This window comes from Vibrio sp. TRT 1302, from assembly GCF_050113875.1.
Classification (GTDB): domain Bacteria; phylum Pseudomonadota; class Gammaproteobacteria; order Enterobacterales; family Vibrionaceae; genus Vibrio.
The window spans coordinates 57,519-110,771 of record NZ_JBNJOF010000013.1; the positions used below are offsets into that span (position 1 = coordinate 57,519).

The window sequence follows — 53,253 nt, forward strand, 5'->3', positions numbered from 1 at the left end:
GGTACGTGTCAAGAAGTTCTAGTTACTGGTGCTCAAGCTGCTGGTCAGGCTCTACCTGCACTACAACAGCTTTGTGTAGACCCAGCTCTAGCTAAGACTCTTGTTGCTGGTCAAACTCACACATTTGAATTTGCTAACGCTGTAACTCCAGAAATCACTGCAACTGTTAAAGAAGTAACTGAAACAGTTAAATCTGGTGACCTACACCGTTACTTCGGTGGCGACAAAGCTGCTGGCGTATTCATGAACGGCTTCTTCCCTGTAATGATGTTCGGTCTACCAGGTGCAGCTCTAGCTATGTACTTCGCAGCTCCAGCTGAAAAACGTAGCCAAGTTGGTGGTGCACTATTCTCAGTAGGTTTCTGTTCATTCCTAACTGGTATCACAGAGCCACTAGAATTCATGTTCGTGTTCCTAGCTCCAGCTCTATACGCAATGCACGCTGTATTCACTGGTCTATCTCTAGTTGTTGCTAACATGTTTGGTACGCTACACGGCTTTGGTTTCTCTGCTGGTCTAATCGACTTCGTACTGAACTGGGGTCTAGCAACTAAACCGTTCACTCTACTGCTAATCGGTCTAGGCTTCGGTGCTCTATACTTCTTCACTTTCACGTTCGCTATCCGCGCATTCAACCTGAAATCTCCAGGTCGTGAAGATGACGACGAAGAAGCATCAGCTGCTCCAGCAGGCGACGCTAAAAACGGCGACCTAGCGCGTCAATACCTAAAAGCTCTAGGTGGTCATGACAACCTAACTTCAATCGACGCTTGTATCACTCGTCTACGTCTTACTCTAAAAGACCGCTCTGTAGCTGACGAAGTTGTACTTAAGAAGCTTGGTGCTAAAGGTGTTGTGAAACTAGGTGAGAACAACCTTCAAGTTATCCTTGGTCCTCTAGCTGAAATCGTTGCTGGCGAAATGAAAGCAATCGGTGCTAACGAAGACCTATCTGATGTAAAACTTCCATAATAACCTCTGGTTAATTGGTAAGTGACGAAAGCCTCCTTAGGGAGGCTTTCTTGCGTTTGGAGCGAAACAAAACGGATTCGCTGAAAAGCTAACCAGCTTTTGACTGTTATCAATATAAAAGAGGGATTATTTGCGAATAAAGCTTCGGTTGTAGTTGTGTATTGATTAAGAATTGTGGATCATTAGTCGTTATATGCTTTGAACATGCTCACGCTTGTTCGAAGATCAATTTCTCTGACAATACTACAACAATTGAGGTGCTATAGATGAGTGAAGCTGAAGCTCGTCCATCGAATTTCATTCGCCAGATCATCGATAAAGATTTAGCGGATGGTACACACACAAGCGTGCATACTCGTTTCCCGCCAGAGCCAAATGGCTATCTGCATATCGGTCACGCTAAGTCAATTTGCTTGAACTTCGGTATTGCTCAGGACTATCAGGGTAAATGTAACCTTCGTTTTGATGATACAAACCCAGAAAAAGAAGACGTTGAATACGTTGAGTCAATTAAGAATGATGTGAGCTGGTTAGGCTTCGAGTGGGATGGTGAAGTATGTTATTCATCAGACTATTTCGACAAGCTTTACGGCTACGCAGTGGAATTAATTAACAAAGGCTTAGCGTACGTTGAAGAGCTAAGTCCTGAGCAGATCCGCGAGTACCGTGGCACACTTACTCAACCAGGTAAGCCAAGCCCGTACCGTGACCGTACTCCTGAAGAAAACTTAGCGCTATTTGAGAAAATGCGTGACGGCGGTTTCGAGGAAGGTAAGGCGTGTCTACGTGCTAAGATTGACCTAGCGTCTTCTTTCATCGTACTGCGCGATCCAGTGCTTTACCGTGTTCGCTTTGCTGAACATCACCAAACAGGCAATAAATGGTGCATTTACCCAATGTACGATTTCACGCACTGTATTTCTGATGCGTTAGAAGGCATTACACACTCAATCTGTACGTTAGAGTTCCAAGACAACCGCCGTCTGTATGACTGGGTTCTTGAGAACATCACGATTGATTGCCAGCCTCGTCAGTACGAGTTCAGCCGTCTGAATCTTGAATACACAGTAATGTCTAAGCGTAAGCTGAACCAACTAGTCACAGAGAAATTAGTTGATGGTTGGGATGACCCGCGTATGCCGACAATTTCAGGTCTACGTCGTCGTGGCTTCACGCCTGCTTCAATCCGTGAGTTCTGTAAACGTATCGGTGTGACAAAGCAAGAAAACATGATCGAAATGGGCTCACTAGAGTCTTGTATTCGTGATGATCTCAATGAGAACGCACCACGCGCGATGGCGGTGCTAGATCCTGTTAAGATTGTTATCGAAAACTTCGAGGAAGGTAACGTTGAGTCACTGACTGTCGCAAACCATCCAAACAAACCTGAAATGGGTGAGCGTGAAGTGCCATTTACTCGTGAACTTTGGATTGAACGTGAAGACTTCCGTGAAGAAGGTAACAAGAAGTACAAGCGTCTAGTTCTTGGTAAAGAAGTTCGCTTGCGCGGTGCTTACGTGATCAAAGCGGAACGCGTAGAGAAAGATTCAGAAGGTAACATCACAACTATCTTCTGTACTTACGACAATGAAACGCTAGGTAAGAACCCTGCGGATGGTCGTAAAGTGAAAGGTGTTATTCACTGGGTATCAGCAGATAAAGGCCTACCAGCTGAAATTCGTCTGTATGATCGTCTGTTTACAGTGCCAAACCCAGCAGCAGCAGATAACTTTGCTGAGACAATTAACCCAGACTCATTGGTAAAACTAAACGGCTTTGTTGAGCCTAGCCTAGCGGATGCAGAGGCTGAGAAAGGTTACCAGTTTGAGCGTATGGGTTACTTCTGCGCTGATGCTAAAGAGTCTAAAGCCGATGCGTTGGTCTTCAACCGTACCGTTGGTTTACGTGATACTTGGGCGAAGATCGAAGCTCAGTAATCACAACCAAAGTGACGACAAATGCCAGTCTTGAGACTGGCATTTTTTTCGCTTCAGAGATGAGCACGATGGCTGTTAAAAAAGCACCCTCGGGTGCTTTTTTATTATTTAGCTTTGTGCGCGTCTGGATTGCCTTTGCACGTACCATCACCGCACTTACCGTACAAGTATAGGCTGTGGTTGGTCAGCGTCACGTTGTATTTGGCAGCAATTTCCTTCTGACGCTCTTCAATTACGTCGTCAGAAAATTCGATAACCTCACCGCAATCAAGACACACTAAGTGGTCGTGATGGTGCTGTGTAGACAGCTCAAACACAGATTTACCACCTTCGAAGTGGTGGCGAGTTACGATACCTGCATCATCAAATTGGTTTAATACGCGGTAAACGGTAGCTAGACCGATCTCTTCCCCTAGATCAATCAGCTTCTTATATAAATCTTCAGCGCTAATATGTTGGCAGTCTGGCTGCTGTAGGACTTCTAAAATCTTAAGTCTAGGAAGGGTTACCTTTAGACCAGCATCCTTGAGCGCTTGGTTATTGTCTGACATATACTTTCCTGTTGATGATCTGCAGTAATTAACAGAATTCAATATTCCTATCATTATAGGGTAGTAAACATCAACAATAAACCACGAACTTCAAGGGGTTACTAGTATTTTTCTATAAACTAGTGCAAAGTCACTGATAAAGGACATCCGACCAGTTACAATCAGTTAACAATTCGCAATTAGACACAGTTAGGGAAGAACAATGAATAAGTCTTTGGCGAAAATCTATAAGCCAGGTGTGGTTAAATTTGCTCTCAACTCATGGCCTCCGTTTTGGGGGGCTGGAATTAAAATCCTATCGATCAGTGATGACTTTCGTGAAGTTAAAATGAAATTGAAGCTGCGTTGGTGGAACAAAAATGCCAACAGAACCCAATATGGTGGCAGTATTTTTTCTTTGACCGATCCAACTTACTCTCTGATGTTGATGGGGATTCTGGGTGAACGGTATTACGTTTGGGATAAGGAAGCCAGCATCAACTTCATTAAGCCCGGCCAGAGTGACCTGTTTGCCGAATTTCGTGTGACAGACGATCAATTGCAAAGCATTCTGTCGCAGACGGCGGAAGGTGAGAAATGTTTCCCCGAGTTTGTTATCTATGTCAAAGATAAACAGGGCAATATTGTTTCTGAAGTGCAGCGTAAGCTATACGTGAGGAAGAAACCCCAATTCAGGGATGAGGGTGAACAACAGACAGCATAAAAAAACCTCCCACTGGGAGGTTTTTAACAACTTCAATTGCGATTAGTCTTCTAGCTCTGCTAAGCACATCTCTTCGTGGATTTGCTTACACCAGTTGATGACGCGCTGTTCAGTCAGTTCAGGTTGACGATCTTCGTCAATACATAGACCAACGAATAGGCTGTCGTCGCCTTCGACTAGACCTTTTGATGCTTCGAATTCGTAGCCTTCAGTAGAAGTATGGCCAAGGATAGTACCGCCTTTCGCTTCAACGATGTCACGTACTGTACCCATTGCATCACAGAAGTACTCTGCGTAGTCTTCCTGATCACCACAACCAAAGATTGCAACTAGCTTAGTTGAGAAATCAATTTGCTCTAGCTCTGGGAAGAAGTCATCCCAGTCACATTGCGCTTCGCCGTAGTACCATGTTGGGATACCAAGAAGAAGAAGGTCGAAGTTATCGATGTCTTCTTTGCTACTTTTAGCAATATCTTGAACATGAACCAGTTGTTTACCTAGTTGCTTTTGAATCATCTTTGCAACAGCTTCAGTGTTACCTGTGTCGCTACCAAAGAAGATGCCTACACTTGCCATAGATTCGTTACCTTTAACTATTATCTGTTGTGACCCGACTTAATCAGCCTAGACCACCACCTTCCCAACTTAGCTGGATAATGCCTTTAGCAATAAACCCAGCACAGCCAAGAAATAGGACTAACCATACAATGCGACGACCGAAAGGGGGAACATTACCCGCTTTTAAGACATCTTTTATCGCCATACCAATCAAGAAAAAGATAGACGCGAAAAGTAGATCGAGACCAATAGACTCGAGCATATTCATGTAGTCGTAAAGCATGGAATCCCTTTGTGCCAAATTACTTGCGCCGCACTATACCACTGTTGCTCACTAAAGTTAACGGTCAGAGCACAACTGACCTCTCATTCTGTTTTAAGCAATAAATTTACGTATTGCACGCAGCACTTCAGCTGGCTTTTCTGCATGAAGCCAGTGACCAGTATTAGCGATCACATGAGCTTTTGCGTGACGAAATTGCTTTTGGACGAGTGGCTGATGTTCACCAGTGAGGTAATCTGAATCTCCGCCTTTAATAAAGAGGGTCGGAGTGTCAATAGATTCGATAGGTTGCCAGCCGAGTATTTCCGTATAGTTAGCCAATAAGCTCTCTACATTGAAACGCCACGCGAGATGAGTGCCGTTGTTGTACAAAGATTTACCAAGAAATTGTCGCACGCCTTCGAGTTCAATATGTTGTGCGAGAATATCGAGAGCTTGCTTGCGGTTAGTTGGCTTTTCCGCAATAACTGCTTGTAATCCTTGGAAAACATTGTCGTGACGGTTTTGCGTGTATTTCACTGGTGCCATGTCTAAAACAATCAGTTTTTCGACACGATCTCCTGCCATTTCAGCTACCTTCATGGCCACTTTTCCACCCATAGAATGACCAATAAGAGTGTAGGACTCCAACTCCAGTGATGTCAGTAATTGGTAGACATCCTCCGCCATGAGTGGATAGCTGTGCTCTTCGCTCTGAAACGATTGACCATGGTTTCTTAGATCGACACTAATCACTTGATGATCTTGGCGCAAATCTCGAGCCAATAGCCCAAGGTTGTCTAAATTACCAAACAAACCGTGGATCAAAACTATGGTGTGACCCTCACCTTCGACTTTGTAGTTGAGCAGATGTGACATTTTATTTTATTCGTTACCGGTTAACCGTAGAGTCTCTTTAAAGATCTCGCTATAATCCCCCAGAGTTTAAACATAGAGATTGTGAAAAGCGAATGAAAACAATTGAGGTTGATGAGGATCTATACCGTTACATCGCAAGTCAAACCCAGCATATTGGCGAGAGTGCTTCGGATATCTTACGCCGTCTATTGATGACGGATGCACAGAGTTCGGTAGCAAGCCAACCGCAGGTAGCGACGCAACCAAAGGGTGTAGTGGTTAGCAAAGATGCAATTAAAGAAGAGACAGTAGACAGTGTAAAAGAGATGCGTTCTCTGCTTATTTCCGATGAGTTTGCTGGTCTTAAAAAAGCGATTGATCGCTTCATGCTTGTTTTATCGACGCTGCATCACATTAATCCAAATGGTTTCTCTGAAGCAACGCAAGTGAAAGGCCGCAAGCGAGTTTACTTTGCGGATAACGAGCAGACCCTACTTGCCAATGGCAATACGACTAAGCCAAAAGCGATTCCAGGTTCACCTTTCTGGGTTATTACCAATAATAATACCAGTCGCAAAAGACAGATGGTTGAGCAACTCATGGCGCGAATGAGTTTCCCATCAGATCTCATCGAGAAAGTGACAAACTCGATTTAAAAATCAAAAATATCTGATTCAAACCTCATAATGCGTTATATAGTTCACGTATTATGAGGTTTTTTTATTTCTCTGTATTTTAAGAAAGGATGTCAAAATGGCGATGCACCCACGAGCGGGACAAAAAGCTCAGCAGCAAGATCTACACAATATTCCAGCCTTAGTTTCAAATTACTTCCTTCTCCAACCTAATCCTTCAAACCCAGCACACAAAGTTGAATTTGGTACTTCTGGTCATCGCGGTACGGCGGACAAAGTGACCTTTAACGAGCACCATATCCTGGCGATTGCTCAAGCCGTTGCTGAAGTACGTGCTGAAAAAGGAACGACAGGACCACTTTTTGTGGGTAAAGATACTCACGCACTTTCTGAACCTGCGTTTTCGACTGTGGTAGAAGTGCTCGTAGCCAATGGTGTGCAAGTGATTGTGCAGGAAAATAATGGCTATACTCCGACACCGGGTGTTTCTCATGCAATCCTGACGCACAATTTAGTAAACCAAGATAAAGCCGATGGTATCGTTATTACTCCTTCCCACAACCCACCACAAGATGGCGGCATTAAGTACAACCCGACACATGGCGGTCCTGCCGAAGGTGAGTTGACTCAGGCTATCCAAGATCGTGCGAATGCACTGATTGCTGAGGGGCTTCAAGGCGTGAAACGCATGCCGTTAGCAGAAGCAAAAGCGTCTGAGCTATTCATTCAAAAAGATCTTGTGAAACCATACATCGATGACTTAGTGAATGTGATCGATATGGAAGCGATTCAAAAATCGAATCTTAAAATTGGTGTCGATCCATTAGGGGGCAGTGGTATCGATTACTGGCGTCAGATCGCAACAGCGTACAACCTAGATTTAACCTTGGTTAGTGAAGCGATTGATCCTTCGTTCCAGTTCATGTCTCTAGACAAAGATGGCGTGGTACGTATGGACTGCTCTTCGCCTTACGCGATGGCTGGCCTATTAGCACTTAAAGATGAATATGACTTAGCGTTTGGTAATGACCCAGATTACGACCGCCACGGCATTGTTACGCCTAAAGGCCTGATGAATCCGAATCACTTCCTAGCGGTGTGTATCGATTACCTATACCGTCATCGTGAAGGTTGGGGTAAAGATGTCGCGGTAGGCAAGACGCTAGTATCAAGTGCCTTGATTGACCGAGTTGTCGCGGACTTAGGTCGCGAACTCTGTGAAGTACCAGTGGGCTTTAAGTGGTTTGTGGATGGTCTATATGAAGGCAAGTTTGGCTTTGGTGGTGAAGAGAGTGCAGGGGCGTCTTTCTTACGTAAGGACGGTACGCCTTGGTCAACCGACAAAGATGGCATTATTTTATGTCTGCTAGCGGCTGAAATTACTGCAGTAACTGGCAAAAATCCTCAGCAATACTACGAAGAACTTGCAGCTAAGCACGGTACTTCTGAATACAATCGTATTCAGGCAGTGGCGAATGGCCCTCAAAAAGAAGTACTGAAGAAGCTTTCAGCCGAAATGGTGACGGCAGAGACTTTAGCGGGTGACGCTATTACAGCTCGTCTCACTCATGCTCCGGGCAATGGCGCAGCGATTGGCGGTCTTAAAGTGACAACTGAAAACGGCTGGTTTGCAGCGCGTCCGTCAGGTACTGAAGATATTTACAAAATCTATTGCGAGAGTTTTAAAGGTGCAGAACACCTGAAACAGATCGAAGCTGAAGCGCAAGAAATTGTAAACCAAGTCTTTAAAGAAGCTGGGCTTTAAGGCACCGGCGCTTCTCTAAGAGATTCGGGCGAAAGCTACAGACGATAGCTAGTGATTATGAGCTAATTGTCTAAGTGATAAAGAGAAGGGTTGACCTATTTGGTCAGCCCTTTTTGCTTTTTTACCCCTTCGGCCAACTATCCGGCACAACAAACCAAAACTGTCCTTCTTTACTCTGTGCATGCACAAAGCGTCCGTTCGGTTTATCTATAGGGGGGTCAAATGCATCCGTCCCCGTCGCCCACTGTGGTTTTTCAAGTGGGTAGAGTGGCTCTCCAATCTGCTCCCACTGACTTTGATAACACCAATAGCCACTAATCTGGCTGTGATTCAATCGATAGCCTAAACACCGTTGAGGAACCTCTTCAGGGGAAAAAGGATTGATATAAAGTCGACCTTGCAGGAGTAAATGCTCTGACAGATCTTCATACTGAGGGTACTGCGTTAAGAATTCAGGACGAGAGCTCATCTTGAGTTGGTGAGATAACATTCTACCGAGTTTGATATCGAGTTGGTCGTGAGCATTCGGCCCATACCATGTACCTTGGTGTAATAGGTAGAACTTTATGGCGACTTCCCAATGCTCTAATCGGCGCTCGACAGTATTGTTTAAAATGAGATCAATGGCACCAAGTGTCTGACCTGACGGGTGATTGACCTGAATCTCTTCGGCTTCTAACTGATAGTGACCACTGTGCGTGAGTAGCTCTGTACATAAATATTGATAGAGAAAACCGAGTCTAGGATTGCCATGGTACTCACTCGCGTTCAGTGGGGGAGGTATCAAGTGTTCAAGGCTCTCGAAAGGGGCTTTTAATTCGAATAGTGAAGGCGCGGCCGCTATCCAGTGATAGAAACGATCGAGTTGGCTCATCCTAAGACCTGACAATTTGGGTTTGGCACTATTGTAACGAGCTGCTGGTATCGTTGCTATGGTTGGAATACACTTTGATGCAACTAAGTAAACAGTCATCGATCGGACAAGAGAATGAACAACTTAAAACTAGAAAAGATTCTGAATGAGAAGCTGTCTCCGCAGTTGATCAAGGACTATGCGCCAAACGGGCTCCAAATTGAAGGCAAAGAGACCATTCAGAAAGTCGTGACTGGCGTAACCGCTTCACAGGCATTGATTGATAAAGCGATCGAACTCAATGCGGATGCAATTATTGTCCATCACGGTTATTTCTGGAAAGGCGAACCTGAACCGATTCGTGGCATGAAAGGGAAACGCATTCGTAGTTTGATAAAAAATGATATCAACCTACTGGGTTACCATCTGCCTTTAGATATTCACCCTGAGTTAGGTAACAACGCAGAACTTGCACGCTTGCTCGACATTCAGGTCGAAGGGGGAATGGAAGGACATGAACAATCTGTCGCAATGTTTGGTCGCCTAAACTCGCCTATGTCTGGTGGTGAATTCGCCCATAAAATTAATAAAGTGCTTAATCGCCAACCTCTGCACATCGCGCCTGAAGATGAAAGTAAACTCATTGAGACCATCGGCTGGTGTACCGGTGGTGGTCAGGACTACATTGAATTGGCAGTTCGTCTCGGTCTTGATGCGTTTATTTCAGGTGAAATATCTGAACGCACAACCTACACGGCTCGTGAAATGGGAGTTCACTACTTTGCTGCCGGTCACCATGCGACTGAACGTTACGGGATCAAAGCTCTGGGTGAATGGTTGGCAGCGGAGCACGGATTAGATGTGACGTTTATCGACATCGACAATCCAGTCTAGGATAAGGATGGGCTGTGCCCTTCGTGAGTCGGGGCTTATTGTAAGGTGATGATACCTGCCGTAAGGCGTTGATGGAACGCCTCTTTAATTCCCCATCATTATCTCGAATTCAAAAAAAGGGTTGATGTTTTCACATCAACCCTTTGTCTATTTAGCAACTAGCAACTAGCAACTAGCAACTAGCAACTAGAAGCTATCAGTATTATTCGCGCTCGTGGATAGGCGAGAATTCACGTTGAACTTCACCTGTGTAAAGCTGACGAGGACGACCGATACGGTTAAGTGGGTCGCTGTGCATTTCGTTCCAGTGTGCAATCCAGCCAATCGTACGTGATAGAGCAAAGATTACCGTAAACATAGAAACTGGAATACCAATCGCTTTAAGAATGATACCTGAGTAGAAGTCTACGTTCGGGTATAGTTTCTTAGATACGAAGTATTCGTCAGAAAGGGCAATACGCTCAAGTTCCATTGCTACATCAAGCAGTGGATCTTGGATGTTTAGCTCTTTAAGCACTTCGTGACACGTTTCACGCATTACAGTCGCGCGTGGATCGTAGTTCTTGTAAACGCGGTGACCGAAGCCCATTAGGCGGAACGGGTCATCTTTATCTTTCGCGCGTGCAACATACTCAGGGATGTTGTCTACGCTACCGATCTCTTCAAGCATCTTCAGACACGCTTCGTTAGCACCGCCGTGAGCAGGGCCCCAAAGTGATGCGATACCAGCTGCAATACATGCAAACGGGTTAGCGCCTGAAGAACCAGCTAGACGTACAGTAGACGTCGATGCGTTCTGTTCGTGGTCTGCGTGTAGAGTAAAGATCTTGTCCATTGCGCGAGCAACAACAGGATTAACTTCATACTCTTCACATGGGTTAGCGAACATCATGTGTAGGAAGTTCTCTGCATAGCTCAGGTCATTACGTGGGTAAATGAACGGCTGACCAACTGAGTACTTGTAACACATTGCCGCAAGTGTTGGCATTTTTGACAATAGTCGGAATGCCGTGATCTCACGGTGTACGTCATTATTAATGTCGAGTGAATCGTGGTAGAACGCAGCTAATGCGCCAACAACACCACACATTACAGCCATTGGGTGAGCATCACGACGGAAGCCGTGGAAGAAGCTTGCGATTTGCTCATGGACCATAGTGTGACGAGTTACTGTTGTTTTGAACTGCTCGTATTGCTCACGTGTAGGGGCTTCACCATAAAGAAGGATGTAACACACTTCTAAATAATCAGCATTATTAGCTAGCTGATCAATCGGGTAACCGCGGTGCAAAAGAATACCTTTGCCGCCATCGATGTAGGTGATTTGAGATTCACAGGATGCAGTGGCAAGAAAACCTGGGTCAAAAGTGAAAAATCCGTTTGCTCCCAGTTTACGAACGTCAATCACTGGTGTGCCTAAAACACCTTCAGTAATTGGTAGCTCGATAGGCGCTTGACCTTCAACATGAAGGGTAGCTTTCTTATCTGCCATAACAATCTCCTTTGTTTATTATTTAATCCGTCCAGGATGTTTGTGTGACATTTTTGTACGTGTGTTCGTTATCAAAGTCAATTTTTCTCCTCTGATGTGTGCACTTGTTATGATTTTTTGAAGGTGTAACGTTAAAAATCTGGTCTGTGTAGCAAAAATTGTTACATCAATTGTATTAGAATGTTGCCAGCCGTATAGTGGCGCAGTAAATTTTGGTGGAAACCTTATAAATTCAAGGCTTGAAACAAATGTGAGGTGAAGTTTTAATCCTTGTTGTTAACAATTATTTTACAAAATACTCCGACAATTGTTGCAGTCAACTGTTAAATAAATGTTAACTTTTGTAGGTTTGCAATCAAAATTCGTTCATAACTATAAATGCTCAATGGAGCTGAGTGAGCAAGCCCGTGAAAGAAAGAAAGTCAAGACCTGTTAATTTAGATTTACAGACCATTCGCTTTCCGATCACTGCAATCGCATCTATCTTACACCGTGTCTCCGGTGTGATTACGTTTGTGGCTGTCGGAATTTTGCTGTGGTTATTATCCATTTCGCTATCCTCCCCAGTCGGTTATGCAGAGGCTGTTGATATTGTCGACGGTTTCTTTGTGAAGTTTATCTTATGGGGCATCTTAACGGCTTTGGCCTATCACATCGCTGGTGGTGTTCGTCACCTACTGATGGATATGGGTCATTTTGAAGAGCTGGAATCTGGTGCAATGAGCGCTAAGGTTGCATTCGCAGCTACAGCCGTTCTGTCTCTACTGGCGGGGGTAATGGTATGGTAAAACATATTTCATCTTTTGGTCGTAATGGTGTCCACGATTTCCTATTGATTCGTGCGACGGCGATCATCATGACACTTTATACTATTTATCTGGTTAGCTTCTGTGCTTTCACGGATATTTCTTACGTATCTTGGACTCAGTTCTTTGGTGGCACATTCACTAAAGTGTTCACGATGCTAGCGTTAGTTTCTGTTTTAATCCACGCATGGATTGGCTTGTGGCAAGTTCTTACTGACTACATCAAGTGCGCTAAGCTTCGTGGTGGCCTACAGTTAGGCATTATCGCTGTACTGTTTGGTTACTTCTTCTCTGGTCTATTTATTCTGTGGGGTGCGTAAGTGTCTATTCCAGTTCGCGAATTTGATGCCGTTGTAATCGGCGCTGGTGGTGCAGGCATGCGTGCTGCGCTACAAATTTCTGAGCAAGGCCTATCTTGTGCGTTGCTTTCTAAAGTTTTTCCTACTCGTTCTCACACTGTATCAGCACAGGGTGGTATCACGGTTGCGTTAGGTAACGCACATGAAGACCACTGGGAACAGCATATGTACGATACCGTTAAAGGTTCAGACTACATCGGTGACCAAAACGCTATCGAGTACATGTGTAAGAACGGTCCTGAATCCGTTATCGAACTAGAGAAAATGGGTCTACCTTTCTCTCGTTTTGACAACGGTACTATCTACCAACGTCCTTTTGGCGGCCAGTCGAAAAACTTTGGTGGCGAGCAGGCTGCTCGTACAGCAGCAGCCGCTGACCGTACAGGTCACGCGCTTCTACACACGCTTTACCAACAAAACATCAAACACAAAACAACGGTTTTCTCTGAGTGGTATGCACTTGACCTTGTTAAGAATGAAGATGGTGTTGTTCTAGGTTGTACAGCGCTATGTATGGAAACGGGTGAAGTTTGTTACTTCAAAGCTAAAGCGACCATCCTAGCTACGGGTGGTGCAGGTCGTATCTACGCATCAACAACTAACGCTCACATCAACACGGGTGATGGTGTTGGTATGGCACTACGTGCTGGCGTACCTATGCAAGATATGGAAATGTGGCAGTTCCACCCAACGGGTATCGCTGGCGCAGGTGTTCTTGTAACTGAAGGTTGTCGTGGTGAAGGTGGTTACCTTCTAAACAAAGATGGCGAGCGCTTTATGGAGCGTTATGCACCAAACGCGAAAGACCTTGCTGGTCGTGACGTTGTTGCTCGTTCAATGATGATCGAAATTCGTGAAGGCCGTGGTTGCGATGGTCCATGGGGTCCTCACATTAAACTGAAACTGGATCACCTAGGTAAAGAGACGTTAGAGTCACGTCTACCTGGTGTTTGTGAACTGTCTCGTACGTTTGCACACGTTGACCCAGTTAAAGAGCCAATTCCAGTAATCCCAACCTGTCACTACATGATGGGTGGTATCCCAACTCAGGTATCTGGTCAGGCAATCAAGCAAGATGAAAATGGCGCGGACGTTGAGGTTCAAGGTCTATTTGCTTGTGGTGAGATTGCATCTGTATCGGTTCACGGTGCTAACCGTCTAGGTGGTAACTCACTACTAGACTTAGTCGTATTTGGTCGTGCAACGGGTCTGCACCTAGGTGAAACTCTAGCGAAGCAAGCTGAAGCGAAACCAGCGACAGAAGCGGATATCGAACGTTCTCTAGAGCGTTACAACCGTTGGGAAAACAGCACTGAGGGTGAAGACCCAGCGCAAATCCGTAAAGATCTACAGAGATGTATGCAGAACAACTTCTCGGTATTCCGTGAAGGCGATGCTATGGCTAAAGGTCTAGAAGAGCTGAAAGTTATCCGTGAGCGTCTGAAGAACGCACACCTTGCTGACAAGTCAACTGAGTTCAACACGCAACGTATTGAGTGTCTTGAGCTAGAAAACTTGATGGAAACAGCTTACGCAACTGCTGTAGCGGCAAACTACCGTACAGAAAGCCGCGGTGCACACGCTCGTTTTGACTTCCCAGATCGTGATGATGAGCAGTGGCTATGTCACTCTATCTACAATCCAGAAACGGAAGGCATGAGCAAGCGTGACGTAAACATGGAACCGGTTCACCGTGAAGCGTTCCCACCGAAAGCTCGTACGTACTAAGGAAAGGAGAATAAGAATATGAAACTGAATTTCTCTTTGTACCGCTACAATCCGGACGTCGACCAAAAGCCATACATGAAAGACTACACACTTGAAGTGGAAGATGGTTCTGACATGATGCTACTGGATGCTTTAATCCTGCTGAAAGAGCAAGATCCAAGCATCTCATTCCGCCGTTCATGCCGTGAAGGCGTATGTGGTTCAGACGGTCTGAACATGAATGGTAAGAATGGTCTTGCGTGTATCACACCGCTATCTGCTCTCAAAGCAGACAAGATTGTGATTCGCCCACTACCAGGTCTGCCAGTGGTTCGAGATCTTATTGTTGACATGACGCAGTTCTACGATAACTATGCGAAAGTTAAGCCTTTCTTGATTGATGACGGTGCGTTACCGCCATCACGTGAGAATCTGCAAACACCTGACGAGCGTGCTCATCTAGATGGTCTGTACGAATGTATCATGTGTGCATGTTGTACAACTTCATGTCCGTCTTTCTGGTGGAACCCTGACAAATTTATTGGTCCAGCTGGTCTACTAGCCGCTTACCGTTGGTTAATTGATAGCCGCGATACAGCAACAGATGAACGTCTATCAAATCTTGATGACGCATTTAGCGTTTTCCGTTGCCACGGCATCATGAATTGTGTAAGTGTTTGTCCTAAAGGACTAAATCCGACGAAAGCTATCGGTCATATCAAAACGATGCTGGTTAATCGTTCGGTGTAATTAACAACAAATTGCCGACCTATCCTAGGTCGGCTCTTAATAGCTCGGCGTAGACCGAAGCAAACGTGAAAACTACTGGTTAAGGGAAAATATGCACAACGGCGTGATGAAGGCGTGGCTCGAGTCTTCACACTTGGCTGGCGCCAATGCAACGTATGTAGAGGACCTCTACGAACTGTATCTAAGTGATCCCGATCTGGTAAGTGAGGAGTGGAAACGTGTTTTTGATGGTTTACCTAAGCCATCAGAAGAGGTGGTCGAACAACCACACTCACGTGTCCGTGACTACTTCCGACGACTCGCTCAAGAAACGAAGCATTACAATGTCCAAGTTAGTGATCCTGATGTCGACGCTAAACAGGTAAAAGTACTTCAATTAATCAATGCTTATCGCTTTCGTGGTCACGAAGCGGCTCAGCTTGACCCTTTAGGTTTATGGCAACGTCCACCAGTGGCGGAGCTAGATCCTTCATTCCATAATCTTACACAAGATGATCTTGAAGAAACTTTCAACGTAGGTTCTTTTGCTATTGGCAAAGATACAATGAAGTTGAGAGACATCCACTCTTCGCTGAACAAAATCTACTGTGGTTCGGTTGGTGCTGAATACATGCACATGACTGACACTGAGCAAAAACGTTGGATCCAGCAACGTTTGGAATCAGTCGTTGGCCAACCAACGTTCAGCAAGGAAGAAAAACAAGAATTTCTTGAAGAGCTGACAGCAGCGGAAGGCTTGGAGCGTTACTTAGGAGCAAAATTCCCAGGTGCAAAACGTTTCTCGCTTGAAGGTGGTGATGCGCTAATCCCAATGACTAAAGAGTTAATTCGTCATGCCGGTAAGAGCGGTATGCGCGAAGTCGTTATTGGTATGGCTCACCGCGGACGTCTTAACATGCTGGTTAACGTTCTTGGTAAGAAACCACAAGACCTATTTGATGAGTTTGCGGGTAAGCATGGCGATTCATGGGGTACGGGTGACGTTAAATATCACCAAGGTTTCTCTGCTGACTTCGCAACACCAGGTGGCGATGTCCACTTAGCGCTAGCATTCAACCCGTCTCACCTTGAGATTGTTAACCCAGTAGTTATCGGTTCGGTTCGTGCTCGTCAGGATCGTTTAGGTGATACTGATGGTTCAACTGTGCTTCCTATCACCATTCATGGTGATTCAGCGATCGCAGGTCAGGGTGTTGTAGCTGAAACCTTCAACATGTCGCAAGCGCGCGGTTTCCGTGTTGGCGGTACGGTTCGTATCGTAGTTAATAACCAAGTTGGTTTCACTACGTCAAACCCGAACGATACCCGTTCGACTATGTACTGTACTGACATCGCTAAGATGGTTCAGGCGCCAATTTTCCACGTTAACGCTGATGATCCAGAAGCGGTGGCCTTCGTTACTCGTATCGCTCTTGATTACCGTAATGAATTTAAGCGCGATGTGGTGATTGACCTTGTTTGTTACCGTCGCCACGGTCACAACGAAGCTGATGAGCCAAATGCGACTCAGCCTTTGATGTATCAAAAGATCAAGAAACACCCAACGCCACGTAAGCTTTACGCAGACGTGTTGATTGAGCGCGGTGATTTCGGTATCGATACAGCGACTCAACTCGTTAATGAATATCGTGACGCTCTAGACCGCGGTGAAGTGGTTGTTAAAGAGTGGCGCCCGATGGCATTACACTCTGTTGACTGGTCGCCATATCTTGGACACGACTGGGACGTTGAGTGGAAAAACGAGTTTGACAAAGGTCGTCTGGTCGAGCTTGGTCAACGTATTTGTCAGTACCCAGAAAGCCATAAGCTACAGAGCCGCGTTAACAAGCTATACAATGACCGTACAGCAATGTTAAGTGGTGAGAAGGCAATTGACTGGGGTATGGCAGAAACACTTGCCTACGCCACTTTGCTTGATGACGGTAAGCGTATTCGTATCTCAGGTCAGGATTCTGGTCGCGGTACTTTCTTCCACCGTCACTCGGTACTGCATAACCAAAACGATGCTAGTACGTTTATCCCGCTTGCTAACATCCATGATAAGCAAGGTCCGTTCGAGGTCTTCGACTCAGTTCTATCTGAAGAAGCAGTACTTGCGTTTGAGTACGGCTATGCGACGGCTGAACCTGGCGGCTTAACTATTTGGGAAGCGCAATTTGGTGATTTTGCCAACGGTGCACAAGTTGTTATCGACCAGTTCATCTCATCTGGTGAGCAGAAGTGGGCGCGTCTATGTGGCCTAACCATGCTACTACCACACGGTTATGAAGGTCAGGGTCCTGAGCACTCGTCTGCTCGTTTAGAACGTTACCTTCAGTTATGTGCTGAACAAAACATGCAAGTTGTTGTTCCTTCAACTCCGGCTCAGGTTTACCACATGATTCGTCGCCAGGTTGTAAGACCGATGCGTCGTCCACTTGTGGTGATGTCTCCAAAATCTCTGCTTCGTCATCCGCTATGTACTTCAACCATTGAAGAATTAGCAGAAGGCACATTCCAAGCAGCGATTGGTGAGATTGATGACCTAGAAGCTGCGAAGGTGAAACGCGTTGTTTTCTGTTCTGGTAAAGTTTACTTCGATCTGCTCGAGCAGCGTCGTAACAATGAACAGGATGACGTGGCGATTGTTCGTATTGAACAGCTATACCCATTCCCATTGGATGAGGTTAAGGCTGTCATTGAGCAATACACCAATGTAGAAGATTTTGTTTGGTGTCAGGAAGAGCCTCAAAACCAAGGCGCTTGGTACTGTAGCCAACACAACTTCCGTGCTGCCATCCCAGCAGGTGCAGATCTTAAGTACGCTGGTCGTCCAGCATCAGCATCACCTGCAGTAGGTTACATGTCAGTACACTTGAAACAACAGAAAGCGTTGGTTGAAGACGCACTTAACGTGAATACAAAAACTTCGGATTAAGAGCTAGAAGTTAAAGGAAGAAACAGATATGACAATTGAAATTCTGGTTCCAGATTTACCTGAATCTGTCGCTGATGCAACAGTGGCAACATGGCACAAACAACCAGGCGACTTAGTTGCGCGTGATGAAGTACTGGTTGATATCGAGACAGACAAAGTAGTACTTGAAGTACCAGCTCCTGAAGCGGGTATTCTGGAAGCCATTATTGAAGAAGAAGGCGCAACAGTACTTTCTAAGCAGTTGATTGCTCGTATTAAACCTGGTGCGGTAGCGGGTGAACCGACTACGGACACGACTGAAGAGTCAGAAGCGTCTCCAGATAAGCGTCATAAAGCGTCTCTAACTGAAGAGAGCAACGATGCACTAAGCCCAGCAGTTCGTCGTCTTCTTGCTGAACACGGCCTAGAAGCTAGCCAAGTCAAAGGCACTGGCGTAGGTGGTCGTATCACTCGTGAAGATATTGAAGCACATCTTGCGAACGCTAAAGCGGCACCAAAAGCAGACGCTCCTGCTGTTGAAGCGCCAGCGGCTGCTCGTAGCCAGAAGCGTGTGCCAATGACGCGTTTACGTAAGACAGTAGCTAACCGTCTTCTAGAAGCGAAAAACAGCACAGCAATGCTAACGACGTTCAACGAAGTAAACATGAAACCAATCATGGATCTTCGTAAGCAATACAAAGACCAGTTCGAAGAGCGTCACGGTATTCGTTTAGGCTTTATGTCTTTCTACGTGAAAGCGGTGACAGAAGCACTGAAACGTTACCCTGAAGTCAACGCGTCGATTGATGGCGATGATATCGTTTACCACAACTACTTCGACATCAGCATGGCGGTATCTACGCCACGCGGTCTAGTGACTCCAGTTCTAAAAGATTGTGACACACTAGGCTTCGCTGATATTGAAAAAGGTATCAAAGATCTCGCAATCAAAGGCCGTGATGGAAAACTGACGGTTGAAGACTTGATGGGTGGCAACTTCACTATCACTAACGGTGGTGTATTTGGCTCACTGATGTCTACGCCAATCATCAACCCGCCACAATCAGCGATTCTTGGTATGCACAAGATTCAAGATCGCCCAATGGCAGTTGATGGCAAAGTAGAAATTCTGCCGATGATGTACCTTGCGCTGTCTTACGATCACCGTTTAATCGATGGTCGTGAATCAGTGGGCTTCCTAGTGACGATTAAAGAGTTGCTAGAAGATCCAGCACGTCTGCTATTAGACGTTTAATATCGCCAAAACGTCTAGTCAGTCATTCTGGCTAGGCGTGCGATAGTTTTAAAGGCTAGACTAGCTCAACTGTCTGGCCTTCATTTGAATCGTTAAGCTATTAGAAAATAGATCGCGGTTGATTTGAGAAGACCCTACAGACGAGTGCTAAAACGGCGCCGTTATGGAAATAATAAAATAAACGGAATATCAAAATGAATTTGCATGAATACCAAGCCAAACAGCTGTTTGCAGAATTCGGTTTGCCTGTACCGGAAGGTTACGCGTGTGATACACCACAAGAAGCTTTTGAAGCTGCGGGTCGTATCTCTACTGAGAAGAAAGTAGTCAAATGTCAGGTTCACGCAGGTGGACGTGGTAAAGCGGGTGGCGTAGAGCTACACGATACGAAAGACGGCGTTAAAGAGTTCGCACAAAAGTGGCTAGGTAAAAACCTAGTGACTTACCAAACAGACGCGAATGGCCAGCCTGTAACAAAAATCCTAGTTGAAGAAGCATCAAACATTGCTAACGAACTTTACCTAGGTGCGGTTGTTGACCGTGCAACTCGTAAAGTTGTATTCATGGCTTCAACTGAAGGTGGTGTTGAAATCGAGAAAGTTGCAGAAGAAACGCCAGAGTTGATTCATAAAGCAGCTATCGATCCACTAGTAGGCCCTCAAGCTTACCAAGGCCGTGAGCTAGCATTCAAGCTAGGTCTTGAAGGCGACCAAATCAAGCAGTTTGTTAAGATCTTCATGGGTCTTGGCAACATGTTCTCTCAGTACGACCTAGCTCTACTTGAGATCAACCCTCTTGTGATTACTAGCGAAGGCAACCTGCTGTGTCTAGACGGTAAGATCAACATTGACTCTAACGCAATGTACCGTCAGCCTAAGCTACGTGAAATGCACGATCCTTCGCAAGAAGATGAGCGCGAAGCGCACGCAGCTCAGTGGGAACTGAACTACGTAGCACTAGACGGTAACGTTGGCTGTATGGTTAACGGTGCTGGCCTAGCAATGGGTACGATGGATATCGTAAACCTGCACGGTGGTAAGCCAGCTAACTTCCTAGATGTAGGTGGTGGCGCGACAAAAGAGCGTGTAGCAGAAGCATTCAAGATCATCCTTTCTGATGACAATGTTAAAGCAGTACTCGTTAACATCTTCGGCGGTATCGTACGTTGTGACATGATCGCTGAAGGTATTATTGGTGCGGTTAAAGAGGTAGGTGTAAACGTACCTGTTGTTGTTCGTCTAGAAGGTACTAACGCAGACTTAGGTCGCGAAGTTCTTGCTAATTCTGATGTTGATATCATTGCAGCTGAGTCTCTAACTGACGCAGCTCAGAAAGTTGTTGCTGCTGCGGAGGGCAAATAATGTCTGTACTAATTAATAAAGACACGAAAGTAATCTGTCAGGGTTTCACTGGTGGTCAAGGTACTTTCCACTCTGAGCAAGCTATCGCATACGGTACACAAATGGTTGGTGGTGTCTCTCCTGGTAAAGGCGGTCAAACACACCTAGGTCTTCCTGTATTCAACACAGTACGTGAAGCAGTAGAAGCAACTGGCGCAACAGCAACAGTTATCTACGTACCAGCACCTTTCTGTAAAGATGCAATCCTTGAAGCGATTGATGCAGGCATCGAGCTAATCGTAACGATCACTGAAGGTATCCCTACAACAGATATGATCGACGTGAAAGTGAAGCTAGAAGAAACTGGCGTTCGCATGATCGGTCCTAACTGTCCGGGTCTTATCACTCCTGACGAGTGTAAGATCGGTATCATGCCTGGTCACATCCACAAGAAAGGTAAAGTAGGTATCGTATCTCGTTCAGGTACACTAACTTACGAAGCAGTTAAGCAAACGACTGACGAAGGTTTTGGCCAGTCTACTTGTGTAGGTATTGGTGGTGACCCAATCCCAGGTTCAAACTTCATTGATATTCTGAAGCTGTTCCAAGAAGATCCTGAAACTGAAGCTATCGTAATGATCGGTGAAATCGGTGGTACGGCTGAAGAAGAAGCGGCAGCGTTCATTAAAGAGAACGTGACTAAGCCAGTCGTTTCTTACATCGCGGGTGTTACTGCTCCTCCAGGCAAGCGTATGGGCCATGCTGGTGCGATCATCTCTGGTGGTAAAGGTACTGCGGAAGATAAGTTCGCTGCACTAGAAGCTGCGGGCGTTAAGACTGTTAAGTCTCTTGCTGATATCGGCAAAGGTCTACGTGAAGTAACTGGCTGGTAATTCAACCGTTGATACTAAAAGGCTTGGCAATGCGCCAAGCCTTTTTTGTTTTTGTCTAAGGGAGAAGTTCACCGTTCCCATCGCTGTCAAATCAAACAGGCCAGTGATATCTACTTAGATATCGAACTTCTTCTCTAGTGCGATAAGTCTTTCTGTTAAGTTCGCGACTTGCGCTTCGAGTTGATCTATTCGCTCCATTTCAGAACCTGAGCTTTGAGCGGCGACTTCTACCTTGGGTACGTGGTTTGCGCTTTTCCAGCTTTTGATTGTTGTGATCAACGCTGGCATGGGTACAGTCGTGCTCAATCTAGCCTTCACCAGAGCAACCGTTGGCTCTTTCCCTTCTGATTGTAACTGTTCAAGGATACTTCTTAGCTCTTGGCTAACGTCTTGAGTAAGCATAAAACCTCCGTTGTGCTGATAAGGGTAATAATACTGGTCCTATGATTTATTGACTAATGGAAAATTAAGAAAAGTCGTGTGAGAGATATCTTACAAGTGTTGTGAGACAATCTGTGTTTTAAACGGGCGGATAGATAGATTTTTGGTGTTAAGTTATTGATAGTAATGATGTTGGTGTTTTTGTAATCAAAAGAATCGAAAATTATTTTCTAGAGATGGATTGTACCTAAATGCGAATAGGGTAAATTAGAACCTGTCGGTAGGATGCTGACTCGGAACAGGAAAACCAAGGATTGGAGTCTTCAGGACGAAGAATGGTTGACTAGGATAGTTGATCAGGCATGGAGCGAAAGGACATTGTATGGATGCGTTCACTAGCTAGGATGGTTGGTGACTAAGGAAAGACAATGGACACCTCGAGGATGAGGTCAGGACAGTATCAGGATGATACTAAGGACACCGCTCAAGGAACAAGTGAAGTGAGCTGACGAGGATGTTAGCTATCAGGATGATTAGGACACCGCTAGGACGGCGAAGTTAGGACAATACTGAAGGATTCAGTAACTATTATGGAAGATGCATGGAGCAACTTTTGTAGCCGGACTGCTGCGAGTAAGACTATAGCCCCGATACTAACGTGTCGGGGCTTTTCTTAGATCTCACCTTTAGAAAAACTCAAACAACAACGTGCCAAAAAACGTTCTAGATCAATAAAGATTGCCATCAGTTGGTTTAACTTCTCGGCTTTGTTTTAAAAGACAATTATTGCTGCTTACAAGGATGTGTCATGACGATAGTGACTCGCCGATCGTTATTGGTCCCTTATAACGACTCTCTACAATCTGAATTTTTGATGCTCAACTGTTGTGCCATTAACCGTGCTCAGATGAATGGAGCACAGACGGTATCTTCTGCTAAAAAGCAGTTTGAGAAAGTACTCAGTGATCGCACCATATTTGCGATGGCAGTGCTTGATAGTCACACAAGGGAGTACATGGGACACGTGTTTATTTCTGATTTAGACACGTTACCTGAGCTTGGTTATATCTTTGACAAAGAGTACTGGGGTAAGGGTATTGCCAGTGAAGTGGTGCAGGCTTTCTTTTCCAAAGCAGTAAGAGATTTGAACTTAGAGCGAGTTATCGCTACCGCTAATGTCGATCATGAGGCGTCGATTCGAATCCTGAAGAAACTTGGTTTCGTATTTAATGCCCACAAACAAGATACGTTTGGTCCTTATGATGAGTTTGTCTTTACATCCGATGTGGCGGCAACTCCACCTTTGCTAGTTGGAAACCTTGCATAACGATGTGGCCTTGATAGCAGTCATCACCAAGCGACGAAAATTCGAACTGATAAACTGAATGCCAACGCCAGACACCGTCTGGCGTTTTTAGTTTGTGACCTTTAAGCGCCACGCTCAGCAACTGCAAATCGAGCTCTTTACATTTTCGAGAGGCGATACTTTTCGCTAGCTCTGCCTGCCGTCTTTGTTGCCAAAAAATCAGACATACAATGGCAAGTGCGAGGATGGCGAACAGGTCATGAATCATAATTACGCCTTAGTGGCTTGCTGTAGGTTAATCAGTGCTTTTGCCAACTCTTCTGATGGGCTGGAGTGAAGCAAAGGAAGCAGTACCATACGCAGCTCAGGGAGCATAACCAAATCGGCAAATAGCTGGTTAAACAGTGTCTGGTTTCCAGTCTGTGCGAGGCGCAGTAGGAATTGTTCTGCGATGTCGGCTTCTCTTAACCAGTGCCAGCATCGTCCCGCGACACCAATCAGTACCTCTTGATGGCTCAAACGCGCACTTGAAAGAATCTGACCAATGATAGGTTGAGCAATGGCATCCTCTGCTCCGGACAAGGCTCTCGTGAGCGCGGATAGCAAGAAGAGATCTGGATCGTGACTGTCAATCTGTGTCTGAGCCATTTCGGCAAGGTTTTGTGCAAGTTTTGTTGGTAACTCGGTATGCTCAAGCGCACCTAGTAAGGCATAGAGAGGTTCGGAGGGCAGATGTTTTAGTGCCTTACGGACATTGACGCCATTTTGTTCCTGACCAAGTCGCGCACAGATATCGGTCACCCCTTGTAAACCAACCGTGTGCCATTTATCCCATTCCAACCCGCCTGCAAAGTATAATTGCGCATGTTCGTAGTACTGGCTGCAAGGTAAATTCATCGCCGCGCGAACTTGGCTATGAAAGACCGCCATTTTGTCTTCCGCCGGCTTAAAGGTATAGGGATTGTTTGCCAGTTTGTCTTGTTGCTCTTCACTTAGCTCTTGGCTAAGACGCGTGCCCATTGCTTCGATGACATACTTAATGAAGTTACCAATATCTGCTTGTTTAAGTAAGCCACGTTCATCTAATTCAAATTTTAGAAACCAAATCCAAGGCTGCTGCTCTTGATTCCAGTAAGCGATAGCGATGTGTGCCTTACGCTGCATTGGATAGGGATAGGCAAGCTGGCCTTTTTCTGCGTCAGCAAAGACCTTTGCGTCGATCTGTTTAATACGACGTCCAAGATCAAAGACTTGATATTGGCAATCACTGTCGGTAAGGAGTTGAGTGAGAGTATGAATGGTTTCCATTGAAGCAATTGTCCTAACTTTATTTACTCTATAAATGGTATTCTATTGCCAATTTTCAAGGTTCCAAACAAAGATTAATGACAAAAGTGAAACAATTGACCGAGCTTATCGACGACTTAGAGTTGTCGATGCAACAACTTGGTCAGTGGCAAGCGACGCCCCCAAGCAAACAGGCACTGAGTAGTCAGCAGCCGTTTGCTATTGACACCTTAACGCCAAGCGAGTGGTTGCAATGGATCTTCATTGCCCGAATCCGTTTGCTGATAGAACAAAATCAGCCACTACCGAGCGGATTTTCAATTGCGCCTTACTTCGAGGAGTGCTGGAAAGAACAGCCGCAATTCACACCGTTAGTTACAATTATTCAAAAGTTAGATGAGGAATGCCGCTAGTGCTGGAGATCGTATATCAAGACGAGTATTTCGTTGCCGTCAACAAACCTGCTGGTATGTTGGTTCATCGCAGCTGGCTGGATAAGCACGAAACTCAATTTGTCATGCAAACATTGCGTGACCAAATTGGTCAGCATGTCTTTCCACTTCATCGATTAGATAGACCCACATCAGGGGTGCTTATTTTTGCGTTATCAAGTGAGGTTGCGTCTCAAGTGATGCCGATGTTTGCGAACCACGAGATGGAAAAAACCTATCATGCGATTGTTCGCGGTTGGATCATGGAATCCGGTCGTCTCGACTATGCACTTAAGGTAGAGTTGGACAAAATTGCAGATAAGCACGCTAGCCAAGATAAAGAAGCACAAGAAGCGATCACTGACTATCAACCACTGGCTCAAGTCGAAATACCCTATTCCACGGGGAGCTTTCCTACCAATCGTTACTGCTTAATGGAGATGAAGCCACTGACTGGACGAAAACACCAGCTCAGACGCCATATGGCTCATCTACGCCATCCAATCGTTGGTGATACGACACATGGTGACGGTAAACACAACAAGTTGTTTAGAGAAGTGTACGACTCGCATCGACTATTGCTTCACGCTTCTTCCCTTAAGTTTGTTCATCCATTTACTCAGCGAGAAATTATTATTGAAGCGGGGTTAGATGAAACATGGCAAAAACTGTGTGCTGAGTTTGGCTGGTCAGCGCCTTAAACTGATCACGTTGAGATTGACCATCCAACATAAAAAAAGCTCGTCATAATGGTAATGACGAGCTGGGTCTAGCCGTGTTGACTAGCAAAGGAGGCACTTGCCATGAGCTAGCAAGCATTCTGAATTTAATGCAGCTGGCGAGATTTGCTTGTAGTCAAATTCCGAAATAATCGGGCGTCGTAATCAAGTGGAATAAGTCTCACAATTCTCCCCACGCTTCAGTGGCGGATTTTTCATTGAACCCGCAGGTCACACATCGCCACTTGGTTGACTAAGAGGTATGACATGGGTTGCAGCAAAAATAGCAGCCGTTGACTTTGATGTTACTGAATTGGCTTTTGGCATGGGCAACCGCGCTTACGCATGAAGAGTGTATTCCCAAATTAATTTGGTTCTCCGGGTTTGGCATATAAGTGCACCCAGTTGTCATGTTGTGGACTTCATAGTCGCCATTGGACTGAGGCTGTTTGTTGAGAACATATTTGAAATTCATAACTTTTCCTCTTTAACACTCTAATTAACCAGAGAAAGGGTGCCAATTTGAGGAGGGATTGGCAAATCGGACGCTACATATTGGAATTGCATCCCCAATTGCTAGTGTGGAGTTTGATAATTGCGAGCGTATATCTGATTTCCATCGATTCACGAACTTATCGAATCAAAAAAGCCCTCACGATTGAGGGCTTTCTATTGGTCTAGTGGTTGAGACTATTTTTCCATGTAAGCGCGAATGGCTTTCTCAATACCTTGGCTGTCTAACCCCAGTTCTTGGTGTAGCTCTTCTTGGGTGCCCTGATGAATGAACTGATCGGGTAAACCAAGATTGAGTACCGGTTTGATCAGCTTTTCTTGCATCATAAATTCAACGACACCTGAACCCGCACCGCCAGCGATGGCGTTTTCTTCGATGGTTACGATGATGTCGTGTTCAGCGGCAAGCTGTTTAATCAACTCTTCATCAAGTGGTTTGACAAAGCGCATATCCGCTACCGTGGCATTGAGTGCTTGTGCGGCCTCAAGTGCATTGCCTAAGAAGGTACCGAAGCTGAGGATAGCGATTTTCTCACCTTGACGAACTAGGCGGCCTTTACCGATTTCTAATGCAGTAAACTGTTTCTCAATGTCAACGCCCATGCCTGTACCACGAGGGTAACGGACAGCCGACGGGCCAGTATGTTGGTGGCCAGTGTAGAGCATTTGACGGCATTCGTTCTCATCGCTCGGCGCCATGATGACCATATTCGGGATACAGCGCATAAAGCTCAGGTCAAAGGCACCTTGGTGAGTTTGACCGTCCGCACCAACCAGCCCTGCACGGTCTATCGCAAACATTACCGGCAAATCCATGATGGCAACATCGTGAATGAGCTGATCGTAGCCGCGCTGCAAGAAGGTAGAATAAATCGCCACAATAGGGTGATCGCCAGCAATTGCCATACCTGTAGCTAAGGTCACGGCATGTTGCTCAGCAATCGCAACATCGAAGTATTGGTCAGGATACTCTTTAGAGAAGCGAACCATCCCAGAACCTTCACGCATAGCGGGAGTGATCGCCATAAGCTTAGGATCTTGAGCTGCCATATCACACAGGAAGTCACCGAAAATCTTCGAGTAACTTGGCAATCCACCGCTGCTTTTTGGCAGCGAGTTGTGGCTTGGGTCGAACTTAGGCACGCCGTGATAGCCAATCGGATCTTTTTCTGCTGGCTCGTAGCCTTTGCCTTTTTTAGTCATGATATGTAAAAACTGCGGACCTTTTAGTTCACGCATGTTTTTGAGAGTTTTGACCAACTCATTTACATCATGGCCATCGACAGGGCCGATGTAGTTAAAACCTAATTCTTCAAAGAGAGTGCCTGGTACCACCATGCCTTTAAGATGTTCTTCAGTACGACGAACCAACTCTTTAATCGGGGGGACACCTGACAGGACTTTTTTACCGCCTTCACGGATAGAGGTGTACAAGCTTCCTGATAGTACTTGAGCTAAATGATTGTTCAGAGCACCAACGTTCTCAGAAATCGACATTTCATTGTCGTTTAAGATCACCAGCATATCAGGGTGGACATCACCCGCATGGTTCATGGCTTCAAATGCCATGCCCGCGGTGATAGCACCATCGCCGATCACACTAACGACTTTGCGGTTTTTGCCTTCTTTACCCGCGCTGATAGCCATACCAAGGCCAGCACTGATCGATGTTGAAGAGTGGCCGACTGATAGGGTGTCGTACTCGCTCTCTTCACGCCATGGGAAGGGGTGCAAACCATCTTTTTGGCGAATCGTTGGCATTTGGTCGCGACGACCCGTTAGGATTTTATGCGGGTACGCTTGGTGACCAACATCCCACACCAATTGATCAAAAGGTGTGTTGTAGACGTAGTGAAGCGCCACAGTCAGTTCAACTGTGCCTAGACCAGAAGCGAGGTGGCCGCTGGATTGACTTACTGAATTAAGTAAGTAAGTGCGTAATTCATCACACAGCTTTGGCAGCACTTCCTTAGGAAGGCTGCGCAGCTCATCAGGAGTATCTGCTAGAGCCAGTGTCGGATATTTCGAAATATCAAGAGTCATATAAATGCGCGCTTATAGTGTTAGTTCTTGCGCTCGATGACGTATCGGGCGAACTCTTCGAGTAACTCTGTATTGTATGGGATTGCGTCCAAAGCTTGAAGAGCTTCATTTAACAGAGTGTGAGCTTTGTTTATAGCTCCGTCCAATCCTAGCAAAGCGGGATAGGTACTTTTGTTTAATTGTTGGTCAGAACCTTGTGGTTTACCCAAGGTTTCAGTATCACTAATGATATCTAGAATGTCATCTTGGACTTGGAAAGCGAGACCAATAGCATCGGCATATTGATCTAGAAGCGGCAGGACTTGCGCTCCTTTTTCACCTGCGGCTAAGGCGCCTAAACGAATGGCTGATTTCATTAACGCCCCCGTTTTGTTGCGGTGAATCTCTTCCAATTCTTCGAGCGTTACGCTGCGGTTTTCTGCGGCTAAGTCTAGGGCTTGGCCCATACACATACCATTGGCACCGGAAGCATCGGCAAGCACTTTAACCATCTTAATACGTTGGCTTTCTGCATGCGGAGCCAGAGGGCCTTCTGCGAGGATGGTAAACGCAAGGGTTTGCAGCGCATCACCCGTCAAGATAGCGGTCGCTTCGTCAAATTTGATGTGGCAGGTTGGTTGACCACGACGCAGTTCATCGTCATCCATGGCCGGTAAGTCATCATGAATTAACGAGTAAGCATGGATGCACTCAACAGCGGAAGCGGGAGTGTCTAAGTCGTCAAGTTCGCATCCGAGCATCTGGCCGGTAATATAGACCAAAAACGGACGTGCGCGTTTGCCACCAAGCAATAAGCCATAACGCATCGCCTCGATAAGAGGTAGGTTTTGATGAGGCAATGACTTGAGCCAGTTTTCTAACTGGGCATTGTTTCGTTGTTGTAGTGAGGATAGTGCCTCTTGCATAACAGACATCTTCTCGTTCAATTACTCTGGTAGAGCATCGAAATCACTCAGTGGCGATTCGTCATCGTTTTGTAACAAGATACTGACACGTTGTTCAGCATCACTGAGTTTGGCTTGGCCTGCGCGAGCAAGCGTAATACCACGCTCAAAGTTCTTGAGTGCATCGTCTAATGCTAAATCACCATTTTCGAGGTTTTCTACAATCGCATCGAGCTCTTCAATCGTCGCTTCGAAGGTCATGTTTTCCGGTTTTTTGCTCGCCATAACTTTTCTACACAGGTAAAGATGCTCGAAAGTTACCTTAGCCATTAATGATGGTCAAATTTAACCGAGTAAATTTGTTAGAAAAATGGAGTTAAAGCGTTCATTTCATGTACCCAAGTAAATAATAGGGTTAAAGTCCTAGTACTCAGAATGGGGTAAGCATCTATATTTATGTGAATGCGGTATCAATAAAATACTAAAGATCTGAAGATGTTGCCGATATAATTTGTTAGAAGCTCAAAGATAGCATGAGGAGTGCTCTGTGGATTTAGCAACGCTGATAGGACTGATTGGCGGTTTGGCTTTCGTTGTCATGGCGATGATACTCGGCGGAAGCATCATGATGTTCGTCGATGTCACATCAATACTTATCGTGGTGGGTGGTTCTACCTTCGTGGTGTTGATGAAGTTCACTATGGGGCAGTTTTTTGGTGCCGCCAAGATCGCCGGCAAAGCCTTTATGTTCAAAGCTGATGAGCCTGAAGATTTGATCGCTAAAGTGGTTGAAATGGCTGACGCAGCGCGTAAAGGTGGATTTCTCGCCCTTGAGGAGATGGAGATCAGTAACAGCTTTATGCAAAAAGGCATCGACTTGCTCGTCGATGGTCACGATGCTGATGTTGTTCGTGCCGCGCTGCAAAAAGACATCGCGCTGACTGATGAGCGACATGATTTTGGTTCGAGTGTTTTCAGAGCATTCGGTGACGTTGCGCCTGCGATGGGGATGATCGGTACACTGGTTGGTCTGGTTGCGATGCTGTCAAACATGGACGATCCTAAAGCGATCGGTCCTGCAATGGCGGTTGCGCTTTTGACAACCTTGTACGGTGCGATCTTGTCTAACATGTTGTTTTTTCCTATTGCTGACAAACTTTCTCTGCGCCGTGAGCAAGAAAAATTGAATCGTCGTCTGATTATGGATGGCGTCTTAGCAATCCAAGATGGCCAAAACCCTCGAGTGATAGATAGTTATCTGAAAAACTACCTCAATGAAGGTAAACGTGCTCTTGACGTAGATAACGAGTAAGGACGCAGTTATGGATGATGATAACGACTGCAAATGTCCGCCGCCCGGCCTCCCGCTTTGGATGGGAACATTTGCAGACTTGATGTCACTATTGATGTGTTTCTTCGTACTGCTTCTTTCGTTTTCGGAGATGGACGTACTGAAGTTCAAACAGATCGCTGGTTCGATGAAGTTTGCATTTGGTGTCCAAAACCGTCTTGAAGTGAAAGATATCCCTAAAGGTACCAGTATCATTGCGCAAGAGTTTAGGCCAGGTCGCCCTGAGCCAACGCCGATTGATGTGATCATGCAGCAAACTATCGATATTACTCAGCAAACTCTCGAATTTCATGAGGGCGAGTCAGATCGAGCGGGCGGGACACAAAGAGACAAAGGGTCATTGACGGGTGGCCAGTCACCGGATACCGCCACGCAGAACAATCAGAATTCAGAGTCAGACAATGAACAGCAGCAATCTGCTGAAATGTCGCAAGAACTTGAAACCTTGATGGAAAGCATCAAAAAAGCCCTTGAGCGAGAGATTGAGCAAGGGGCGATTGAAGTCGAAAATCTCGGTCAACAGATTGATATCCGTATTCGTGAAAAAGGAGCCTTCCCTGAAGGTTCGGCCTTCTTACAACCCAAGTTCCGTCCTTTGGTTCGTCAGATTGCCGACTTGGTAAAAGATATCCCTGGCGTGGTTCGTGTCTCAGGGCATACAGACAACCAACGTATTGACTCTGAACTGTATCGGTCTAATTGGGATCTATCTGCACAACGTGCGGTCTCTGTTGCACAGGAGATGGAGAAGGTGCGCGGGTTTAATCACCAACGACTGCGAGTTCGTGGTATGGCAGACACCGAGCCTCTCGGCCCGAACGATACTGAGGCTCAACGTTCACGTAACAGGCGGGTTGAAATCAGTATTATGCAAGGTGAACCGCTCCAAAGCGATGAAGTTCCAGCCTTGCAGTAAGGCAAAATATAAAGACGAGCAAAACGCTCGTCTTTTTTATGGGCATTGCTTCATGTATAATCTTGCGCCCTTAGAGGCAGCACATAGCGAAAGACCGCTGCTACGCTCTATAGAGCATTAAATTAGCGAAACAGTTAACTTGTGAAGTGAATTATGAAATTTATCGTAAAGCCCCATCCAGAAATTTTTGTAAAAAGTGAGTCTGTGCGTAAGCGCTTCACAAAGATTCTTGAATGCAACATTCGTAACATCATCAAGAGTCGTACAGAGTCTGTTGCTGTCTTTAATCGCCGTGACCACATCGAGGTGACGTCTGAATCATCAGAGTTCTATAAAGAGACTCTAGAAGTCCTGACGCAAACACCAGGTATTCACCATGTACTGGAAGTTCAGCAGTCAGAGTTCAACGATCTGCATGACATCTACGAACAGGTGCTAGAACTGAATCGTCCACTTATTGAAGGTAAAACCTTTGTGGTACGTGCTAAGCGCCGTGGTAAACATGACTTTACGTCAATTGAGCTAGAGCGTTACGTTGGTGGTGGTCTGAACCAAGCGGTAGAAAGTGCGAGTGTTCGTCTACGCAACCCAGACGTGACCGTGAAACTTGAAGTCGCTAACGAAAAGCTAAACCAAGTTATCGCTCGCTATAAAGGTCTTGGTGGCTTCCCTCTGGGGACACAAGAAGATGTTCTTAGCTTGATTTCTGGTGGCTTTGATTCGGGCGTCTCTAGCTACCTGCACATCAAACGTGGTTCTAAAGTACATTACTGTTTCTTTAACCTAGGTGGTCCTGCGCACGAAATTGGCGTTAAGCAAGTTGCTTACTACCTATGGAACAAATACGGTTCATCGGCAAAAGTTCGTTTTATTTCCGTCGACTTTGAGCCGGTTGTGGGTGAGATCTTAGAGAAAGTGGATGACGGCCAAATGGGCGTTGTTCTTAAGCGTATGTTTATGCGTGCTGCGGGTATGGTGGCAGAGAAGTTTAAGATTGAAGCGTTGGTGACTGGTGAGGCACTCGGTCAGGTTTCAAGCCAAACACTGACCAACCTACGTCATATTGATAATGTGACTGATACGCTAATCCTACGTCCGCTTATCAACTGGGATAAAGAAGACATCATTAACCTAGCTCGTGATATCGGCACTGAAGACTTCGCTAAAACAATGCCAGAGTACTGTGGTGTGATTTCTAAGAAGCCAACGGTTAAAGCGATTAAAGCGAAACTGGACGCTGAAGAAGAGAAATTCGATTTCGATATCCTTGAGCAAGTTGTTCGTGACGCGAGAGTGATGGATATTCGTGATATTGCTAAAGAGACAGAAAAAGCGGCCCCTGAAGTTGAGCAAGTTCAAGCAATTGAAGAGCACGCGATTGTACTTGATATTCGTAGCCCTGAAGAGGAAGACGATAACCCGTTAGAAATTGACGGTGTAGAGGTTAAGCACATTCCATTCTTCAAACTAGGCACTCAGTTTGGTGATCTAGACCAGTCGAAGACTTACCTGCTGTACTGTGACCGTGGCGTAATGAGCCGTCTACAGGCCCTTTACCTACAAGAGCAGGGCTTCCACAACGTGAAGGTTTACCGCCCTTAATCTCGGTAAATTGAAGGTTATTAAAAAGCGCAAATCGTTCATTCGATTTGCGCTTTTTTATTCATGAGCTTTGCTATTGGCACTCAGCCTCTGATTGAGGAGAAAAAGAGCGCCGATAAGTGTCAAGCAACATCACAATGAAATATCGACGCGTCGATTTTGAGTTCGTCCTTCTGCGGTTTGGTTACTAGCAACAGGCTGAGTTTCACCTTTAGATTCAACTTTTACCTGTTCAACACTATGTTGCGCGAGATAGTTTTGGACTTCTTTGGCACGTCGAATCCCGAGCTCAAAGTTATACGTTTCGCTGCCCGCGCTGTCTGTATGGCCAGTCAAGGTAAACTCACTATCTGAAACCGACGCAATATCAATAATTCGTTGCAGTATCTTCTTAGATGCTGGAGTGACATTTGCCTGGTCAAAGTCAAAATGAACACGTGCCAACAGGTCTCCCTGCTTATGGCTTTCAACCCGACCATTGGTGACTAAAAACTCGGCACAGTTTTGGCCTAAGCCAAGCTTTTTCGCTAGGGTCTCGACAATGTAATCGATCTCAAGTGTGGACGTTTCATGCTGTTTTAACAGGTAGTTACCGCTATTCGGTGTCAATGAAATCGGCTCACCGACAGATATCTGAGTCGCAACTAAGCCGTTTTGTGAACCACAGATCTGTTCAAATGTGGTTTGACTGCCAGCACTCAGCGCACCAAAGCTGATCATCATGGAAGAAAGTGCGAGTAAGTTTGTTGTTTTGGTTATCATGATAGGTGACCAATTTCCTCAGAAATAAGGTTTAAAATTATGTCCAGAAGCTCATCTGGGTTAGCTGCGTCGTAAACATTCTCAGTGCCGATACATTCGGTAAGAGGGTTTCTGTTTACGTTGTAGTCAAACCCAATTAAGGCAAATTGAAACGTAACAGGACGGTTATCGGCTGTTCTTTGGCTATTCAATGTAGCTTTGATGTTTTCACACAACCCTGCGTCCACTAACGCCTCGGTGGGAACTGGCGAGTAGCGACTAAGAGGGCCATTATTCCCATTGGTATCATCACCATCTGACAGTATGACCATTAATTGGCGTGGGTTGGGGGTATCAAGTTGGTTAAATAACTGAGCGGCCTTAATAATCCCTTGATAAGAGGCGGTTGCTCCGCCTGGTCTGAATGATTGCATATCGTCTCTTAGTCGACGGAAAGAGTCTGTAAAAGGGACGTTTTTGTAGCTTAAGTAGTAGTCTCTATAATCCTCAAAGTTACAGACCATATTGGCGTCTAGTGAACGGTCTACACGCCAATTATTGACCGTTCTTCTAGCGTCTACATAGACCCTGTCTCGGCTGTTTTTCTGGTAGTAGAGGTAATCTACGAATCTTATCGGCTGGCGGTAAGGCCAACTAGGGCAGCGTCGACCATCATCAGGTCTCGCGGTAAATTCTGCGTAAGGTACAAGAGCGACTTTATTATTAATCTCTTGGATCCCCTGATACTCTTCTAGTTCATCAAGGACATCGTTAATGATATCGCGTACATGTTTGTATTTGGGTTTCCCTTGCCAACGATCATTCATAGATCCCGAATAATCCATAACGAAGGCGATATCAATGCTGTCACCCTGATATTTTCTAGCAGTACTGGTGTGGGTTACATCATAGGCTCCTTTAAAACCTACAAAGTCATTACCAACAGGGACCCATGGGTCTTGTTTTATTAATACATCAATATCATATTGAGCATAACGGCTCGCACCTTCGCACTCGCGTCCATCTGATACACGGCATTCCGTACGTAATACTTTGGGAATAGAGATGTCCGCATCTGGTAAATAGGCGTCAATATAGTCTTTCGCGAGCGCTTTATTCTGGGTGAGATTAGTGCTGTTCTTGGCTGCTAAAGCCAAGGCAGCGGCTTCAGTTGCATCTCCCAAACGTGCTTTGGTCTGAATCGCTCTAGAGCCGTCAATCGCTATCGTAAAGAATCCCCACATTGCAGGAATGATCAAAGCGAACAATATCGCAGCGTGCCCCTGCTGTTTTTTAATTGAGTGTTTCATCTTAGCGTCCCATCATGATCGAAGAAGAGACAAGGCGAGTATCATCACCATCGAATGCCCAGTTATTAGAGTCATAGCAGAGAGTTACACGATATAACGCCGCTCTGCGTCCCCATGATGTTGTCATCGAGAGAGATTCAAAATGGCGAATCGATTGAGTACTGTTGCAACCACCGTTGAGTGTTTTTGAGTCGGTACTGAGTCGGTTATTGTGATCGAATGAGAGCACTTCGATATCACCGCGCAGCCTTATGCGCTCATAGTCCCCTAACGTGCGGCTTAAGGAACCTTGGGCAAAACCAAATAGCTCTTGAGCCATGCTATTGGTCAAACTATGGTCATCTTTTGCATACAGTTGGGTGCGTTCTTTAAGAATGTTAACTAAAGAATAGGACAAGCGATCAAGCTTTCCTTGCACAGATAATTTAACTACTGTGTCTGCGGTGAAAAGCAACATTGTCGAAAATACAACGCCCAGTAGGGCAAATTCTATCGAGAACGCTCCCTTCTGCTTAGATCTTGAATTGATCACGCTCGTACTCCTGAATAACAATGACTTCTCGGGTAAATGCACTACTGCCATCCATAAAAAATGACAACATAGGTTGGTAGTCGTATCGAATTTGATAAATAGCCAGTGAACTGTTGTTAGCAATACCACATTCTGTTTCTGTTTTACTGTCGTTTTGAGTGCATCGCTCAGAGATATCTCCTGAATGGGCAGCAAACTCATCCAGTGTGGCGTAATAGTGCACGGTGAGACGGTAGTCGTTTGGGTTTATCACGCTCCCCATTATCCCAGACTGTTCTCGAATGACTCTTTTAAAAGCCTGCATAAAGGCGGATTGAGTGCTACTACGTGATGCATTCGGATTGACTTTTTTGGCCTCTCTTGCTGCTTCAGCAATGGCGAGGTCATTCACCGAAGAGACATAGGCGATATAGCCGATTTCTGCCCACAGCATGCACATCAGGAAAAAGGCCATAAACCCTAAGCCAAACTCGATTGAGGCAACGCCATGTTGTTTTTTTAAGCTAGTGTGTTTCATGCTGTTGCTCCGGTGTACTCGGTAGGGTAGAAACTGAGACCTCCTGAGCACTGATGAAGTCAATAATGGCCGAGACTTCCCCCGCTTTATAGTCAGAAGCAAGCAGTTCTTTAGCCTCATCAATTCGTTCCAACTTAATCAAGGTAATTATTAGGTTGGCGCGAGTTGTTTGATCGTCTGGATTGGCTTGGTAAACCGAACGCAATAGCTGATAGCTTTTGTGATACTGTTTCTGAATCAAATAGAGGGTCGCGAGATTATTTTTTACAGCATTGTCCTGATAAAACTCGCGACGCGACTGAACAAAATTTTGTTCAGCCTGAGTAAGGTCACCTTGGGTTGCTTGAATCACGCCTAATAGGTTGTAGGCCTCTCCGTTGCGGCGGTCGAATTGAAGCACATTCTCAATATGTTGCTGCGCCTCTTCCAGTTGTTCAAGGGCAAAGAAAGCTTTAGCTAATATCAATTCGGATTGACTCGAACGCGCTTGTTTCGGTAGCTGAGAAACAACAAAAAGTGCGGACTCTGCGTCACCATGATCAAGGTAGGCTTGCCCCAGCTTTAGACGAGCCTCTGTACTCTCTTGTTGGCGCAACTCATTCTTGTAAAACTCAATTAACTGCGGATAGTTGTTTGCTTCGACAAACATTTGTTCTTTATTTATTTTTTCCAGCTCAGCACTCGATTGTTTCGTCGATGCGCAACCACTTATTAGTACGACGCCAATTGCAAGTAGTAATCGCTTATACATGATCCATAAACCTCATCGCAGCAGGGGCCAAAATAATGATGACGATCGGGAACATGATGAACAAAATGAGCGGAAGTGACATTTTTGCTGCCAACTTACCAATACGCTCCTCGGCGGTTAGCATATTGATGTCACGGATATCAGCCGCAAGTGTTGTCAGAACCGTATAGATTGATGAGCCATATTGGAGACTCTGTTTCAACGTCATGACGAAGCTACGTATTTCTGGTGTTGGTAATTTCACATACAGTTCATCGAGTGACTTTTCCAATCCGACTATATTGGCTCGATCGCTGACTTTAGAGAGCAGTTTGGCTAAGTCCTTATCGAAGGATTTTAGTTCTATGGCGAGGTATTTAATTGTTGCTTCAAGTGTCATACCTGTCTGAACACAAATTGCCATCAGGTCGAGAAGGTAAGGCAGTTGCCCCGATATTTTTTCTCGTCGCGCTTTCGAGCGCGCAGCGAGCAGAGAATCTGGGATGATGATGGATGCAATAAACCAAATTGCCATGGAAATAATCATATGAGTCGAAGCAACTTCCAGTATTGGTGCAAGCAGATAGATGGTGACCAATCCGGTTAAAGAGATGCCATATTTCAAATGCATATAGTATTTTGCGACAAAAGAGCTATTGATTCCCGCCTCTTCGAGTTTTTCTTGAATATCGTCTTCTTTCGTTGCGAATGATGCTGCTAATCTATCGAATACCAACTCAATGTTGTTTTCCGCTTGTGTTGGTTTGTGGCTATCGATTAAGTCGTAATTACGTAGATAATTACGGCGTTGGATATTTTTCCACAAATAGAAGCCCCACACTGCAATGCCAATAAACAGGGCGACTAGGGTGATAAAAATTGAAATTTGGTTAGTCATTACTTTTGTGCTCCTTTCATCAACATCCAGACGATGAATAAGCCGAGGCTTTCACTGATGATTAGGTAGTAGAGCACTGGCTTTCCTGCTGGTGAAAACATCAAAAACTCAAAATTTTCTGGGCTAGTAAACTGGAGAGCAAATAAAACCGAGAAAGGAATGGCAGCGACGATTTTTGCTGACATTCGTGCTTCCGCGGTCAGCGCGTATTTTTTCTTTTCAATCGCTCGAGCGTCAAACATCAGACGGTTAAGTCGAGCCATGACATCTTTCAACTGACCACCACGCTGCATATTGGCGCGCAGGGTAATGACAAAGAAATAAAACGAAGGATAAGGGAATCGCTCGCATGATTTCCTGAACACGTTGTCTGGGGACTCTCCCAACTGAAGTCGTTCCCCCATGCGTTTGAACTCTTGTCCGACATCGCCTTGCAATGAGCGGCCAACATAAATGATCGCGTGCATAATACTCTCGCCTGAACTGACGGCACTCGATAACATGTTCAATGCATCAGGAAACGCCGTTTCAAAGGCTTCTCTCTGCTTTTTTTGCAACCATTGATAGCCCAACAGCCAGCCAATCAAAATAAAGCCGATGACAACTTTTATGCCATTAGTTTGCAGGTATTTGGCATTTAAAAACAGCGCCAACAATATCAATGAGAAGGTAAACAGGGCGATTTTGATTTCAGCAAATTTACCTAGCTGGTGTTTGATATTTGCTATCCGCCCACGTATGCCATCAATGACGGATTTGTCCGACAACGCTTTAAGATCAACAGCTTGACTCGCTTCATCAATGGAATCGACTTTGAGTGCTTTGATCTCTTCTTGTAGGTAATATGTGCGCTGCTCACTTTTTCGTGGCCAAAACGCAACCAATAGAATTACACCGCCGAAAATGAGTGTTAGCCAGTAAATCATGCAGGCTCACCTACATTGAATGCTTGGCTTAGTTGTTCTTCTAAACCAAAGAATTTTGCCTTCTGTACCAGAACGGAACGCTGCATCATCCCCGCGGTAACAAAGCGACCTTGCACTTTACCATTGTCGATACTGCTGGTCGGTTGGAACTTAAATATCTCTTCAAGAACAACGTTGGACCCCTCAATTCCGACAACTTCGGTAATGCTCATCACCTTTCGGCTACCGTCGTGAAGACGGCTTATTTGCACTACTATATCAACAGCACTAACGATGGTTCTTCTAATTGCTTCAAGCGGTAGGTTGCTTGTTGCCATCATGACCATCGATTCAACCCTAGATATGGCATCCCGAGGTGTATTGGCGTGTAAGGTTGACATTGAACCATCATGACCGGTATTCATTGCTTGAAGCATTTCAAAGGCTTCCGCACCGCGGCACTCACCGACAATAATTCGATCAGGGCGCATACGTAATGAGTTGATGACCAAATCACGTTGATCAATCGCACCATTGCCTTCGATGCCAGCAGTACGTGTTTCTAAACGTACGACATGAGGTTGGAACAACTTCAGTTCAGCGGCATCTTCGATGGTTACAATGCGTTCTTTTTCAGAGATAAACTGCGAAAGGGCATTGAGCATGGTGGTTTTACCTGAACCCGTACCGCCTGAAATTAAGATATTCAAGCGGCATCGTGCTGCGATCATCAACACTTTTGCCATTTCAGGGCTCATCGCCCCAAAGTCAACTAGCTGACCAAAGTCGATGCTCTGTTTTTTGAACTTACGGATTGAAATTGACGTGCCATCAATAGCGATAGGTGGAATGACGATATTGACGCGGCTACCATCAGGCAAACGTGCATCACACGTAGGTGATGATTCATCCACTCGTCGACCTACACGGTTGGCAATACGTTTGGCAATTTGCAGTAATTGCTGTTCATCAATGAAAGAGACATTGACTTTCTCGACTAAGCCATGGCGTTCAACAAACACGTTCTCACAGCCATTAATCATGATGTCGGAAACAGATTCGTCTTCCATTAATGACTGTAATGGACCAAGTCCATGAAGTTCATCCACTAGACTTTTGACATATTCACCGCGTATCACCGAAGCTACAGATAAGCCAAAGCGATCAATTAACATATTGACCGCATTAGATAACTGTTGTGTTAATGCTTCTTTAGTTAATGAGTTCACCACTTCTGCATCGAGAGCTTCAAAGATATGCTGCCTAATTTGGACGTAAGCTGATTTAGTGATATCCATCATTTACCCCGCTTGAGTAATTTGTGTAGCAGAGAGGCTTTGCTGTTTTTGTCATTCTGACCTAGTAGCAGTGAAGTGAGCTGATGCAGTGATTGGCTAACAGGAAAGTTATGCTGGAATAGGTGTTTATCTTCCAAAATGAGACGACCGAGCTTAGGCTCGTTAGGCAGGACGATATCGGCTTCTTTACCCAAAAACTCTTTTACTTCGCTAAGGCTGACGGTGGCGGCTTTTTCGGCCATCGTATAGTTGATGACAAACAGACATCTCGCTGTCGAGTTGGCACGTTCAAGCGATTTGAGTACACGTTTGGCTTCGCGAACACTGGATACCGTTGGTTCCATCAACAGAACCAAGATGTCATAGTGATTGGCAATGTATTCAATATCTTGCTTACAGTTTGAGCTCCGAGAGAGATCTTCCAGTACAAAGTTGTATTGACCTTCGAGCTGGGCAGACAAAGTTCGAACGTACTCTTTGAGTTCAAGTTCATTAAGGTCGTCAGACTCCAAAGACATCACATGAAGCATATTGTCGACCTTTTTTACCAGGCTAGAAGCGTAAGCTGCATCTAAGTTGGATGCCAGTGAAGCGCGGGTGATCGACTTCTTGTCAAACTTTTTAAGGCCTAGGAAAATATCTAAGTTACCACCACGGAAATCGTGATCGATGACTAAACTAGAAGATTTTTTTCTATTGGACAGTTCGAAAGCAATTTCCGCGGTTAGCAGTGTAGCTCCCACACCACCCTTGGTACCCCAAACGCCAACTTTTTTTGCTGTACGATCTTTACCTAACCCTGAATTGCGTTGACGATTGCTATTTACGTTGCGCACAAAGTCGATAAGTTCTTGTTTAGTAATTGGCCAAAATACGTAGTAAAAGCCCATCTCTTTCAGATTACGGATGGTAGAAATCGCATCTTCACTACCAATAACGATGACAGAGGCATTGTTTGGCAATAGGTGGCTAATGCGTTCCATATCTTGGGTCACATTGCTACTTAAGTTGAGCTCAACGATGACGATCTCAACCAACGACTCGCGAACATGCTCACGAATACTTTCATCGCTATTCGCGAGCATAGTTGGGGCTGTGATCCCCTCAAAACGAAACGCTTCTTCCACTAACTCAACGCAGCCTTGCGTCTGATGAAACAGTACGGAGGTGATCGTCTCTTTTTGGATCTTTGCCTCAAGTGACTTACTTTGCAATTTATCTACTAAATCAAACATCATTGTCACTCACTACTGGTTGGAATGGGGTTTAAGCATGGCGTTTGGGTTAACCATAGATTGCCAACGTGCGTTTTCTGCATAGCATCCATCTTCATTGAAACCATAAGTGCCGATTTGAGTCGGGCTACAAGATTCAGTGACAACTTGATACTCGTGAAACTGGATTTGAATGTCGTAGGCCCCTAGAGAGGTCACATTGGTCAGAATGATTTTTTTTGACGCGACACCTTGTGCTACTAGCCAGCGATTTAACTCAGCAGCAAGTGTCTGCCCTTTGGCTGAATACGCAACTACCACGCCTTTTTGAGCGATTTGTTGCAAGTTCTTGTTTGCCAATTCAAACAGGTCAGACTTAACTTTCTGGGCATTAGAGCTATTGATTACTGAACTCCACGCTTTGCTTACCGGTATAAGGTGAAGAGATTGCCCCTCTCTCATTGTAACTTTCTCGGCGCAGCCTGTGAGTATGGCTGCAACAGCGATAGCGAACAAAATAGAAACGCGATGAATCATCATAGTTTAAAGCCTCCTGCTGCATAAATTTCTTGCGCCGGCTGTGTTTTATTGTTCGGAGTAACGTTGAAGAAACGTTCTAGGCTAGTGGTTTTCTTCATGGTCGGCAGTTGAATCACGTGCTCATCCACTGGCTGTACCAAGTTGACAGTTGCGACGATAATTAACTCTGTGCGAGTACGCTCCGTACCGGTGTGACGGAATAACGCACCGAGTACAGGTAAGTCACCGATGAATGGGATCTTGCTGATCGACTCTTTGTCTTCAGTACTTAATAGACCACCCAAAACAAAGCTTTTCCCATCGGCTAATTGGACGGTTGTTCTTGCTCGGCGTGTTTTCAACGCGGGTAGGTTATAGGTTTCGTTGGTGTATTGGGTATCGAGAGAGCTCACTTCTGGCATCAGAGAGAGTTTGATATTGTCATCTTCCAATACCTTAGCCATGAGTTCTAAACGAATGCCGAACTCTTTGTAATCAACGTTTGTCGTGCCATCAACAACAGTGACGACAGGGAGCTCTCCACCGACTAAAAAGCTGGCGGTTTCCCCCGACATTACTGAAAGATTTGGCTGAGCGAGTATTTGGCCAACAGTGTCATTGCCAACAGCGGTGATCACCGAAATTATGTCAGAGGCACTGAATGAAGTCAGTTTATCGACAAAGACACCTGCGCTCGCCCCTTGACTGCCATACTGAATACCGAACTGCTCCAAGAAAGAGTGGGATACTTCCGCAACAGAGAGCTTGACGTTGACCTGCTTTGGCGTGACTACTTCGATGTTATTTATGACGCCTTTGTAGTGAAAACGCTTCATGAACTCGATTTCTAAATCTTCATCATCATTGCCCGTTTGCCACTCGAATGTCAGCTCTTGACGGTCTTTCTCTAACATCTCACCAACGAGCTTATTGATGCCATCTTTAGTTTTTTCATTGGCGACTGTGCCGGATAACACGACATTTTTGCCCAAGTGAGCGAAATGCACGTTAGCCTGTGGGTACAGGGCACTCACTTGCTGTTTTAACTCTGATAGAGATGTATTCACCCAGATCTTTCGTGTCGTTAGGGTTTTACCTTCAGCACCAAACAGTGCCAACGAGCTTTGACCAATCGCTTTGCCATACAGAGCAACTTTGCGTTTATCGATCACTTGGTAATCAGCTACTTTAGGATCGGATACAAACACCGATTCGATATCTTCGTTACTCGTAATGACCTTCATCTCGCCTTCAGCAAGGTATGTCATGGGTTGCGCATAAAGGTTGGTGGAAAATGCTAGGGCAATCACCATTATCAATCTAATTATTAGGGGCATGGAGACCTCAGTTAACGGTGACAGTGTCAGCGCGGAATTCGACAATTGATTTAAAGTTTGAAAGGACATCGCCAGCGTCAGCATGAAGGTCTGATTGCTGATATTGACCAATGGATTTATGCACTTCCAACTCTGAAATTCGTTTTGCAACCGTGAGTGTGGCGACTTGTTTACGAGTCAGTTCCAAAATCAGGTTAACCTCGGTGATTGCAGGGCTGTTGCGTGTCGCTTCGACGGCATTTTTGTTGACTTGCAGGACTTTGACTCCGGTGAGCACGGGAGTAACAAACATATTGCGCTTACGGTTTGCTTCTGTTTCAGCGGTTTCCAGTGAGAACTGAGTCGGAAGCGATAACGCCAAGACATCAACCGTTGAACCATGAGAAATAACACCACCCACGATGGCTTCTGGCTGGACTTTAATTGCATAAGGAACACGATTAGGAGCAATGATGACATCGACATAGCCATCTTGTGATGGGGTAATCCAATGTTCAGCAAAAGCGACTTCGCCAGCATTTACTGTATCTACAAAGACAGCTCCCTTTTCAAAATTGAACGTCATATCATCACTGACTCCAAGGCGGTTGGCTTGGCTCTCGGGCAGATTGACTAATTCGACGTCAGAGCGTTCAAGCTCCTGCCCGATTTGAGCTGAACGCGAGAACTTCCATACATTGATAGTTGGCTCTTGTAATTCTTTCGCACTATTGTCAGCAGGTTTTGCACTTAAGCTGCCCGCTAGGCCATACAGACCAAACAGTATGGCCGTTCCCGCGACTATGAGTAATACGATCTTCTTCATTCTAATCCTTTACATTGAGGCAAGAATACCAATCGAGCCACCAATAGCGATTGGAATAGCATACGGAAGGCTGGCTTGGTTGTTTTTTACATTTTTATATATAAGCAAATAAATCAGGCTTAATAATCCACCACTAATACCAATGATTATTAGTACGCTTGAGAATAGGTCAGGGTCTATGGCCAAAGAATAAGCGGCAAGTAACTTGGTATCGCCACCTCCTAATATCCTTAGAACACTTAAAACTATCCCTGATAGCAAAATAACGATTGGGATTAGGATCTGAATTTCAGAGTAGATAAACGCGTAGACTCCGCAGAAAAAAGAGAGCAATAGACACGTTGTATTTGCTATTTTTCGATACTTAATGTCTGAGTAGACAACGAAAATAGAAAAAGTGGCTATTACACATAGCCACATCAACCTTAGATCATCAGTCAAAGAATTAACTTGTTTTCAGAGCTGTTGAAATTTTTGTAAAGATTGCAGTTAAATCAGTACCTACAGTAGCGACAGCAGTAGCAATAACTACAGCAATACCAGCAGCAATTAGACCATATTCAATTGCAGTTACACCTTGCTCGTCATTTTTGTAGTTTTCTAATGCTTGTTGAGTTTTAACGAATAGCTTAGTAATCATCTCATGTCCTTAATTTTTAGATTGAGCAGTAGTTAATTCCGCTCTGTTAATTTCGGCGCAGAGTTTAAATATAAAAACAATTATTTCAATAATGATTTAATTCTTAGTTGCTAAGGAGAATTAACCTTGATGAAACAATTTGGAAAAGATTAAAACTCAAGGGATACAAATTTAACGCTAAATATAATCCTCATGTATTAATTTTATTCAAATTATTCTCATTGTGATTGAGTATCAATAATATTGATGATTTTTTATCTTTATTATTATTTGCTTATATAAAAGCCATCTCATTTGTGAGACAGTGCAATCCATTGCATTGAAACGGATGTTTTTTAATGAGAAATATGCCTAGTGATTCATATTTGAAGTGGGGGAGATAAAGTCCGCTTATCGAGATAAATGTTGCATAAGATGCGGGTACGTAAGTAGAGGGTAGTTTTTGGCGCATAAAAAAACACCGCCATATAGGCGGTGCTAAAAAATTTGACAGACAGGTCAAAATAAATACAGGAAGTATATGTTTCGTTGTTCTCAACGAAACTGGTAGAAACCTACCTAACTCGAAATACGAGTTTGCAAACACAACATCGCAACAAGAAGTCAATTGATTCAAAAGGGAATCAAGCCGTTCTGACTCCTCATTGCGGGGTGAAATATAGAATTTCTCTGGTCGTCAGGCAATGGACATTTTATAATGTTTCAGATTAAAAAAACTAATCCACTTTTTAGAAGGCTGCTATGTCTAGAAGATTACCTCCCTTAAACTCATTGAAAGTGTTTGAGGCTGCTGCTCGTCACTTGAGCTTTACTCGTGCGGCAGAGGAGTTGTTTGTGACTCAGGCTGCGGTTAGTCACCAAATTAAAGCGCTAGAAGAATTCCTCGGCTTAAAGCTGTTTCGACGTCGAAATCGCTCGTTACTACTAACAGAAGAAGGGCAAAGCTACTTTCTCGATATAAAGGATATTTTTACATCTTTAGCAGAAGCTACTGATAAAGTGCTGGAGCGTAGTGAGAAGGGGGCGTTAACGATCAGTTTGCCACCTAGTTTTGCTATCCAGTGGTTGGTGCCTAGACTGGCCGATTTCAACCAGCAAGAACCGGATATCGATGTCCGTATCAAGGCAGTGGATATGGATGAAGGTTCACTGACTGATGATGTTGATGTTGCTATCTACTATGGTCGAGGTAACTGGCCTGGCTTACGTGCCGATAAACTCTACCAAGAATTCTTGATCCCACTTTGTTCACCATCGTTACTTTTAGGTAACAAACCATTAGAAACTCTAAGTGATCTAAAGCAGCATACCTTGCTGCACGACACATCTCGTAAAGATTGGAAACAGTTTGCGAAACAAAATGGTATTGAAGGGGTAAATGTCAATCACGGACCGATATTCAGTCACTCAACCATGGTGTTACAAGCTGCGGCTCATGGCCAAGGTGTCGCTCTCGGAAACAATGTTCTGGCACAACCCGAGCTGGAAGCGGGTCGTTTAATTGCGCCATTCGATGAAGTATTGCTGTCTAAAAATGCGTTCTATGTGGTTTGCCATGATAAACAAGCGGATATGGGGCGAATTGCGACTTTCCGTGACTGGATGTTAGCGAAAGCACAGAGTGAGCAAGAGGAATTGCTAGATGACTGATTATTTACGTGATGGTAAGTCATCCGATCCTCTGTTTATTTTTGCCCATGGTGCAGGTGCCGGAATGGATCATGAGTTTATGAACTCGGTTGCTAAAGGACTCGCAGACAAAGGTATTCAGGTTGTACGGTTCAACTTTCCATACATGGTCAAGCGAGCGGAAGATGGTAAGAAGCGTCCGCCAGATAGAGCGCCTAAGCTGCTTGAAGCCTTTCAAAAAGTGATTGGTGATCTAGCTGGGGATACTCCCGTTGTGATTGGCGGTAAATCGATGGGTGGGCGCATGGCAAGTTTACTCGCAGATGCCCCTTTGGTGGCTGGTGTCGCGTGTTTAGGTTTTCCATTTCATCCTCCTGGCAAGCCGGAAAACTACAACGGTGAGCACTTAGCAACGCTGTCAAAGCCATGCCTTGTTTTGCAAGGAGAACGAGATACGTTTGGTAAACGCGAAGAGTTGAAAGACTTTTGTCTATCAGAAAATGTTCAGACCGTGTTTATCCCAGATGGCGATCATAGCTTTAAGCCGCGAGTACGTTCAGGCCATACCGAGCAAAGTAATATTGCTCTGGCAGTGGACAATCTCGCGGCTTTTATACTGGAGGCGTACGGTGAAAAGTAAATACCTCTTGGCATTCGGTGGCTCATTAATGGGGGTAGGCGTTGGATTAGGCGCTTTTGCGGCCCATGGCCTCAAGTCGGTGTTGTCACCTTATCTTATCGGTGTGTTCAACACTGGCGTTCAGTATCAGTTTATTCACGCGTTGGCGATTGTGGTTTGTGGTGTATTACTGCAGTTTAAATTGCAGCCAAAGTCACAAAAATATTTCGCCCTTGCAGCGATTTGCTTTATCATCGGCATCTTTTGTTTTAGCGGCAGCCTCTACGCACTTGCGTTAACCGGTATCAAATGGTTTGGTCCAATTACGCCATTTGGTGGTTTAACCTTTATGCTTGGGTGGGGACTGTTTGTCTATGCAGCACTACAGACTAAAGAGGTGAATCAGTGAAACAGTTAATGCTCTACTGCCGTAGTGGCTTTGAAAAAGAGTGTGCCGGAGAAATCCAAGATCGAGCCACTCAGTTAGAAGTGTTTGGTTTCCCACGCCTCAAGAAGAATACAGGTTATGTGCTGTTTGAATGCTACCAAGATGGTGATGCAGAAAAACTGGTTAAAGAGCTGGATTTTAAAGCGCTGATTTTCGCTCGTCAGATGTTTGCGGTAGCCACTGAAATTGAAGATCTACCACGAGAAGACCGTATTTCTCCAATTCTTGAAGCGTTGAACGATGTTGATAGCATGCCTCGTTGTGGCGATATCCGCATTGAAACACCGGATACCAATGAAGCCAAAGAACTGCTTAAGTTCTGCCGTAAATTCACTGTCCCAATGCGTCAGGCGTTACGTGGTAAAGGTATTCTTTTTCCAAAAGATAGCCCTAAAAAGCCTGTGCTGCATATCTGTTTTGTTGCCTCTGGGCACTGTTTTGTTGGCTACTCTCTACCAGAGAACAACTCTCAATTCTTTATGGGGATCCCGCGTTTAAAATTCCCGGCAGATGCACCGAGTCGTTCTACGCTTAAGTTAGAAGAGGCCTTCCATGTCTTTATCCCTCGTGAAGAATGGGATGAGCGTTTAGCTGCGGGTATGTGGGGTGTTGATTTAGGTGCTTGTCCAGGTGGCTGGACTTATCAGCTCGTTAAACGTTCGATGTTTGTTCACTCGGTTGATAACGGCATGATGGCAGATAGCTTGATGGAGACTGGTCAGGTTAAGCATCACCAAGAAGATGGCTTCAAGTTCGAGCCAGCTCGTAAGAACGTTACTTGGTTAGTCTGTGACATGATTGAAAAGCCATCACGCGTAGCACAATTGATGGGTGAGTGGATCATCAGTGGTTGGGCTAAAGAGGCCATATTTAACCTTAAACTTCCGATGAAAGGCCGTTACGATGAAGTACTACAAGATATTGAAAACTTGAAAGTATTTATGATTGAAAACGGTGTTAAGTTCCGTCTGCAAGCTAAGCATCTGTATCATGACCGTGAAGAGATCACAGTGCACGTCCAGTGCTTGTCGAATATCTCGCCGCGATAAGAGTAGAGGCTGGACTACGCTCTTTGATAGGCGCTTGTGGTGAACAAGTCGGGAAGTTACTGGCTACGAGGCTTGTTAGAGCTTAATCGTCTGAATTGAAAGCAAAAGGGTTGATATGCATTATCAACCCTTTTATTTTTCTCGCTTCTACTCTGGCGTGCTCGGAACAACATCTTCTAAATTCTGTACTTTATAGCCCGGGTTATACCAGACTTGATTGACTTTATCCCACGGGATCGGGTCATCAAGTGATGGCCGCGGATGAATTTTGGGTGGTTCAGGCAGTTTTGGTGACTCAGTACTGTAAAGAAGGTCAGCAAATAGCTTACGTTGTTCTTCGGTCAGTGGCTCTGGTTCTTTTTCAGGGGCTGGTGGAGGAATTGGCACCGCTTTTGATGCCGAGTACTCGCCTACATAGGTGAGTACCCCACATCCATCAAGCCATAGTTTTGTTCGTCCATCAGGGAGAAAGCCAAACAGAAACTGCGTTTGATAGCATGTTGCTCCTTCCTTGGAGGATATGACACTTGGGTATGGCGTGATCATTGCTGCTTTGATTTGTGCGGTGACCTTAACGACTGTGGCGTAGCGAAAACCGTGGCTCCCCCAATAGATATAGAGTTCATCGGGCAAGGACTTTAAGCCTGAGCCAATTTGATCAGGGGTGAAGTTGACCGGAACCCCCAAAGGTATTGCATAACCATCGTATTCTGGATAGGTATATTCTCGATATTTTTCCATACGGTATCGCGATTGCAACAGCCCACCATAAGGGAGCATCATGCTGGTCCAGTTCTCTTGGTAGTTGACACCGTAGGCTTCGTTAACCGACGCAGGGTAATTGTAAGAGATTGCTGCGCCAATTCGCCAAGGCCTAAACCTTGGGTCATCAGGGTAGTTTGGCTTTGTGCGTCCGACTAAGCCTATGACCAGAGCGAACATGACAATCGTTGTGATCGCGAGATAGCGTTTATTCACCGTCGTACTCCTCGCTTGCATAGCCGTGGTTGATGGCTACTCTGGCGTGCTCGGAACAACATCTTCTAGATTCTGTACTTTATAGCCCGGGTTATACCAGACTTGATTGACTTTATCCCACGGGATCGGGTCATCAAGTGATGGCCGCGGATGAATTTTGGGTGGTTCAGGCAGTTTTGGTGACTCAGTACTGTAAAGAAGGTCAGCAAATAGCTTACGTTGTTCTTCGGTCAGTGGCTCTGGTTCTTTTTCAGGGGCTGGTGGAGGAATTGGCACCGCTTTTGATGCCGAGTACTCGCCTACATAGGTGAGTACCCCACATCCATCAAGCCATAATTTTGCTCGTCCATCAGGGAGAAAGCCAAACATAAAGTCGGTTTGATAGCAGTTTTGATCCTCTAATCTAATATGTGGATAGGGTCTTATCATAGCCGCTTTAATTTGCGCGGTGACCTTAACGACTGTGGCGTAGCGAAAACCGTTGAGCCCCCAATAGATATAGAGTTCATCGGGCAAGGATTTTATGCCTGAGCCAATTTGATCAGGGGTGAAGTTGACCGGAACCCCCAAAGGTATTGCATAACCATCGTATTCTGGATAGGTATATTCTCGATATTTATCCATGCTGTAGCGTAATGGTGAACCCAAACCGCCATACGGCAGCATCATGCTGGTCCAGTCCTCTTGGTAGTTGACACCGTAGGCTTCGTTAACCGACGCAGGATAATTATAAGAAATCGCGGCGCCAATTCGCCAAGGTCTAAACCTTGGGTCATCAGGGTAGTTTGGCTTAGTACGTCCGACTAAGCCTATGACTAGAGCGAGTATGGCAATCGTTGTGATCGCGAGATAGCGTTTATTCACCGTCGTACTCCTCGCGTGCATAGCGGTCATTGATGGTATGGGGTTTATTTGGGGTCACCAGACCAAACCAATCATCAATATCGGAGGAATGATGGATCAGCCCCAGTGCAATAAAGTTATTTAGCATATCTTTAGAACCTAACAGCGTTTGTATATTGACTACTTCGCCGATCTTTGCCAAATCAAGTATTCTTTGGCACAGAAGTCCGAAATCGAATGGATGAATTTGCGGTTGATATGGGTAGGCCAACTGACTTTGAACCGGATAATATAGGTGAAAATCTCGATTTGGATCGTTGTGCTGCCAGACAAGTTGAGAGTACTGTTCTTCGTTTATGGGCACGCCAGCATATTCAGCTAGTCCATACATCACCCGTAAGTAGAGGCGTGATAAATCGCCTTCGGTACATTTGCGATAAAGCAGATGCGCTATCGCGCCGCTAGTATGTTTACCTTCATAGGTAAATTCTGGATTAGTCAGTAAATAGTCTTGCCATAGCCAACCGTGTTTAAGTTCCATATCTAACGCTTGTTCAAGCTCTGTGGTTAGGGCGGCAAGTTGTTTTTTTTGCCCGAACAGGGATAACTCGGTGTTTTGCACGGTTTCTATGCGTTTATTTTCGAGTAGTGGTAATAGATAGTCTGCGTTGGAGAAGGCGACACGTGAGTGATATCCACCACCAATATCGGAATGTGCGCCGGGCAATACGATTTCATCAAAATGAGGGGCGGGATTGAGTCTGTTAAGGCTAAAGTTATAGCGGTATTCGCTGTGCTTGTTGGCCACAAGGTGGACGGCTTTGCGCACTCTGGCAGGATCTAACCATAATCGTACCGGTTCATCATTATCATTATGCGCGATTCCGTAAGCGGTGACGGTATCAAACAGCCCAGCAAACATTACTTCGCAAGATTGGTTGCTATCCCAACCAAAATCCGTGGTTAGGGTATGCTTATCTTGTTGCTTATCCATAGCATCAATAAAGGCTGGAGCAAATTCCCCATTTTTACCTAGTAATATACTATTAATACAGTGCCGCGCCGCCGCCGCGCCGCGACTAAAGCCAAATACATCAAACTCGATTCTACTGAAGCCATCACAAGTAACGTTATCTCTTTTTGCAATGTCATCAAGTATATTTTCCAGTTGAGAACACACCTCTGTAATCCCAGTGCGGACTTTAGTGATAATGCCATATTTACCCAAACCAAACGCCAATCCCTTGTTATCTTCATCTGCTCGGGCAATATCGGTGCTATTTCCTGTGCCTATCCCAGTAATGTATCGAGCATAACGGTAGACCGTTTTATCGTCATTGAAGGTTCCACTCTGGTAGAGGTCAAATAGCTTCTGGATATTGGTCAGTTCATTGGCTGCGCTGCTTGTTATGTCGGCCCAATCGAAACATTTTTCAATGAATTGCGTTGGATGAATATCCTGAGTATTAGCAATCTGTTCTGATACCTGATAAGCGGCTTGCCATAGGTAGTAGCGCTCCTCTAATCGAGCTTTGCCCCATTTGGCACTGTAGCTGTTGTTGGCTGTCCCATCAAAAAACATCCCTAACCTGAGAGTAATATAGCGACAGCCTTGGATGGTCACGAAGTGACTGGTGTCCGTAACCAGTTTGACCACGCCAAGCGCCTCTTTTTGGTGACGTTTGGGGATGTTTTGCCCTTGCTCTAGCTGCACAAAGTCACCCAAGGTTAGTGTATGATGCATCCAAGAAGTACCACTGCCTCCGGCTGGATTCTGTTCAAGCCATTGCTGGACAGGAGAAGTCTCACCGTCAAACGGCAGTCGACGCTGGGTGTGATACAACCAGGTTGGATTATCAAATTGGAGAGCAACGCGTCCAGGAGCCAAACTTACCAAGCGTATCGGTTCTTCTCCGAGGGTAACTGGGTAAACCGCTCCACTTCCGTCAATCAAATTCCCTTTTATGTTGGGGAATGGCTGGTTATGTTCATCGCGAATATGGATTTCTATCCAATGGCTGTAGCTTTCGCAAGGAATGCAGTGCTCACTGACACCTAAGGCTCCAAAAGTCATTTTAATGCTCCTATAACGTACTCCAGTTGCTCTCGCTCAGTCAGTGACAAGTGCAAAACGTCAACCACATCATAGATGTTGACGATCTCGGCCTTAATTAAGTGAGCCAGGACGTAAATTTGTCTATCGACAGAGGTCGCATACATTGGCGGAAATTGTTGCAAGGCTTTTTCTATAAACTGTTTGGGGTTAGCTAACCTGTTCATTGCTTTTGGTAGCAGACGCCATAACGCCCGCTCAATATTGGTGGCGAGTGTGGCGTGGTCTTCTTTTGCTGTCAGGTGCTCGCTTTTAACTTTCCACCAAGGGTTTGTTCGCAAAGTAAAAGGCTGGGGCGAGTGATTTTCATAGCGGGTATATTTCTCACCTTCCCAATGTAGCCAATGGCTTATGTTTCCTAAAAACTGATAACGGTCACTGTCACTCATCACGGCGAGCATGGGCATAATGACAACAGGATCATAAAAGCGGAACAACACCTTTTCTCCCTCTAGATAGGCCCAGAGAAGGCTGCGTAAATGTGCCATAACGCCATTAAACTCGGTCTTGCTGGCTAAGATGATGCCTTGTGTTAGCTCGTCTTGAAGTGCTGGATTGAGTGTCACAATCGGGATGAGCCACGGAGACAAGGGCATCAACTCGTTTGAAAATGTATTATCGAATACCGGTGCTGCACCTTCCAATGCACCGGTTGTTTGAATGGTGTGTCTGAAATTGCTGGCCGTAACGAGCCAATAGAGATGTGTCTTTTCATCAAATGTGATCATTCAGCATTCTCCTGTTTTTCGACAGGACACGCTTTCACCGTGCTGACATTCTCGCCTTCTGCCCGTAGCAGTGCTGGTTGAGTGACGTTTGTAGATGAGGTTTCATCTGTCTTTTCTAATGGGGCAGTGTCGTTGTTTTTTAAAGGTAACTGAGCTACTTTCCCCGCAAACCCAGATCCTGTGCTTGCACTGCCTCCCGAGTTTAAATTCACGTTAGGGCCAACCAAGCTAACACCAGAAGCGTCAGCTTTTATAAAGCTGCCACCGGCTTTTAAAGTCATTTCAGAGCCTGCTTCGATAACGACCTTCGTACCGGCTTTGATGTGGAGTTCATTGCCAATTTCAAATGCATGCAACTGAGCGATTTTTTGATGCAGACTCCCTTCCACAATCGAGGTGGTGTCTTGTTTGACTAGAGTACGGCTTTCGCCCTCAACGGTGAGGTTGTGGCTGTTTTTAATCTGAGTGAAATGGTCGTTAT

General features: G+C 45.2%; 54 protein-coding genes and 1 pseudogene (1 of these 55 cut by a window edge). 24 read left to right on the plus strand and 31 right to left on the minus strand.

Annotated features, from left to right (window positions below; all coding sequences use genetic code 11):
* Window positions 1-972, plus strand: partial view of an N-acetylglucosamine-specific PTS transporter subunit IIBC gene (gene nagE, locus ACQEXP_RS14795; protein WP_269378191.1) — the 3' portion only. Its footprint begins 603 nt before the window's first position; 972 of the gene's 1,575 nt are visible here — the last part of the coding sequence; the start codon falls outside the window, past its left edge; it ends in the stop codon at window positions 970-972.
* A gap of 266 nt (window positions 973-1,238) precedes the next feature.
* Window positions 1,239-2,909, plus strand: coding sequence for a glutamine--tRNA ligase (gene glnS / locus ACQEXP_RS14800; RefSeq protein ID WP_426970685.1), 1,671 nt, complete (start codon window positions 1,239-1,241; stop codon window positions 2,907-2,909).
* Between the two features lie 104 nt (window positions 2,910-3,013).
* Here the strand turns inward: glnS and fcrX are convergent, their stop codons facing one another.
* Window positions 3,014-3,460 carry a ferric iron uptake transcriptional regulator FcrX gene (fcrX, locus tag ACQEXP_RS14805; RefSeq protein WP_269378193.1) on the minus strand — a complete coding sequence of 149 codons (447 nt, stop codon included), beginning with the start codon at window positions 3,458-3,460 and terminating at the stop codon, window positions 3,014-3,016.
* 202 nt (window positions 3,461-3,662) lie between these two features.
* Here fcrX and ACQEXP_RS14810 point away from each other — a divergent pair, with 202 nt between their 5' ends.
* Window positions 3,663-4,163 (plus strand): DUF4442 domain-containing protein, encoded by a 501-nt coding sequence (locus ACQEXP_RS14810; RefSeq protein WP_138971778.1) that lies wholly within the window; start codon window positions 3,663-3,665, stop codon window positions 4,161-4,163.
* 42 nt (window positions 4,164-4,205) lie between these two features.
* Here the strand turns inward: ACQEXP_RS14810 and fldA are convergent, their stop codons facing one another.
* From fldA to ACQEXP_RS14825, 3 genes are all read right to left on the minus strand, one after another.
* A complete protein-coding gene (gene fldA, locus ACQEXP_RS14815; protein ID WP_138971779.1) occupies window positions 4,206-4,739 on the minus strand; it encodes a flavodoxin FldA in 534 nt (177 codons plus the stop codon).
* Window positions 4,740-4,782: 43 nt separating this feature from the next.
* Complete coding sequence (locus tag ACQEXP_RS14820) at window positions 4,783-5,004, minus strand: DUF2788 domain-containing protein (RefSeq protein ID WP_053440537.1); 222 nt, start codon at window positions 5,002-5,004, stop codon at window positions 4,783-4,785.
* Between the two features lie 93 nt (window positions 5,005-5,097).
* Window positions 5,098-5,862: an alpha/beta fold hydrolase gene (locus ACQEXP_RS14825; protein WP_426970688.1), complete on the minus strand. Its 765-nt coding sequence runs from the start codon at window positions 5,860-5,862 to the stop codon at window positions 5,098-5,100.
* A 92-nt stretch (window positions 5,863-5,954) separates the two neighbouring features.
* Between ACQEXP_RS14825 and seqA the strand changes: the two genes are divergently transcribed.
* A complete protein-coding gene (gene seqA, locus ACQEXP_RS14830) occupies window positions 5,955-6,497 on the plus strand; it encodes a replication initiation negative regulator SeqA (RefSeq protein WP_426970689.1) in 543 nt (180 codons plus the stop codon).
* Between the two features lie 97 nt (window positions 6,498-6,594).
* On the plus strand, window positions 6,595-8,241 hold the full coding sequence (gene pgm, locus ACQEXP_RS14835; protein WP_426970691.1) for a phosphoglucomutase (alpha-D-glucose-1,6-bisphosphate-dependent): 1,647 nt from the start codon (window positions 6,595-6,597) through the stop codon (window positions 8,239-8,241).
* 121 nt (window positions 8,242-8,362) lie between these two features.
* Here pgm and ACQEXP_RS14840 read toward each other — a convergent pair whose 3' ends face one another.
* Entirely contained in the window at window positions 8,363-9,115 is a 753-nt protein-coding gene (locus ACQEXP_RS14840) for a DUF1853 family protein (protein ID WP_426970693.1), read from the minus strand.
* A gap of 114 nt (window positions 9,116-9,229) precedes the next feature.
* On the opposite strand from ACQEXP_RS14840, the gene ACQEXP_RS14845 reads away from it, so the two are divergent.
* Entirely contained in the window at window positions 9,230-9,988 is a 759-nt protein-coding gene (locus tag ACQEXP_RS14845) for a Nif3-like dinuclear metal center hexameric protein (RefSeq protein ID WP_269378198.1), read from the plus strand.
* A gap of 202 nt (window positions 9,989-10,190) precedes the next feature.
* Here the strand turns inward: ACQEXP_RS14845 and ACQEXP_RS14850 are convergent, their stop codons facing one another.
* The gene (locus tag ACQEXP_RS14850) at window positions 10,191-11,480 is read right to left on the minus strand and encodes a citrate synthase (RefSeq protein ID WP_269378199.1); all 1,290 of its coding nucleotides are present in this window, start codon (window positions 11,478-11,480) and stop codon (window positions 10,191-10,193) included.
* Between the two features lie 395 nt (window positions 11,481-11,875).
* Between ACQEXP_RS14850 and sdhC the strand changes: the two genes are divergently transcribed.
* The 8 genes from sdhC (at window position 11,876) to sucD (ending at window position 21,486) form a co-directional block, all read left to right on the plus strand.
* Window positions 11,876-12,268, plus strand: coding sequence for a succinate dehydrogenase cytochrome b556 subunit (gene sdhC, locus ACQEXP_RS14855; protein WP_006881303.1), 393 nt, complete (start codon window positions 11,876-11,878; stop codon window positions 12,266-12,268).
* The gene (gene sdhD, locus ACQEXP_RS14860; RefSeq protein WP_269378201.1) at window positions 12,262-12,606 is read left to right on the plus strand and encodes a succinate dehydrogenase, hydrophobic membrane anchor protein; all 345 of its coding nucleotides are present in this window, start codon (window positions 12,262-12,264) and stop codon (window positions 12,604-12,606) included. The genes sdhC and sdhD overlap by 7 nt, the downstream gene beginning before the upstream one ends.
* A complete protein-coding gene (gene sdhA / locus ACQEXP_RS14865) occupies window positions 12,607-14,373 on the plus strand; it encodes a succinate dehydrogenase flavoprotein subunit (RefSeq protein WP_426970695.1) in 1,767 nt (588 codons plus the stop codon).
* A gap of 18 nt (window positions 14,374-14,391) precedes the next feature.
* Window positions 14,392-15,102, plus strand: a complete 711-nt coding sequence (locus tag ACQEXP_RS14870) for a succinate dehydrogenase iron-sulfur subunit (RefSeq protein ID WP_138971789.1) — start codon at window positions 14,392-14,394, stop codon at window positions 15,100-15,102.
* A 91-nt stretch (window positions 15,103-15,193) separates the two neighbouring features.
* Window positions 15,194-18,019, plus strand: a complete 2,826-nt coding sequence (gene sucA / locus ACQEXP_RS14875) for a 2-oxoglutarate dehydrogenase E1 component (RefSeq protein WP_269378203.1) — start codon at window positions 15,194-15,196, stop codon at window positions 18,017-18,019.
* Window positions 18,020-18,047: 28 nt separating this feature from the next.
* A complete protein-coding gene (gene odhB, locus ACQEXP_RS14880) occupies window positions 18,048-19,253 on the plus strand; it encodes a 2-oxoglutarate dehydrogenase complex dihydrolipoyllysine-residue succinyltransferase (RefSeq protein ID WP_426970696.1) in 1,206 nt (401 codons plus the stop codon).
* 194 nt (window positions 19,254-19,447) lie between these two features.
* Window positions 19,448-20,614, plus strand: a complete 1,167-nt coding sequence (gene sucC, locus ACQEXP_RS14885; RefSeq protein WP_138971792.1) for an ADP-forming succinate--CoA ligase subunit beta — start codon at window positions 19,448-19,450, stop codon at window positions 20,612-20,614.
* Complete coding sequence (gene sucD, locus ACQEXP_RS14890; RefSeq protein WP_006881309.1) at window positions 20,614-21,486, plus strand: succinate--CoA ligase subunit alpha; 873 nt, start codon at window positions 20,614-20,616, stop codon at window positions 21,484-21,486. Before sucC ends, sucD begins: the two co-directional genes overlap by 1 nt.
* Window positions 21,487-21,600: 114 nt before the next feature.
* On the opposite strand, the gene ACQEXP_RS14895 is transcribed toward sucD, so the two are convergent.
* On the minus strand, window positions 21,601-21,888 hold the full coding sequence (locus ACQEXP_RS14895; protein ID WP_426970698.1) for a hypothetical protein: 288 nt from the start codon (window positions 21,886-21,888) through the stop codon (window positions 21,601-21,603).
* Window positions 21,889-22,675: 787 nt separating this feature from the next.
* Here ACQEXP_RS14895 and ACQEXP_RS14900 point away from each other — a divergent pair.
* Complete coding sequence (locus ACQEXP_RS14900; protein WP_426970699.1) at window positions 22,676-23,194, plus strand: GNAT family N-acetyltransferase; 519 nt, start codon at window positions 22,676-22,678, stop codon at window positions 23,192-23,194.
* Here ACQEXP_RS14900 and ACQEXP_RS14905 read toward each other — a convergent pair.
* Complete coding sequence (locus tag ACQEXP_RS14905; RefSeq protein WP_269378212.1) at window positions 23,142-23,441, minus strand: DUF3301 domain-containing protein; 300 nt, start codon at window positions 23,439-23,441, stop codon at window positions 23,142-23,144. The genes ACQEXP_RS14900 and ACQEXP_RS14905 overlap by 53 nt on opposite strands.
* A 2-nt stretch (window positions 23,442-23,443) precedes the next feature.
* Window positions 23,444-24,481 carry a DUF3549 family protein gene (locus tag ACQEXP_RS14910; RefSeq protein WP_426970702.1) on the minus strand — a complete coding sequence of 346 codons (1,038 nt, stop codon included), beginning with the start codon at window positions 24,479-24,481 and terminating at the stop codon, window positions 23,444-23,446.
* 77 nt (window positions 24,482-24,558) lie between these two features.
* Between ACQEXP_RS14910 and ACQEXP_RS14915 the strand changes: the two genes are divergently transcribed.
* Window positions 24,559-24,873 carry a YqcC family protein gene (locus tag ACQEXP_RS14915; RefSeq protein ID WP_269378215.1) on the plus strand — a complete coding sequence of 105 codons (315 nt, stop codon included), beginning with the start codon at window positions 24,559-24,561 and terminating at the stop codon, window positions 24,871-24,873.
* A complete protein-coding gene (gene truC, locus ACQEXP_RS14920; protein ID WP_426970704.1) occupies window positions 24,864-25,592 on the plus strand; it encodes a tRNA pseudouridine(65) synthase TruC in 729 nt (242 codons plus the stop codon). Before ACQEXP_RS14915 ends, truC begins: the two co-directional genes overlap by 10 nt.
* Before the next feature lie 708 nt (window positions 25,593-26,300).
* Here the strand turns inward: truC and dxs are convergent.
* Genes dxs through xseB form a run of 3 tightly spaced genes read right to left on the minus strand, consistent with a single transcriptional unit; the run spans window position 26,301 to window position 29,335 of the window.
* Window positions 26,301-28,166, minus strand: coding sequence for a 1-deoxy-D-xylulose-5-phosphate synthase (gene dxs / locus ACQEXP_RS14925; RefSeq protein ID WP_269378217.1), 1,866 nt, complete (start codon window positions 28,164-28,166; stop codon window positions 26,301-26,303).
* Window positions 28,167-28,186: 20 nt separating this feature from the next.
* A complete protein-coding gene (ispA, locus tag ACQEXP_RS14930) occupies window positions 28,187-29,071 on the minus strand; it encodes a (2E,6E)-farnesyl diphosphate synthase (protein ID WP_269378232.1) in 885 nt (294 codons plus the stop codon).
* A 21-nt stretch (window positions 29,072-29,092) separates the two neighbouring features.
* Complete coding sequence (gene xseB, locus ACQEXP_RS14935; protein ID WP_138971801.1) at window positions 29,093-29,335, minus strand: exodeoxyribonuclease VII small subunit; 243 nt, start codon at window positions 29,333-29,335, stop codon at window positions 29,093-29,095.
* Between the two features lie 262 nt (window positions 29,336-29,597).
* Between xseB and pomA the strand changes: the two genes are divergently transcribed.
* From pomA to thiI, 3 genes are all read left to right on the plus strand, one after another.
* Window positions 29,598-30,362, plus strand: a complete 765-nt coding sequence (gene pomA / locus ACQEXP_RS14940; protein WP_138971802.1) for a flagellar motor protein PomA — start codon at window positions 29,598-29,600, stop codon at window positions 30,360-30,362.
* Window positions 30,363-30,372: 10 nt separating this feature from the next.
* Window positions 30,373-31,317 (plus strand): flagellar motor protein MotB, encoded by a 945-nt coding sequence (locus tag ACQEXP_RS14945; protein ID WP_269378219.1) that lies wholly within the window; start codon window positions 30,373-30,375, stop codon window positions 31,315-31,317.
* Window positions 31,318-31,470: 153 nt separating this feature from the next.
* A complete protein-coding gene (gene thiI, locus ACQEXP_RS14950) occupies window positions 31,471-32,919 on the plus strand; it encodes a tRNA uracil 4-sulfurtransferase ThiI (RefSeq protein ID WP_426970707.1) in 1,449 nt (482 codons plus the stop codon).
* 132 nt (window positions 32,920-33,051) lie between these two features.
* On the opposite strand, the gene ACQEXP_RS14955 is transcribed toward thiI, so the two are convergent.
* The 14 genes from ACQEXP_RS14955 to ACQEXP_RS15020 all read right to left on the minus strand — a co-directional run bounded on the left by ACQEXP_RS14955 (window position 33,052) and on the right by ACQEXP_RS15020 (window position 44,365).
* Window positions 33,052-33,681, minus strand: coding sequence for an OmpA family protein (locus ACQEXP_RS14955; RefSeq protein ID WP_426970708.1), 630 nt, complete (start codon window positions 33,679-33,681; stop codon window positions 33,052-33,054).
* Window positions 33,678-34,970 carry a vWA domain-containing protein gene (locus ACQEXP_RS14960; protein WP_426970710.1) on the minus strand — a complete coding sequence of 431 codons (1,293 nt, stop codon included), beginning with the start codon at window positions 34,968-34,970 and terminating at the stop codon, window positions 33,678-33,680. The genes ACQEXP_RS14955 and ACQEXP_RS14960 overlap by 4 nt, the downstream gene beginning before the upstream one ends.
* Window position 34,971: 1 nt before the next feature.
* Complete coding sequence (gene tadF / locus ACQEXP_RS14965) at window positions 34,972-35,502, minus strand: tight adherence pilus pseudopilin TadF (protein WP_426970712.1); 531 nt, start codon at window positions 35,500-35,502, stop codon at window positions 34,972-34,974.
* Window positions 35,483-36,019, minus strand: a complete 537-nt coding sequence (locus ACQEXP_RS14970; RefSeq protein ID WP_426970714.1) for a TadE/TadG family type IV pilus assembly protein — start codon at window positions 36,017-36,019, stop codon at window positions 35,483-35,485. The genes tadF and ACQEXP_RS14970 overlap by 20 nt, the downstream gene beginning before the upstream one ends.
* The gene (locus tag ACQEXP_RS14975; protein WP_426970715.1) at window positions 36,006-36,770 is read right to left on the minus strand and encodes a tetratricopeptide repeat protein; all 765 of its coding nucleotides are present in this window, start codon (window positions 36,768-36,770) and stop codon (window positions 36,006-36,008) included. Before ACQEXP_RS14975 ends, ACQEXP_RS14970 begins: the two co-directional genes overlap by 14 nt.
* Window positions 36,763-37,647 carry a type II secretion system F family protein gene (locus ACQEXP_RS14980; RefSeq protein WP_426970717.1) on the minus strand — a complete coding sequence of 295 codons (885 nt, stop codon included), beginning with the start codon at window positions 37,645-37,647 and terminating at the stop codon, window positions 36,763-36,765. The genes ACQEXP_RS14975 and ACQEXP_RS14980 overlap by 8 nt, the downstream gene beginning before the upstream one ends.
* The gene (locus ACQEXP_RS14985; RefSeq protein ID WP_426970719.1) at window positions 37,647-38,573 is read right to left on the minus strand and encodes a type II secretion system F family protein; all 927 of its coding nucleotides are present in this window, start codon (window positions 38,571-38,573) and stop codon (window positions 37,647-37,649) included. Before ACQEXP_RS14985 ends, ACQEXP_RS14980 begins: the two co-directional genes overlap by 1 nt.
* Entirely contained in the window at window positions 38,570-39,850 is a 1,281-nt protein-coding gene (locus ACQEXP_RS14990) for a CpaF family protein (RefSeq protein ID WP_426970745.1), read from the minus strand. Before ACQEXP_RS14990 ends, ACQEXP_RS14985 begins: the two co-directional genes overlap by 4 nt.
* Window positions 39,850-41,088 (minus strand): AAA family ATPase, encoded by a 1,239-nt coding sequence (locus ACQEXP_RS14995; RefSeq protein ID WP_426970721.1) that lies wholly within the window; start codon window positions 41,086-41,088, stop codon window positions 39,850-39,852. Before ACQEXP_RS14995 ends, ACQEXP_RS14990 begins: the two co-directional genes overlap by 1 nt.
* A gap of 9 nt (window positions 41,089-41,097) precedes the next feature.
* Complete coding sequence (locus tag ACQEXP_RS15000) at window positions 41,098-41,604, minus strand: hypothetical protein (RefSeq protein ID WP_426970723.1); 507 nt, start codon at window positions 41,602-41,604, stop codon at window positions 41,098-41,100.
* Window positions 41,601-42,851 (minus strand): type II and III secretion system protein family protein, encoded by a 1,251-nt coding sequence (locus tag ACQEXP_RS15005; protein WP_426970725.1) that lies wholly within the window; start codon window positions 42,849-42,851, stop codon window positions 41,601-41,603. The genes ACQEXP_RS15000 and ACQEXP_RS15005 overlap by 4 nt, the downstream gene beginning before the upstream one ends.
* Window positions 42,852-42,927: 76 nt before the next feature.
* Complete coding sequence (gene cpaB, locus ACQEXP_RS15010; protein WP_426970727.1) at window positions 42,928-43,725, minus strand: Flp pilus assembly protein CpaB; 798 nt, start codon at window positions 43,723-43,725, stop codon at window positions 42,928-42,930.
* Window positions 43,726-43,734: 9 nt separating this feature from the next.
* Window positions 43,735-44,166 (minus strand): prepilin peptidase, encoded by a 432-nt coding sequence (locus ACQEXP_RS15015; protein ID WP_426970728.1) that lies wholly within the window; start codon window positions 44,164-44,166, stop codon window positions 43,735-43,737.
* 4 nt (window positions 44,167-44,170) lie between these two features.
* Window positions 44,171-44,365 (minus strand): Flp family type IVb pilin, encoded by a 195-nt coding sequence (locus tag ACQEXP_RS15020; protein WP_426970729.1) that lies wholly within the window; start codon window positions 44,363-44,365, stop codon window positions 44,171-44,173.
* A 741-nt stretch (window positions 44,366-45,106) separates the two neighbouring features.
* Here ACQEXP_RS15020 and ACQEXP_RS15025 point away from each other — a divergent pair.
* Genes ACQEXP_RS15025 through rlmM form a run of 4 tightly spaced genes read left to right on the plus strand, consistent with a single transcriptional unit; the run spans window position 45,107 to window position 48,110 of the window.
* Window positions 45,107-46,015 carry a transcriptional regulator GcvA gene (locus ACQEXP_RS15025; protein ID WP_006881325.1) on the plus strand — a complete coding sequence of 303 codons (909 nt, stop codon included), beginning with the start codon at window positions 45,107-45,109 and terminating at the stop codon, window positions 46,013-46,015.
* Entirely contained in the window at window positions 46,008-46,634 is a 627-nt protein-coding gene (locus ACQEXP_RS15030; RefSeq protein ID WP_426970732.1) for an alpha/beta fold hydrolase, read from the plus strand. Before ACQEXP_RS15025 ends, ACQEXP_RS15030 begins: the two co-directional genes overlap by 8 nt.
* Window positions 46,624-47,022: a DUF423 domain-containing protein gene (locus ACQEXP_RS15035; RefSeq protein ID WP_426970733.1), complete on the plus strand. Its 399-nt coding sequence runs from the start codon at window positions 46,624-46,626 to the stop codon at window positions 47,020-47,022. Before ACQEXP_RS15030 ends, ACQEXP_RS15035 begins: the two co-directional genes overlap by 11 nt.
* A complete protein-coding gene (gene rlmM, locus ACQEXP_RS15040; protein WP_269378225.1) occupies window positions 47,019-48,110 on the plus strand; it encodes a 23S rRNA (cytidine(2498)-2'-O)-methyltransferase RlmM in 1,092 nt (363 codons plus the stop codon). Before ACQEXP_RS15035 ends, rlmM begins: the two co-directional genes overlap by 4 nt.
* A 147-nt stretch (window positions 48,111-48,257) precedes the next feature.
* Here rlmM and ACQEXP_RS15045 read toward each other — a convergent pair whose 3' ends face one another.
* The 5 genes and pseudogenes from ACQEXP_RS15045 to ACQEXP_RS15065 all read right to left on the minus strand — a co-directional run.
* On the minus strand, window positions 48,258-49,088 hold the full coding sequence (locus tag ACQEXP_RS15045) for a DUF2931 family protein (RefSeq protein ID WP_426970735.1): 831 nt from the start codon (window positions 49,086-49,088) through the stop codon (window positions 48,258-48,260).
* A gap of 36 nt (window positions 49,089-49,124) precedes the next feature.
* A complete protein-coding gene (locus ACQEXP_RS15050) occupies window positions 49,125-49,952 on the minus strand; it encodes a DUF2931 family protein (protein WP_426970737.1) in 828 nt (275 codons plus the stop codon).
* Window positions 49,945-52,005: a T6SS phospholipase effector Tle1-like catalytic domain-containing protein gene (locus ACQEXP_RS15055; RefSeq protein ID WP_426970739.1), complete on the minus strand. Its 2,061-nt coding sequence runs from the start codon at window positions 52,003-52,005 to the stop codon at window positions 49,945-49,947. Before ACQEXP_RS15055 ends, ACQEXP_RS15050 begins: the two co-directional genes overlap by 8 nt.
* On the minus strand, window positions 52,002-52,772 hold the full coding sequence (locus tag ACQEXP_RS15060; RefSeq protein ID WP_426970741.1) for a DUF4123 domain-containing protein: 771 nt from the start codon (window positions 52,770-52,772) through the stop codon (window positions 52,002-52,004). The genes ACQEXP_RS15055 and ACQEXP_RS15060 overlap by 4 nt, the downstream gene beginning before the upstream one ends.
* Window positions 52,769-53,253 (minus strand): annotated as a pseudogene (locus tag ACQEXP_RS15065) (type VI secretion system tip protein VgrG); the annotation flags it as partial. The gene ACQEXP_RS15060 and the pseudogene ACQEXP_RS15065, both read right to left, overlap by 4 nt.

Excerpts from the sequence above, each read along its gene's own strand:
- ACQEXP_RS14810 (WP_138971778.1), top strand. The coding sequence starts at position 3,663 with ATGAATAAGTCTTTGGCGAAAATCTATAAGCCAGGTGTGGTTAAATTT.
- ACQEXP_RS14945 (WP_269378219.1), top strand. The coding sequence starts at position 30,373 with ATGGATGATGATAACGACTGCAAATGTCCGCCGCCCGGCCTCCCGCTT.
- ACQEXP_RS15060 (WP_426970741.1), bottom strand. The coding sequence starts at position 52,772 with ATGATCACATTTGATGAAAAGACACATCTCTATTGGCTCGTTACGGCC.
- sdhD (WP_269378201.1), top strand. The coding sequence starts at position 12,262 with ATGGTAAAACATATTTCATCTTTTGGTCGTAATGGTGTCCACGATTTC.
- ACQEXP_RS14910 (WP_426970702.1), bottom strand. The coding sequence starts at position 24,481 with ATGGAAACCATTCATACTCTCACTCAACTCCTTACCGACAGTGATTGC.
- ACQEXP_RS14870 (WP_138971789.1), top strand. The coding sequence starts at position 14,392 with ATGAAACTGAATTTCTCTTTGTACCGCTACAATCCGGACGTCGACCAA.
- cpaB (WP_426970727.1), bottom strand. The coding sequence starts at position 43,725 with ATGAAGAAGATCGTATTACTCATAGTCGCGGGAACGGCCATACTGTTT.
- ACQEXP_RS14820 (WP_053440537.1), bottom strand. The coding sequence starts at position 5,004 with ATGCTTTACGACTACATGAATATGCTCGAGTCTATTGGTCTCGATCTA.
- sucC (WP_138971792.1), top strand. The coding sequence starts at position 19,448 with ATGAATTTGCATGAATACCAAGCCAAACAGCTGTTTGCAGAATTCGGT.
- sucD (WP_006881309.1), top strand. The coding sequence starts at position 20,614 with ATGTCTGTACTAATTAATAAAGACACGAAAGTAATCTGTCAGGGTTTC.
- ACQEXP_RS14845 (WP_269378198.1), top strand. The coding sequence starts at position 9,230 with ATGAACAACTTAAAACTAGAAAAGATTCTGAATGAGAAGCTGTCTCCG.
- ACQEXP_RS15055 (WP_426970739.1), bottom strand. The coding sequence starts at position 52,005 with ATGACTTTTGGAGCCTTAGGTGTCAGTGAGCACTGCATTCCTTGCGAA.
- dxs (WP_269378217.1), bottom strand. The coding sequence starts at position 28,166 with ATGACTCTTGATATTTCGAAATATCCGACACTGGCTCTAGCAGATACT.
- ispA (WP_269378232.1), bottom strand. The coding sequence starts at position 29,071 with ATGCAAGAGGCACTATCCTCACTACAACAACGAAACAATGCCCAGTTA.
- ACQEXP_RS14980 (WP_426970717.1), bottom strand. The coding sequence starts at position 37,647 with ATGACTAACCAAATTTCAATTTTTATCACCCTAGTCGCCCTGTTTATT.
- thiI (WP_426970707.1), top strand. The coding sequence starts at position 31,471 with ATGAAATTTATCGTAAAGCCCCATCCAGAAATTTTTGTAAAAAGTGAG.
- truC (WP_426970704.1), top strand. The coding sequence starts at position 24,864 with ATGCCGCTAGTGCTGGAGATCGTATATCAAGACGAGTATTTCGTTGCC.
- ACQEXP_RS14900 (WP_426970699.1), top strand. The coding sequence starts at position 22,676 with ATGACGATAGTGACTCGCCGATCGTTATTGGTCCCTTATAACGACTCT.
- seqA (WP_426970689.1), top strand. The coding sequence starts at position 5,955 with ATGAAAACAATTGAGGTTGATGAGGATCTATACCGTTACATCGCAAGT.
- ACQEXP_RS14975 (WP_426970715.1), bottom strand. The coding sequence starts at position 36,770 with ATGTATAAGCGATTACTACTTGCAATTGGCGTCGTACTAATAAGTGGT.
- ACQEXP_RS14850 (WP_269378199.1), bottom strand. The coding sequence starts at position 11,480 with ATGGCAGATAAGAAAGCTACCCTTCATGTTGAAGGTCAAGCGCCTATC.
- ACQEXP_RS15020 (WP_426970729.1), bottom strand. The coding sequence starts at position 44,365 with ATGATTACTAAGCTATTCGTTAAAACTCAACAAGCATTAGAAAACTAC.
- sucA (WP_269378203.1), top strand. The coding sequence starts at position 15,194 with ATGCACAACGGCGTGATGAAGGCGTGGCTCGAGTCTTCACACTTGGCT.
- ACQEXP_RS15005 (WP_426970725.1), bottom strand. The coding sequence starts at position 42,851 with ATGACATACCTTGCTGAAGGCGAGATGAAGGTCATTACGAGTAACGAA.
- ACQEXP_RS14895 (WP_426970698.1), bottom strand. The coding sequence starts at position 21,888 with ATGCTTACTCAAGACGTTAGCCAAGAGCTAAGAAGTATCCTTGAACAG.
- ACQEXP_RS14995 (WP_426970721.1), bottom strand. The coding sequence starts at position 41,088 with ATGATGTTTGATTTAGTAGATAAATTGCAAAGTAAGTCACTTGAGGCA.
- ACQEXP_RS14990 (WP_426970745.1), bottom strand. The coding sequence starts at position 39,850 with ATGGATATCACTAAATCAGCTTACGTCCAAATTAGGCAGCATATCTTT.
- ACQEXP_RS14825 (WP_426970688.1), bottom strand. The coding sequence starts at position 5,862 with ATGTCACATCTGCTCAACTACAAAGTCGAAGGTGAGGGTCACACCATA.
- ACQEXP_RS14905 (WP_269378212.1), bottom strand. The coding sequence starts at position 23,441 with ATGATTCATGACCTGTTCGCCATCCTCGCACTTGCCATTGTATGTCTG.
- odhB (WP_426970696.1), top strand. The coding sequence starts at position 18,048 with ATGACAATTGAAATTCTGGTTCCAGATTTACCTGAATCTGTCGCTGAT.
- ACQEXP_RS14915 (WP_269378215.1), top strand. The coding sequence starts at position 24,559 with ATGACAAAAGTGAAACAATTGACCGAGCTTATCGACGACTTAGAGTTG.
- fcrX (WP_269378193.1), bottom strand. The coding sequence starts at position 3,460 with ATGTCAGACAATAACCAAGCGCTCAAGGATGCTGGTCTAAAGGTAACC.
- ACQEXP_RS14955 (WP_426970708.1), bottom strand. The coding sequence starts at position 33,681 with ATGATAACCAAAACAACAAACTTACTCGCACTTTCTTCCATGATGATC.
- ACQEXP_RS14840 (WP_426970693.1), bottom strand. The coding sequence starts at position 9,115 with ATGAGCCAACTCGATCGTTTCTATCACTGGATAGCGGCCGCGCCTTCA.
- ACQEXP_RS14985 (WP_426970719.1), bottom strand. The coding sequence starts at position 38,573 with ATGATTTACTGGCTAACACTCATTTTCGGCGGTGTAATTCTATTGGTT.
- fldA (WP_138971779.1), bottom strand. The coding sequence starts at position 4,739 with ATGGCAAGTGTAGGCATCTTCTTTGGTAGCGACACAGGTAACACTGAA.
- pgm (WP_426970691.1), top strand. The coding sequence starts at position 6,595 with ATGGCGATGCACCCACGAGCGGGACAAAAAGCTCAGCAGCAAGATCTA.
- ACQEXP_RS15030 (WP_426970732.1), top strand. The coding sequence starts at position 46,008 with ATGACTGATTATTTACGTGATGGTAAGTCATCCGATCCTCTGTTTATT.
- ACQEXP_RS15025 (WP_006881325.1), top strand. The coding sequence starts at position 45,107 with ATGTCTAGAAGATTACCTCCCTTAAACTCATTGAAAGTGTTTGAGGCT.
- ACQEXP_RS14960 (WP_426970710.1), bottom strand. The coding sequence starts at position 34,970 with ATGAAACACTCAATTAAAAAACAGCAGGGGCACGCTGCGATATTGTTC.
- ACQEXP_RS15000 (WP_426970723.1), bottom strand. The coding sequence starts at position 41,604 with ATGATGATTCATCGCGTTTCTATTTTGTTCGCTATCGCTGTTGCAGCC.
- xseB (WP_138971801.1), bottom strand. The coding sequence starts at position 29,335 with ATGGCGAGCAAAAAACCGGAAAACATGACCTTCGAAGCGACGATTGAA.
- glnS (WP_426970685.1), top strand. The coding sequence starts at position 1,239 with ATGAGTGAAGCTGAAGCTCGTCCATCGAATTTCATTCGCCAGATCATC.
- ACQEXP_RS14970 (WP_426970714.1), bottom strand. The coding sequence starts at position 36,019 with ATGAAACACACTAGCTTAAAAAAACAACATGGCGTTGCCTCAATCGAG.